Origin of the sequence: Acidovorax temperans, assembly GCF_028596105.1 — a bacterium.
In the GTDB taxonomy this organism is placed as follows: Bacteria; Pseudomonadota; Gammaproteobacteria; order Burkholderiales; family Burkholderiaceae_C; genus Acidovorax; species Acidovorax temperans.
This window is the reverse complement of sequence record NZ_CP117193.1, coordinates 687,501-745,171: the sequence shown is the minus strand read 5'-3', so window position 1 is coordinate 745,171 and position 57,671 is coordinate 687,501. Positions and strand designations below refer to the sequence as shown.

Here is a 57,671-nt window from a genome sequence, read left to right as displayed (position 1 = left end):
GTGCCGCTTCTGAGCTATCGGCCTCGGTGGATGCACTGACCTCCGGGGTGTCCGCACTCTCTTCTGCTTCGGAGCGCAGCGCTTGTGGCGCGGTGGTATCGATCACCGGCTCTGACGGCAACGCTTCAGAAGCCACGGGCTGGCTGAAATAGCGGCTGGCCGGGCGCTCAGCGGGAGCATCGGCCTGCTCGGACTCAGGGTGTTCGTTGCGCTGCGCGGGGCGCGTTTCCGCGCGGTCTGCGCGGTCTGCCCCCTCACCACGACGCCCTCGGCTGCGGCCCTGTGCGCCCTGCCCTTCGCTGTTGTCAGAACGCAAATCGGGTGCCGTCGCCACCGCATGGAAGTCATGCCGCGCGGCGCCGCCTTGGCTGGTGCGCTCATTGGTGCGCTCTCCGGTGCCTTCGGGTCGTGCAGATGCGGCTGGGGCGCTCGGCGCACCATGGCTGCGGTACACATACGCGCCTGATTTTTCATCACGCCCAAACTCCAGCAGCCCACGCGCCTGTGCTTCCTCCAGCAGGTTGCCAAAGGTGCGGAAGCCATAGCGCCCTTCGCTGAAATCGGGCTTGCGGCGCTTGATGGCCTCCTTGAGTACCGAGGCCCAGATCTTGCCCGTGTCCCCCCGCTCCAGCAGCAGGGCCTCGAAGGTTTCGGCCGCCAGCTCCACGCCCTGGGTCCGGCGCGTGTCCTGGCTTTCCTTTCGGCTGCGCTCCTCCTCGGGGCTGCGGCGGGGCGCGGGCGGTGGGTTGCTGCCAGGGCTCTGGCGGCGGGCCTGCGCGCGCTGGTTCTCGCGGACCAGGTCGTCGTAAAAGATGAACTCGTCGCAGTTGGCGATGAGCAGGTCCGACGTGGACTGCTTGACGCCCACACCGATCACCTGCTTGTTGTTCTCGCGCAGCTTGGACACCAGCGGCGAGAAGTCCGAGTCGCCGCTGATGATGACGAAGGTGTTGACGTGCGACTTGGTGTAGCAGAGGTCCAGCGCGTCCACCACCAGGCGGATGTCGGCTGAGTTTTTGCCCGACTGGCGCACATGGGGGATCTCGATCAGCTCGAAATTCGCCTCATGCATGGTGGCCTTGAAGCCCTTGTAGCGCTCCCAGTCGCAATAGGCCTTCTTGACCACGATGGAGCCCTTGAGCAGCAGGCGCTCCAGGATGGGCTTGATGTCGAACTTTTCGTACTGCGCATCGCGCACGCCCAGAGCGACGTTTTCAAAGTCGCAGAACAGGGCCATGCTGATGCTGTCGGAGGGGGATGCCATATCGTGTGTGAGTTCCGTTCAATGCTGCGGATCATCACACGGAACGCATTGCACCCTCCGAAGGGAGTGGCCTCAGGTGGGTTTGGCCAAGCCCAGTTTCTCTACCAGCGCCTTCTCGCGCGTGAACGTGTCCTGCGCAAACTTCTTGTACGCCGCCGTGCTCATGTACATCGGCACCATGTCATAGCGCGCCAGGGCCGTGCGATAGCTCTCTTGCTCCATGGCCTGCTTGAAGGCATCGTGCAGGCGCTTGACCACCGCATCGGGTGTGCCCTTGGGCGCACCGATGCCAAAGGGCGAGTTCTGCACCAGGTTCAGCCCCAGCTCCTTGAGCGTGGGCGCATCGGGGAACTTGGCCAGGCGCTCGGCACCCCAGGTGTTGAGCACGCGCAGCTTGCCAGCCTCGACCTGCGGTGCAAAACCGGTGGAGTCGGCAGCCGCCATGATCTGCCCGCCCAGGATGGACTGCATCAGGTCGGCGCTGCCCTTGTAGGGCACGTGCAGCAGCTCGATGCCCAGCTGCTGCGCGATGAGTTCCATGGTCAGGTGCGGGCTGGTCATGGTGCCGGTGGAGCCGTAGCTCAGCTTGCCCGGGTTGGCCTTGGCCCAGGCCACAAAGTGCGTCCAGGTCTTGAGCGGCGAGTCGGCAGGCACCACCACACCAAAGGCGTAGCCCGTGACGTTCAGCACGTAGCTGATGTCCTTGACCGGGTCCCAGTTGATCTTGGTGGTGTAGGGCAGGCGGAACACGCCCAGCGGAATCTGCGCCAGCGTGTAGCCATCGGCCGAGGTGCCTTGCAGGGCCTGCGCGGGCAGCGTGCCACCAGCGCCTGGCTTGTTCTCCACCACCACAGGCTGGCCCAGGATTTTGCTGGCGTTGTCGGCCAGAACGCGCATGGTGATGTCGGTGGGCCCCCCGGCGGGGAAGGCAATCACCAGCTTGATGGGCTTGACGGGAAAGCTCTGGGCCTGCGCGCCCAGGCTGGAGGTGGCCAGGGCCGCAGCCCCCCACTGGATCAGGTGACGACGCTGCATGGCGAACTCCTTGGAGGTACGGTGAAACCACATGCCACATTGCATCGCGCGCACGCGCGCCTGCGCAGGGGGAAACTCCCTAGAACCTGTCGCCCAGGTGGCAACACGGCGCCGCCCGCACCAGCTTTTGCCCACCGATCAGGCTTTGTAGGTGGACAGCAGGATGCTGGTTTCGGTGTTGGCAATGCCCGGCGTCATGCGGATGCGGGTGAGTGCGGCGTCGAACGACTCCAGGCTCTCGGCACGCACCTCGGCCACGATGTCCCACCGGCCATTGGTGGTGTGCAGCGTGCCCACCGCAGGCTCGCCACGCAGGGCGTGGATGACGGTGGTGGCAGCGTTGCCCTCCACCGCAATGCTCATCCAGGCGCGAATGCGCTGCGGCTCGGAGTCAGGCCGCAGCCGCACGGTGTAGCCAGTAATCACCCCACCCTCTTCGAGCTTGCGCAACCGCGCCTGCGCCGTGCCACGGGCAATGCGCAGCCGCTGGGCCAGCACGGCCACCGGGGTGCGGGCATCGGCGCGCAGGATGCTGAGGATTTCGCGGTCGGTGTCGTCAAGAAGGGGCATGGGTGCAGCAGGTTCACGTCGATGGGGTCGGCATCATGGCACGAATCGCAGCCGGCAGGGATTTGCATCAAAAACCACTGCAGCGCTTACTGATAAAGCGCCACCAGCTATCTTTTCAATAGCAATCATACCCCCGCTACAGGGCAATCGCATCTAAACGGAGATGCCCAAGAGGAGTTCCAGATAGCCCAGACTCCACCCCGCCCGCTTGCGCTTGGCCTGCAGGCCGATCTTCACCGAGGTGTCATTCTTGAGCACCTGCAGCGCCATGCGTCTGAGCACCGTTTGGTTGTGCGGACTTTGATCCTTGTATGACTGCGCCGCATCCTCGCGCATCGCTACGTCCAAACTCCAGTGCAACTGGTTCTCCACGCTCCAGTGCGCTCGGATGCTGTGCGCCAGCACCTTCGCGGGCGTGTGCGCTGGCAAGCTGCTCAGGTAATAGCTGACTTCTTCGCTGGCCTCGCTTCCCGCTTGCTGGCGCCTGCGCACGACCTGCACCACGCTGGCCAGCCCCGGCCAGTGTGCTGCTGCTCGCTGTAACGCCCCAGGCACAGGGCTGAGCCGGTAGCTGCGTAGTTCCTGGCGCCCGTGCCCGCTGCAGCTCTCGGTATAGGTGTTCTCCTCGAACCGCTCTTGGCTACCCTGCACTTCAAAGTGCTTTTGCACCACTTGGTGCATGTGTCGCTGATTGCCCTTTAGACTCAGCACATAGTCCGCGCCATGCTCGTGCAGTTGCCCGGCGATGCTCTTTTGGCAGCCGATGGCATCGATGGTGACGATGCAGCCTTTGAGGTGCAGCAAGCGCAGCAACTCGGGAATGGCAGTGATCTCGTTGCTCTTGCCATCGACCTTGCACTGGCCCAGCAGCAGTCCCATGTCTGCCGCCCAGGCGCTGACCATGTGCAGTGGCCTGCGAGCATCTGCTTTGCTGCTGCCGCGCACGCTTTTACCGTCAATGGCCACCGTGCCGTGTACCCTGCCTGCTACCTGGGCGAGCCATTGTTGGCAGGCCCGCTCCAACTCTTTGGCATCGAGCAGGCGAAACACCCGTGCAAAGGTATCGTGCGAGGCAATGCCCGAGGGCAGCGGCACCAAGCGCTCAAACCAGTCTTGGTGTTGCTGACCGAACTCGGCCATCTCTACGCAGTTGTCTGCGCCTGCGATGGTGGCGCACAGCGCCACTACCAGGATCGATTGCAGTTCGTGGCGGCGTGTGCGCTGCACGCGGGGATCGGGGATGTTTTTCAGGTGTTGCAGCAGGCTCATCTCAACAGCGTTTGGCAAGTGACTCAAGCGCTGCAGTTTCGCCGGGTTTAAGGCGTACTTTTAGATGCGATTGCCCTGGCGCCCGCTAGGGATGTCCTGCATAACCCTCGCGAGTCGGTGGTAGTGCGGATCGGGATAGGCTGCAAGGCGTCTTTTTGCAGCCAATAGCCGGGCTATTGGCAAGAAAAGCAACGCAGCGGACTGCCCGAGGCCGCGCTATCACGGACCGCAGGGAGTTATGCAGATGGCATGGACGTCTCCACCTACACCGCCGTCGGCCTGTGACCCGATACAAGGTGGGGCCTGGCGGTAACGGCATCAAAGTGCCAAAGTGGAAGTTCGTCGCAACCACCTTTGAACCGGAGGCCCCACCATGCAATTTACTGCAACGCTGCCAGTCATCGGAATGGATATTGCCAAGCACGTGTTCCAGCTGCACGTCGTGGATGCCGAGACAGGCGAGGTCACCCGGCACAAGCTCAGGCGTGATCGAGTAACCACCTTCTTTGCCAATCGTCAGAAGTCGCTCGTCGCGATGGAGGCTTGTGGCGGTGCGCACCACTGGGCCAGAACGCTGCAGACACTGGGACATGAGGTCAAGCTGCTGCCCGCCAAGCATGTTCGTGCCTTTGTGCTGCGCGACAAGACTGACGCCCGTGATGCCCAGGCCATCTGGGTAGCGGCCCAGCAACCTCACATCAAGGCCGTACCTGTCAAGAACGAGCAGCAGCAAGCCTGTCTGACACTGCACCGCATGCGCGCTCAGCTCATGAAGGTGCGCATCATGCAAACCAACGCGCTGCGCGGGTTGCTCTACGAGTTCGGAATCGTGCTGCCTGAGGGGCACCGGGCATTATAAACTCGGCATGATTTATTCATGAACTTTTGTAGATTGCGTGAGTCGAACGTTCATGGAAAAAGAAGATGCACGCAAGCAGTCGCGGGAAGTGCTGCATGAACGGCGCAAGCAGGTCATTCGCTTGCATCGAAAAGGTGTTGGCGTGATGCAGATCGTTGAGCAAACCGGGCTCAGTTGGTCTGGGGTTAACACTGCACTGCGCCTGTTCGAGCAAGGCGGTGCGGCCGCACTCAAGCCCCACGCCAGGGGAAAGAAACCAGGTAGTGGACGCAGCCTGAGCACTAAGCAAGAGCGCGTGATTCGAATGACCATCATCGACAAACGCCCAGAGCAGATCAAGATGGAGTTCGCGCTTTGGAGTCGGCCCGCAGTGCGCGAACTCATTGAACGCGACCTGGGGATCAAGCTGTCTGTGCGGGCGGTGGGCGACTATCTGGCACGCTGGGGTTTTACACCGCAAAAGCCGATCAAGAAAGCCTACGAGCAGCGGCCCGAGGCCGTCCAGGCCTGGCTCGAAGATGAATACCCCACCATTGAGGCCAGAGCCAAGCGTGAAGGCGCAGAAATTCATTGGGGTGACGAAACAGCGCTGGTCAACACGGATGTGCGTGGCAGAAGTTACGCACCTGCGGGCCAAACACCAGTGACGCGCGCAGTCGGCGGAACGCGGCAAAAGCTCTCCATGATTGCCACCGTCACCAACCAGGGCAAAACGCGCTGGATGATCATTGACGAGGCGTTCAATTCAGACAGGCTGATCGAGTTCATGCAGGCCTTGATCAAGGAGTCGCAGGGCAAGAAGATATTCCTGATTCTGGACAACCTGAGGGTGCACCACAGCAAGCCAGTCAAGGAGTGGGCGACACAGCACAAACAGGACATTGAATTGTTCTACCTGCCCAGCTACAGCCCTGAGCTCAACCCAGAGGAGCGGCTGAACGCAGATTTGAAGCATGCGATTGGCAGCAAGGTTCCGGTGCGAACCTAGGCCAGGCTGTGCGCTGCAGCGACAGAGCACATGACGATGCTGGAGAACACGCCAGAGCGGGTCAAGAAGTACTTTGGCGACAAACATGTCGCCTATACGGCCTCATGAATAATTCCCGCCGGATCAATAATCAAGATCGTTCAGGACGCACTGGCCAAAGCCCAGGAACAGCGGCTGCCAGAAGTGGTGGTCGTCAGCATTCAGGATCAACTGCGTCGTATCGACAGCCTGCAGTGCGATATCGATCAGCTGGACAAACGGCTGGCCTCGATGGTCAAGCAAAACCAGCACATGCTGGCACTGCAAGCCATACCGGGCATCGGTCCGTTGACGGCGACAGCCTTGGTATCTACTGCAACCGACCTATCCAGCTTCGAGTCCGGCAGGCAATTCGCTGCCTGGTTGGGTCTGACGCCCCGACAGACTGGCACCGGAGGGAAGACCCGGCAGTTGGGGATCTCCAAACGCGGAGACCCTTATGTGAGGACCATGCTGATGCATGGCGCTCGCGCCGTGATTGCCAGGAGTCAGCGAAGCGGCTGGATCGAGAGACTGTTACTGCGCCGCCCATACAGCGTGGTGGTCGCGGCGCTGGCCAACAAGCTGGCCCGAACAGTCTGGGCAGTCCTGGTCAAAGGCAAGGCCTTTGACCAGATGAAGTGGAATCCGGTCGAGCTCGCCGCAGCCTGAGACCACCACAATGAACTGAGAACACCAAACGCCAGGAAACCGTTTTGAAGGAGAGCACGCAAGAAGCTTGTGTGATGGGTCAACAGGTTAAACCGGGGTGGGGGCAATCCGATAGGGATACAGGGCATCAAGCCCGATGTGCAGACAGGAGCCTCACCCGCGAATGCCATCAGGGCCAGCAGGACGAACACCCTGCACCGACAGGCCGTATGTAAGACTGCAAACCCTTCAGACCTTCACGCCGCCCAATCTTGCTCTTCTGGAGACGTCCATGTAAGGACATCCCTAGGGCGCAGGCGGCTCGGCAGGCTGGGCCTGCAACTGTGCATCACACCCAACGCCCGCCGCAATCCACCGGCGGGCCAGGGCTGCCAGTGCGCGCAGCGCCCAGGGCTGCTGCCACCCGGTCACGCTGGCCGGGTCTGCCACCACGCCACACAGGTAGCGCTTTGCATCCTCATCCCAGCGCAACGCGGCGCAAGCACCACGACGGCGGCGCGATACCAGCACCCCCAGCGGGCAGGGCTCTGCCAGGCAACACAGGCCGCAGCCGTTGCACGATTCGCCCTCGGCTGGCTTGGGCGGTGCCGCAGGCTGCAGCCACACGACGGGCGCAGAAGGCTGGGTCATGCCAAGGCAACGCCCAAAAGGGCTGGCGTGAAAGAGACGATGGGCATGGAAGGCGAGGCAATCAGAGCAGCGTCTGGCGACACTGCAGCAGCCCCAGATCATGCCCCGCGCAAGGGTGCAGCAAAAGCCGCCAACCCCAAAAAAAGACCCCAGCTATTGCGGAAATAGCTGGGGCGAAGAGGCCGGTCAGAAGGGAGGAGAGAAGAACCGGCCCGAGGGGGACAAGAGACAAGAGAGACAAGGAAGGTGCCCTACCCCGCACTGCAGCGCTGTGGGCACCGTCGGGCCAAAGCCCGATCAGCAGCCGCTAGGGCGGCCCGTGCGCATGGGCACGATACCGCTCACCTTGAGCGTGGCGCCGGAGCCGTCGCTGGCCGTCAGGGTCTTGCTGGTAAAGCGCACGCGGTCGCTTTCGCGCTCCACCGCGGAGTCCACCGCCTCGCCGCTGGCGTATTCCTTGCCGGCAAATGTCATGAACACCTGGTAGGTGACGGTGCCGTTGACCTGGTAGCGGATATCGCCGAACGCGGTGGCATCAGAGCCAACCTTGTTGGCACCGTCGAACTTGAACGTGCACACCTCGGGCGATGAACCCACGGGGTTCTTCTTGTCCACATCGGTGATGTTCAAGGAGCCATTGCCGTAGATGCCGTTGAGACCGTCCACGGTGGAACTGGTCACGGTGAGCACGCCTGGCTCGTTGCTGGGGATGGGGTCATCGTCATTGCCGCCACCGCAAGCGACCAGCAGAACGGAGGATGCAGCGAGGGCCAGGCAGGTTTTGAAGGAGGAGTTCATCTCAGTGGGTCCGTCTGGCGGCCGGGGTTGGTTGGCAGTGGGGTCATCGTAAAAATGCCACTGCACCGCCCACGTCCGACAACGGCAGCACCAGCCGTAGGACGGCACCGCACGCGCCGGGGGCGCGGCCGCCGTCGCCGGCCAGCGCCAGCTCAGCGCCAGCTCAGCGCCAGCCCAGCGCATGTTCAGCGTGCCAGCACCGGCCCCAGCGCCTTGCCCGTGTGCGTGCCCAGGCGCACCAGATCCTCGGGCGTGCCGGTGGCCACGATGCGGCCGCCGTCCTTGCCGCCTTCGGGGCCCAGGTCGATGATCCAGTCGGCCTCGGCGATCACGTCCAGGTCGTGCTCGATGACGACCACGCTGTGCCCGCCATCGACCAGGCGGTGCAGCACGCGGATGAGCTTGTGCACGTCGGCCATGTGCAGGCCCACGGTGGGCTCGTCGAGCACGTACAGGGTGTGCGGGGCTTTCTGGCCCCGGCGGCCCACCTCGTCGCGCACTTTGGTCAGCTCGGTCACCAGCTTGATGCGCTGCGCCTCGCCGCCACTAAGCGTGGGCGAGGGCTGGCCCAGGGTGAGGTAACCCAGGCCCACGTCTTTGAGCAGCTGCAGCGGGTGCGCAATGCTGGGCATGCTGGCGAAGAACTCCACCGCCTCGTCCACCTCCATCTGCAGCACATCGCCAATGCTCTTGCCGCGCCAGGTCACGGCCAGGGTTTCGGGGTTGAAGCGCGCGCCGTGACAGGTTTCGCAGGGCACCTTCACATCGGGCAAGAAGCTCATCTCGATGGTGCGCACGCCCGCGCCTTCGCAGCTGGGGCAGCGGCCTTCGCCGGTGTTGAAGCTGAAGCGCCCGGCAGCGTAGCCGCGTGCCTTGGCTTCCAGCGTTTCGGCAAACAGCTTGCGGATGGTGTCCCAGAAACCGATGTAGGTGGCGGGGCAGCTGCGCGGGGTTTTGCCGATGGGGGTCTGGTCCACCTCCAGCACGCGGTCAATGGTTTCAAAGCCTGCCAGCCCGGTGCTGCCCACGAGGGCCGGAGCCTTGCCTGCGTCCATGGCATCACGGCCCGCTTTGGTACTGCGCTGCTGCACCCAGGCCTGCACGTTGGTCAGCAGCACATCGCGCGCCAGGGTGGATTTGCCGGAGCCGCTCACGCCCGTCACAGCCACCAGTCGGTTCAGCGGCACGGCCACATCCACCTTCTGCAGGTTGTGCAGGTGCGCGCCGTGCAGGCGCAGCCAGTGCGGGGGCTTGTCGGCACCCTTGTCTGCATCTTTTGGGCCTGTAGCGCTTTGTGGATGAGCGCTGGTAGCTACTAAATCAATAGCACCTACCACCCGGCGAGCCTGGAGCGGGTGGCGCATGGCGTGCAGCAGGTAGCGGCCGGTTTGCGAATCCTCTGCGGCCTGCACATCGGCCACTCTGCCCTGCGCCACCAGGCGGCCGCCGCGTTTGCCGGCGCTGGGGCCAATGTCGATGATGTGGTCGGCGCGGCGGATGGTGTCTTCATCGTGCTCCACCACCACCAGCGTGTTGCCCTTGTCGCCCAGCTTGTGCAGGGCGTTGAGCAGAATCTGGTTGTCGCGCGCGTGCAGGCCGATGGTGGGTTCATCCAGCACGTAGCACACGCCCTGCAGGTTGCTGCCCAGTTGCGCCGCCAGGCGAATACGCTGGGCCTCACCCCCGCTGAGCGTGGGCGCGCCCCGGTCCAGGGTGAGGTAGCCCAGGCCCACTTCTTCCAGAAACTCCAGGCGGCTCTGAATCTCGGGCACCAGGTCGCGGGCGATGTCGGCCTCGCGTTGCGTCATGCCACCTGCGGCCCGCAGGCCCTCCACCCAGCGGCGCACATCGCTGACAGAGAGCGCGGCAATGTCGGCAATGCCCACGTCCGCAAACTTGACGGCGCGGGCCGTGGCGTTCAAACGCGTGCCCTGGCAGGTGGGGCAGACGGTGGTGCCGTCCAGGTCTTCCACCTCGGGCTCGGCAAAGGTCTGCTCGCGGCCTTTTTCCTTGTCGGCCAGCACCGAATCATCAAACACCTTGCGCTGTTCTTTAGTGAGCTTGACGCCCGTGCCCACGCAGTCGGGGCACCAGCCGTGCTTGCTGTTGTAGCTGAACAGGCGCGGGTCCAATTCAGCGTAGCTGGTGGCGCACACCGGGCAGGCGCGTTTGGTGGAGTACACCTGCAAATGCCCGATGCCCGCGGTGGGCGCACCGCTTTCCATGGCTGCGGCCAGGGTGCCGATGCTGGAGAGGACATGCACCACGCCCTTGCCGTGGGTCAGCGCATCGGCCAGCGCGGCGCGGAGCTGGGCTTCATTCTCGGGCGAGACATCGAGGCTGGCCACGGGCAGCTCGATGGTGTGTTCCTTGAAGCGGTCGATGCGCGGGAAGTTGGTGGTGGGCAGGAAGTTGCCATCCACCCGCAGGTGCGTGTAGCCGCGTGGGCGCGCCCAGTCGGCCAGCTCGGTGTAAACGCCCTTGCGATTAACCACCAGCGGGGCCAGCAGGCCGATGTGCTGGCCGCGGAACTGCGTGAGCAACTGCGCAGCAATACTCTCGGGCGTTTGCGGCTGCACGGCAGCGCCGTCGTGCACACAGTGCTGCGTGCCGAGCTTGACGTACAGCAGGCGCAGAAAGTGCCACACCTCGGTGGTGGTGCCCACGGTGGACTTGCGCCCGCCGCGCGACAGGCGCTGCTCAATCGCCACGGTGGGCGGAATGCCGTACACCGCATCCACCTCGGGCCTGCCTGCGGGCTGCACGATGCTGCGGGCGTAGGCGTTGAGGCTTTCAAGGTAGCGGCGCTGACCTTCGTTGAACAGGATGTCGAACGCCAGCGTGGACTTGCCCGAGCCGCTCACGCCCGTCACCACGTTGAACTTGCCACGCGGAATGTCCACACTCAGGTTCTTGAGGTTGTGCTCCTTGGCGTTGACGATTTCAATGGCGTTTTTAGCCTGATTGACCTCTGGCGCTTTACCAGCAAGCGCAAGCAGCTCCTTTTTTCGTAGCGCTGCGGCTTTTTCGTGCACCGAATGGCCGCCCACGCCCAGCGCCAGCTCATAGTCGCGCAGCGCCTGGCCGGTGTGCGATGTGGCGTGCTCGCGCACGTCTTCGGGCGTGCCTTCGGCCACGACCAAACCACCGCCCTCCCCGCCTTCCGGGCCCAGGTCGATGAGCCAGTCGCTGGCGCGGATCACGTCGAGGTTGTGCTCGATGACGATGAGCGAGTGCCCGGCCTCCAGCAGCTTGCGCAGCGCGCGCATGAGCTTGGCAATGTCGTCGAAGTGCAGGCCGGTGGTGGGCTCGTCAAACAAGAACAGCGTGCCTTTGCGGGCCACGTTCTGGCGCGACTTGGCAGCGGTCTTGGCCGCCTCGGCAAGAAAGCCCGCCAGCTTGAGGCGCTGCGCCTCGCCACCGCTGAGGGTGGGCACGGGCTGGCCCAGCGCCACGTAGTCGAGGCCCACATCCACAATGGGCTGCAGGGCACGCACCACGTCCTTGTCGCCTGCGAACAGGGCCACGGCCTCGGCCACGGTGAGTTCAAGCACATCGGCCACGTTCAGTGTTTTGCCGCCACGTTCGATGGTGATTTCCAGAATCTCGGGGCGGTAGCGCTTGCCATCGCAATCGGGGCAGCGCAGGTACACGTCACTCAGGAACTGCATTTCCACATGCTCAAAGCCCGAGCCCCCGCAGGTGGGGCAGCGCCCGTCACCGCTGTTGAAACTGAACTTGGCCGCCGTGTAGCTGCGCTGTTTGGACAGCGGTGCGGTGGCAAACAGCTCGCGAATGCTGTCCCACGCGCCCACGTAGCTCACGGGGTTGGAGCGCGCCGTCTTGCCGATGGGCGACTGATCCACAAACACCACATCGGCCAGGTGGTCCCCGCCCAGCAGGCGGTCGTGTGCGCCGGGGGCTTCGGTGGCCTTGCCAAAGTGGCGCATCAGCGCGGGGGCGAGCACGTCCTGGATCAGGCTGGACTTGCCCGAGCCGCTCACGCCCGTCACCGTCACCAGCCGCTGCAGCGGAAATTCGACCGACACATCCTTCAGGTTGTGCTCCCGCGCGCCTTCCAGGATGAGACGAGGGGTCGAATCGGTGACCATGCGCTTGAAGCCAAAGCCCACCTGCTTGCGCCCGCCCAGGTAGTTGCCGGTGAGGGTGTCCGCCTGGCGCAAATCGGCCGTGGTGCCGTCAAACACAATGCTGCCGCCCTTGCGGCCGGGGCCGGGGCCCATGTCGATCATGCGGTCGGCCGCCAGCATCACGGCGGGGTCGTGCTCCACCACCACCAGGGTGTTGCCCGCATCGCGCAGGCGCAGCATGGCCTCAGTGATGCGGTGCATGTCGCGCGGGTGTAGGCCAATGCTGGGCTCGTCCAGTACAAACAAGGTGTTGACCAGGCTGGTGCCCAGGGCGGTGGTGAGGTTGATACGCTGCACCTCCCCGCCGCTCAATGTACGGCTTTGCCGGTCGAGCGTGAGGTAGCCAATGCCCACATCACACAGGTACTTGAGGCGTGTGGTAATTTCTTCGTGCAGCAGTTTCAGCGCCTGGGCGTCGCCGCCCTTGGCATCGTCGCCCACCGGCAACTGCATGCGCGCAAAGAACTGGCGCAGGCGGTCGATGGGCAGCAGCATCAGGTCGTGCAGGCACAGGCCGGGCAAGGCTTCGAGCTGCGCACGCGACCACTGCACACCTTGGGGCATGAAGCGTTGGAACTCTGCGCCCCCACGCTCGGCACTTTCGTGTCCTCGCTGCCCCCCAAGGGGGCTGCCATTGCTTGGGGCGGCCCGGCGCTGCGGCGGGTCCATCACCGCATCGGCGTCTTCCTTGCGGCCGATGCGCCAGAGCAGGCTTTCCGTCTTGAGCCGCGCACCGGCGCACACCGGGCACGGCGTGTAGCTGCGGTACTTGGACAGCAGCACACGGATGTGCATCTTGTAGGCCTTGCTCTCCAGGTAATCAAAAAAGCGCTGGATGCCGTACCACTGCTGGTTCCATTTGCCGTTCCAGTTCGGCGATCCTTCAATCACCCACTTCTTCTGCTCGGCCGTGAGCTGGTACCAGGGCGTGTCACGCGGAATGCCTGCGGCCTCAGCATGGCGCATGAGGTCGTCTTGCGCCTCTTGCCAGGCGGGCGTCTGGATGGGCTTGATCGCGCCCGAGCGTAGCGTGAGCTTGTCGTTGGGGATGACCAGGCCCCAGTCCACCCCGATCACCCGGCCAAAGCCCCGGCAGGTGTCGCACGCGCCCACGGCGGAGTTGAACGAGAAGGCGGAGGGGATGGGTTCGCTGTAGCGCAGGTCGCTGTCGGGGCAATGCAGGCCGGTGGAGAAGCGCCAGAGTTCGGGCTCGCCTTCATCCACCAACCGGTACACATTTAGCCGCCCGCTGCCGCGCTTGAGCGCCACTTCAATCGCCTCGATCACACGCGCCTTCTCGGCATTGCCCAGCCTGAAGCGGTCTGCCACCACATCCAGCAGCTTGCGCGGGCCGGTAGGTGTGGCTACTTCGCGCTCAGCCTGCACCTTGGTGAAACCACTGGCCGACAGCCATTGCTCGACCTGTTCGGCGCTGGTGTTGGCAGGCAACTCGACCGGGAAGGTCAACACAATGCGTGGGTCACCCGCTGCGGCGGAGCGCTGCTGCAGCTCGGCGTAAATGGTCTCTGGCGAATCGTGCCGCACGGGTTGCGCAGTCTGCTTGTCAAACAGCTGGCCCGCGCGCGCAAACAGCAGCTTGAGGTGGTCGTTCAGCTCCGTCATCGTGCCCACGGTGGAACGGCTGGAGCGCACGGGGTTGGTCTGGTCGATGGCGATGGCGGGTGGAACGCCCTCCACGCGGTCCACCGCGGGCTTGTCCATGCGGTCCAGAAACTGGCGCGCGTAGGCGCTGAAGGTTTCCACGTAGCGGCGCTGCCCCTCGGCGTACAGCGTGTCAAACACCAGACTGGATTTGCCCGAGCCGCTGGGGCCCGTCACCACCGTCAGCTCGCCGGTGCGGATGTCCAGGTCCAGGTTGCGAAGGTTGTGCTGGCGTGCGCCACGGATGCGAATGGTTCCCTGGGTCATGGAGGCAGTCTTTCAGGAATAAGGCCGAACATTCTAGGCAGCGCCTGCTGACAACGCAGTGGCAGCAGGTTGCAACCCTTGACGGTACTGCGGTGTTAGCTCGGCCCGCGTCAGTGCGCAGCCCAACACCAAGACGGCATCCCTGCCCAATCCGCCCTGAATAACGTGCGGCCCTGGGGAGTTACGGAGGAGAAACAGGACTCCGCTACAGCAGCGACAACAAAAATTCACCAGGAGAGACAAGCCATGCACGCCTTGAAGAAATGCTGGATCGCCGCAGCCCTCTGCGCCACGCTGGGGGCCGCCCAGGCCCAATTGCTGGTGGGGCAGACCGCAGGTTTCACCGGGCAGGTGGCTGCAGGGGTGAAAGAAGCCTCTGATGGGGCGAAGCTCTACATTGACATGGTCAACGCCAAGGGCGGCGTCAACGGCCAGAAGATCGAGCTCATCGCGCTGGACGACAAGTTCGACCCCAAGCTCGCTGCCGAAAACGCGCGCAAGCTGATCGAAGAAAACAACGTGCTGGCGCTGTTCCTGAACCGGGGCACCCCCCACACCGAAGCCATCATCCCGCTGCTGGACAAGCATGGCGTGCCGCTGGTGGGCCCATCCACCGGGGCCATGGTGCTGCACCAGCCAGTGCGCAAGCATGTGTTCAACGTGCGCGCCACCTACCAGCGTGAAGCCGAAAAGGCCATGACCCACCTGGCATCCATGGGCATCACACGCATTGGCGTGGTCTATGCCGATGACAGCTTCGGTGCCGATGGCCTGGCGGGCGCACAAAAGGGACTGGTGGCCGCCAAACTCACGCCGGTGCTGCAAGAAAAGTTTGACCGCGCCAAGCCCGACTTTGCGCCCATTGCCGCCAAGCTGACCAAGGCAGACGCGCAGGCGGTGCTGATCATTGCCTCGGGCTCGTCCGTGGTGGAGGCCAGCAACGCCATTCGCGGGGCAGGCTCCGCCGCGCAGATCGTGACCTTGTCGAACAATGCCTCTACCGGCTTCATCAAGAGCATGGGCGCCAACGCACGCGGCGTCATCGTGACCCAGGTCTACCCCAATGAACGCGCAGTAACGTACCCCATGGTGAAGGAAGCCCAGGACCTGGCGCGTGCCCAAGGCCTGGGCGATATCAGCCCCGCCATGCTGGAAGGCTTTGCCGCTGCCAAGGTGCTGGTGGAAGGACTCAAGCGCGCAGGCCCCAAGCCCACCCGCGAGAAGGTGCAAGTGGCGCTGGAGAGCCTGCGAAAGTTTGACCTGGGTGGGCTGGAAGTCACTTACGGCCCCGACGATCACACAGGTCTGGACTTTGCCGATCTGTCCATTATCGGCACGGACGGCAAGTTCAGACGCTGAAAACTGAAGGTTGAGGGCGTGTTCACAGAGAATCGTTAACAGACCCCCACCGCAGGCTGGCGGCTTGCTGACAGCCCAAACCCTTACGGAAGGTCGGTGTCACTCTTTGTAAATACACTGCGGACTCCCGCAGACAAGACAAAGGAGACATCCCCATGAAGCCATCCCTTCCGTGGTTGCGCACCAGCCTGGCGCTGGCGTTGTGTGCCTGGGGCGCATGCCAGGCCCAGATCCTGATTGGGCAGACGGTGGGGGTCACAGGCTCCGCCGCCGCCACGGTGCAAGAAGCATCCCAAGGTGCCTCGCTGTACCTGGACCATGTCAACGCCAAGGGTGGCGTGGGCGGGCAGAAGATTGAGCTGCTGACGCTGGACGACAAGTTCGACACCAAGCTGACGCTGGACAACGCACGGGTGCTGATCGAGCAAAAGGGTGTGCTGGGCCTGTTCATGACACGGGGCACCCCCCACACCCAGGGTATCTTGCCGCTGCTGGAGCAGCATGGCGTGCCTTTAGTGGGGCCATCGACGGGCGCCATTGCCCTGCACAAGCCTGTGCACAAGTACGTTTTCAACGTGCGCGCCCCATACCAGCATGAGGTAGAAAAGGCCATCTCGCACCTGAACACCTTGGGCGTCAAGCGCATTGGCGTGGTGCATGTGGACGACACCTTCGGCTCGGATGCGCTTGCGGGGGCCATGTCAGGCTTCAAGGCGAACCAGCTGGAAGCCTTGTTTGTGGAGAAGTTTGACCGCACCAAGCCAGACTTCACGGCACTGGCACCCCGCGTAGCGCAAAAGCAGCCCCAAGCCGTGGTGTTTGTGGGCACAGGAGCGGCTGTGGTGGATGGCATCAAGGCGCTGCGCGGCGCGGGCGTGACGGCGCAGATCGTGACCTTGTCCAACAACGCCTCGGGCGGCTTCATCAAGGCTTTGGGCGATAGCGCACGGGGGGTCGTGGTGACCCAGGTGCTACCGTCCGAGCGTTCGCTCAACTACCCGCTGGTCAAGGAAGCCATGGATTTGGCCAAAGCCAAGAACCTCCCGGATCTGACCCCGGCCATGCTGGAAGGCTTTGTCAGCGCCAAGGTGCTGGTCGAAGGCATCAAGCGCGCAGGCCCCAAGCCCGACCGGACCAAGCTGCAGGCGGGCCTGGAAAGCATCAAGAAGCTGGACCTGGGTGGGCTGGAGTTGTCTTACAGCGCCACCGACCATTCGGGGCTGGACTTTGCAGACTTGGCCATCATTGGTGCCGACGGCAGATTCAAACGCTGACACAGCTTCAGGCAGCGCGCCACGCTAACGCATGGCATGACCACTGAGCAATCAAAAGGCCCGCGTCCTGGGTGGACGCGGGCCTTTTTCATAGGGTCATGCGCGCAACGCAGACGACCTGCGCTGACGCTACATAGGCGCGTCAGGGCGCACTGGCGGCTGGGGCGGGTGTGCTGGCGGCCGCAGCAGGCTCGGGCGCATGCACGGCGTCAGCACCGTGCTTTTCTCCCCCCATGTCTGCCTTGTCCCCGGCCTTGATGATCACAAAAATCGACAGCGCCGCAAACAGGGCAAAACCAACAGCAATCTTCCACATACATATCTCCTGAGATGGGGTTGTTCAACGAAGAGGCCTGTGGCGGTGTCTTGCCACCCAAAGCCTCTTGATTCAACACAGGGCCTGCGTGCAGCAGGCCCTGTACTCAGAGCGCATCAGCGCATGGCTCAGTCGTTGGCGTAGATGTCCACGTCCTTGGTTTCCTTGATGAACAGGCCACCGATCACCACCGTGGCACCAGCAATGATGATGGGGTACCACAGGCCGTTGTACATGTTGCCGGTCTGGGCCACGATGGCAAACGCTGTAGTGGGCAGCAAGCCACCGAACCAGCCGTTACCGATGTGGTAGGGCAAGGACATCGATGTGTAGCGGATGCGGGTGGGGAACATTTCGACCAGCATGGCGGCGATGGGGCCGTACACCATGGTCACCAGCAGCACCAGGTACACCAGGATGGCCGTGACCATGACCTTGTCGATGCGGGCCGGGTCGGCCTTCGTGGGGTAGCCGGCGGCCTTGAGCGCATCGGCCACGGCCTTCTTGAACTCGGCGTCCTTCTTCTTGGCTTCGTCAGCGGGAAGGCCCTTGCTGCTGTAGCTGGTGATGGAGGTTTCGCCGATCTTGATCACAGCAGGGGTGCCTGCTGCGGCAGGGGCGTTCTCGTAGCTCACCGAAGCGCCCGCCAGCACCTGCTTGGCGATGTCGCACGAACTGGTGAACTTGACGGTGCCGGTGGGGTTGAACTGGAACGAGCACTCGTTGGGGTCGGCCACCACCACCACCTTGTTCTTGGCCTGGGCTTCAGCCAGGGCGGGGTTGGCCGCCTTGGTCAGTGCACCGAACACGGGGAAATACGTGAGGGCCGCCAGCAGGCAGCCTGCCAGGATGATGGGCTTGCGGCCGATCTTGTCGGACAGGGCACCGAACACGATGAAGAACGGCGTGCCGATCAGCAGCGAAACGGCCACAAGGATGTTGGCGGTGGCGCCATCGACCTTCAGCGCTTGCGTCAGGAAGAACAGGGCATAGAACTGGCCCGTGTACCACACCACGGCCTGACCGGCGGTCAGACCCACCAGTGCCAGGATCACGATCTTGAGGTTCTTCCACTCACCAAAAGACTCTTTGAGAGGTGCCTTGGAGGTCTTGCCCTCGGCCTTCATTTTCTGGAATGCAGGGGATTCGTTCATGGCCAGGCGAATCCACACCGAAATGGCCAGCAGCAGGATCGACACGATGAACGGGATGCGCCAGCCCCAGTCGGCAAAGGCTTCTTCACCCAGCACGGTACGGGTGCCCAGGATCACCATCAGCGACAGGAACAGGCCCAGCGTGGCAGTGGTCTGGATCCAGGCCGTGTAGGCGCCGCGCCTGCCGTGCGGGGCGTGCTCGGCCACATAGGTGGCAGCACCGCCGTATTCACCGCCCAGTGCCAGGCCTTGCAGCAGGCGCAGCACGATCAGGATGGTGGGGGCCGCCACGCCGATCGACGCATACGTCGGCAGGATGCCCACGATGAACGTGGACAGGCCCATGATCAGGATGGTGACCAGGAACGTGTACTTGCGGCCGATCATGTCGCCCAGGCGGCCGAAGAAGATGGCGCCGAACGGACGAACAATGAAGCCCGCGGCAAAAGCCAGCAGTGCAAAGATGAAGGCCGAACCCGCATCCAGGCCACTGAAGAACTGCTTGGCAATGATGGCTGCCAGCGAACCGTATAGATAAAAGTCGTACCACTCGAAAACGGTGCCGAGGGACGAAGCGAAGATGACCTTCCTCTCTTCGGGCGACATCGGCCGCGGTGCGGGATGGGTTGTTGCCATGGTGTGTGTCTCCTGTGTAGGTGTTTTCGGATGCGAAAAAGGCGTTACACCGAAATGCCCTCACCGCTCCGTGGGCCGCAATATCAGAGTCTCATCTGACCCAAAACTGACAAAGTCATACCGCCATTGAAAGCGCAGCTGCGACTAACAGACGGCCCCCTCGATCCGATCAGTGCCAACCCTGATCTCTTTTTTCTTGATGCGAGAAACAGGCCACACGGCGCCAACAAATGTCGCCCCAGACCGCTATGGGCGACGCCGAGGATTCGGGTAAGTCCCGACTGCACATCTCCGGGACAACCCTGCCAAGGACAAACCCCTAGTCAAACGCAATGCGTGCGTAAGTGGCCGGTCAGTCCCCGTTTTCAGAATCCATTCCTACATGCAGAGGCTGCCGAGCGGCTCTGCAGACGATCCTGAAACCTCTGGAGATAACCATGACCGACCCCGTGGCAGAAAGAATTCAAAGCCACCCAAAGTACCTGGAACTCAAGCGTGAGCGCAACCGTTTTGGCTGGCTGCTCACCATGTTGATGCTCTTTGTTTACTACGGGTACATCGCGCTGATCGCGTTCAACAAGCCGTTTCTGGCCCAGCCCATCGGCAACGGCGTGACCACACTGGGCGTGCCACTGGGGTTCGGCGTCATCGTGTTCACGATCGTCATCACAGGCATCTATGTGCGCCGCGCCAATGGACGCTATGACGCCCTGACCCAAGCCATTCTCAAGGACGCCGCCCGATGAAAACGCGCAACATCACTTCTGTAGCAGCCGTTCTGGCCGCCCTGAGCCTGGGTACGCTGGCGCACGCTGCGGGCGGCGACGTGGGCGAAGCCGCCAAGCAATCGACCAACTGGACTGCGATTGCCATGTTCGGTCTGTTCGTGGCTGGCACGCTGTGGATCACCAAATGGGCCGCCGCCAAAACACGGTCTGCCGCTGACTTCTATACCGGCGGCGGTGGCATCACCGGTTTTCAGAACGGTCTGGCGATTGCAGGCGACTACATGTCTGCCGCATCGTTCCTGGGCATTTCCGCCGCCGTGATGGCTAGTGGCTATGACGGCCTGATCTACTCCATCGGCTTCCTGGTGGGCTGGCCCGTCATCACCTTTTTGATGGCCGAGCGGTTGCGCAACCTGGGCAAATTCACGTTTGCCGATGTGGCAGGCTATCGCTTTCAGCAAACGCCTATCCGCGCCTTTGCCGCCAGTGGCACGCTGGTGGTGGTGGCGTTCTACCTGATCGCCCAGATGGTGGGCGCAGGCCAACTCATCAAACTGCTGTTCGGCCTGGACTACTGGATCGCCGTGGTGCTGGTGGGCGGCTTGATGATGGTGTATGTGCTTTTCGGCGGCATGACGGCCACCACCTGGGTGCAAATCATCAAAGCCTGCCTGCTGCTGGCGGGCGTGACCTTCATGGCCTTCATGGTGATGGCGCAGTTCGGCTTCAGCCCCGAAGCATTGTTTGCCAAAGGCGTGGCTGTGAAGACATCCATTGCTGCCAACTCTGGCAAGCCCGCTGAAGAAGCCGCCAAGATCGGCTTGGCCATCATGGGCCCCGGTGGCTTCATCAAAGACCCCATCTCCGCCATCAGCTTCGGCATGGCCTTGATGTTCGGTACCGCCGGCCTGCCCCACATCCTGATGCGCTTCTTCACCGTGCCCGACGCGAAGGAAGCCCGCAAGAGCGTGTTCTGGGCCACCACCTGGATCGGCTACTTCTACGTGCTGATCTTCATCATCGGTTTCGGCGCCATCACCCTGGTGCTCACAAACCCCGAGTTCTCTGACACCGTGACGGGTGTCATCAAGGGCGGTGCAGGCACAGCCAATATGGCTGCCGTGCTGGTGGCCAAGTCCGTGGGTGGTGATGTGTTCTACGGCTTTATCTCGGCTGTGGCTTTCGCCACCATTCTGGCTGTGGTGGCAGGCCTGACACTGTCGGGCGCATCGGCCGTGTCGCACGACCTGTACGCCACCGTGTTCAAGAAGGGCAAGGCTGACAGCGCCGCAGAACTGCGCGTATCGCGCATCACCACTCTGACGCTGGGCGTGGTAGCCGTGGTGTTGGGCATCGTGTTCGAGAAGCAGAACATTGCCTTCATGGTGTCGCTGGCCTTTGCGATTGCGGCTTCTGCCAACTTCCCGGTGCTGTTCATGAGCGTTTTGTGGAAGGACTGCACCACCAAGGGCGCCGTGATCGGCGGCTTCATGGGCCTGGTGTCGTCGGTGGGCCTCACGGTGGTGTCACCCTCGGTGTGGGAAGCCGTTCTGGGCAACCCCAAGGGAAGCGCCCTGTTCCCCTACACATCCCCAGCGCTGTTCTCCATGGCCATCGGCTTTGCAGGCATCTGGATCTTCTCCTTGCTCGACCGCAGCGCCAACGCGCAACGTGAACGTGCAGCCTTCCCGGCGCAGCAAGTGCGTTCGGAAACCGGCCTGGGTGCGGCCGGTGCCTCGGGTCACTGACGACAAGACTCGGTGGGCGGTGTTATCCATCTTTTGAGACACCGTCCACAGCATCCTCTCCGCGCGGATCGCTTGCGCGGATAGCTCGGGCCCCATGCGGCCCGGCATTTGCAGCAACGCAAAACTTCCCCGCTTCAAAACTCACTTCACCTACCCGGGGCTTTTTTCGTCTGCGTGTTGCATTGCATCGAAAAACGGTGCAACGGTACGCTACTAACCTCCTGTGCATGAGTTCTTGGCAGCGCGGTTGGGAAGGCATGCGCAGAACCCCAGCGATGACGGACTCAGGCCACACCGCACGCAACCACGGCAATACAGGCCATTGCACCGTGTACCGCAATGTCACGCTCCAAGACCATGCTGGCCAGAGGCTTTAGCCAACGGTGGCGTGGAACGGGAACGGGAACGGTGGAATCTTATGACAACACCCGGAGTCTTCAAACCTCCAGAGTTCTGCATTACAAGCCAATCTATGGCCTGTAATACAAAAAGCCCCGCATCCCAAAAGGATGCGGGGCTTTTATCTAAAAGACCAATGCCGGCGGCCTAAACCACCAGCAAGAAAGTCCAATTAGAAGTTGTGGCGGACACCAACGGCCACGGAGCTGAAGTCAGAGCCAGAGGGTGTTGCTGCATTATTCAACGTATAACGAGCACCACTGCTGTTGCTCACGCGGGTGTAATAACCATACACCTTGGTACGCTTGCTCAGGTTGTAGTTGTAACCCAAGGTGTATTGGGTGGCGTCGCTGTCGGGGGTGTTCTTATATTCACCAGCACGGCCCACATTCACGTGGAATTCGGAGGCACCCAGGTTGTAAGCACCAGCCAAACGGAAGCTGTTGCGCTTGCCACTTGCCCATGAATGGCCATTTTCATCACGCTGCACGTAGCCCCCAACGGTGAAAGCACCGAAGGTGTACAGAGCGCGCACTGCGAACTGGTTCACGTCGCCTTGCTTGGAGTAGCCAGCACCCAGGGCCAGGGCACCCAGGTTGTAGTTGGCAGCCAGGTCATAGGCGTTCTTGCCGCCCACAGCTTGCTCGTGCAGAGCCACAGCAGCGTCAACAGTCAGGCCGCCGAAAGTGGGAGTGCGGTAAGCAATCTTGTTGGCACCGGGCATCACGTATGCGTAGAAAGCATCGGACGACGAACCGGTTTCATGGTTGTGCATGCTGACGTAGTCAGCAATTGCGAAGTAGGACTCAGCAATGAAATTGCCCAAACGGACAGTACCGAAGCCGCCGGACAGGTTCACTTCGCTTTGACGGCCGAAGAAAGTTGTAGCGGATGCGCCGGTATCAGAGTTGAAACCGCTTTCCAGTTGGAAGCCAGCCTTCAGGCCGCCACCCAGGTCTTCCGTGCCCTTGAAGCCGAAACGCGAGGCGTTGTTGAACAGGCCAGTCGTCTTGACGTTGCCCACTTCTTGGCGTTCCACGGTGGTGTTCACGCGACCATACAGGGTCACGCTGCTTTGAGCGAAAGCAGCGGTGCTGCCCAGGAGAGCCAGCACAGCCAGTGCCAAACGATTCGTCTTTTGCATGAGGGTTCCTTGTTTGCTTTTAGTCCATCAGGAGGAGTGGCATTGCAGCTTCACTGAGGTCGCCAGCAAACGCTGTCACTACAACTACACAAATTTTAGGTGTTGCGCCCCTCCGGACTAAGTGCAGATTCCTATTTGCTCAGCAATTTATGCATATAAGCAACATTTTCAGAACCTGCCGTCAACAAACAGCCATATTTTCCTGGTGGCTCCATGTTTTTAAGGTGCCGGATGCTCTGGCGGGCTCGAGCATTCGCCCAAGGCATCTACCGGTGACGCAAATGACGCAATTTGATGAATGCCAGCGCCGCCATCACAGCATCGTTCAGGGCATCGTGGGCTTCACGCTGGGGCAGATCCAAGTCTTTCATTAATGTCGCCAGGCGCAGATCGATATCGGCGTTGTCGTGCTGCTGGTAAGGCGGCAGTTGCTGGAACTTGTAGTCGTAATACAACGCGGAAACTTCGATGCAGGGCTGGGGCAGGCCAATGCCCAGCAGCGGGCGCACGGCGCGGTTGAGCATCGCCACGTCAAACTCCAGGTAGTACCCCACCAGAGGGCGGCTACCGATAAAAGTGAGCAGTTGCTCCACTGCCACCGACAGCGGCAGGCCCTCGGCCAAGTCCTGGGTGCGCAGCCGGTGGATGCGCACGCTGTTGGCAGATACCGCGCGCTCGGGCCGAACCAGCAGTTCCAGGCGTTCGCTGGTCACGATGCGGTCGCCCTCGATGCGCACTGCGCCGATCGAGACGATTTCGTCGGTGCGCACATCCAGTCCGGTGGTTTCGCAATCCAGCGCCACCCATTCGTGGGGCGGAGGGGGTTGCAGTAGCGATGCAAAGCGCGGGGCACGCAACCGATGGGCTAGCCACCGCCGCCGCAGGGTCGCCCAGCCCGGGAACAGCGCGGGGCGAAGTCCATCTCCCGCCCCCCACGTGTCCACCGCGCCCATCACAAGGCCCCCAGATGAAAACGAGTGCGCAGCAGTTGCTGAAAGCGCTTGACCACACCCAACGCGTCCTTGAGCAGATCCCTGTCGAGGCTGCTGAGCTGCTGCACCACCACGGTGCCGCTCACCGGCCGCGACTGTTCCTGCTCGGCCAGGCCCGCCTTCAGCTTGAGCGCCATGAACACGTGCAATGCCTCGGCCAAATCCTCGCCTTCGCCCAGCGACAGTGCCCCCAGGCCGACCAGCGCCTGCACACGTGCAGCGGTGGACGTGGCCCGGACCTGGTGCGCCAGCGCCAGGCTGCGCACGCCATGCACCAGCGGGAAAAGGCCCGCCTTTTTCAGGTGCAGCGGTGGCGGCGCTTCGCCCAGCGAAAACAGCTTGCTGAGCCAGCCCGCATGGGCCTCGAACGCATCGATGGCGGCAGCGAAGCGCCCCAGCAGCGCGTCGTTGTCGGTCGCCAGCTGGTGCAGGCTGTCGCTGACCTGGGCGAGCAGCGCCGCGTCGCCGGCCACCGCGTGAGCGTCCATGAAGATCGCCAGGTGCATGAGGTGGTCCCCGCCCGGCTGCCACACCCACTCGCGCAGCGTGGCAGCAAAGTCGTGCGCGGTGCGCCGCCAGGCCGGGTTGCTGAGCATGATGCCGCCGGGGCATGGCGGGTAGCCGAACACACTCAGCGCCGCCGAAAAGCGTTCGCAGATGGCAGGCAGATCAGCGGGCGGTTCGTAGCCGTCGCGCAGGATGAGGCCGTTGTCCTGGTCGGTCTTGAGCAATTGCTCGCCCCGGCCCTCGCTGCCCATCACGAACAGGCAGCTGTTGGCCACCAGATCAGCTGGTGCAATGATCTGCCAGGCCCGCTCAAACAGGCGGGCGTTGAGCTGCTGCACCAGCCGCGCAATCAGCTCCACCCGCGAGCCACTGCGAAACAGCAGCGCAATCACTTTGGTGATCTGCCCCGCGGCAGAGGCGAGACTGTCCAGGTCACGCGCCTGCTCAATCTGCAAGGTCACGATGTGCGACTGGTTGGAGAGGTAGCTGAGCAAATCCAGTGCCTCCAGCACGCCTAGCATCTGGCCGCCCTCTTCCACCACCAGCCGGTGGATGCGGTGGCGCAGCATGGTGGCCATGGCGTCGCCCAGCAACTCGGTCGAGCGGATTTCGATCAGCGGGTAGCGTGCCCAGTCGCCCACCGGCATGGTCTGCAGGGGCCGCCCGTCCAGAATGGCCTGCTGCAGCAAGGTACGGCTGAAAATGCCCTTGCGCCCGCCCACCGCGTCCAGCACCACCACGCTGGAGGTGCGCTGCTCGCGCATCAGCCGCACCACACTCAGGATGTCAGTCGCCGCATCGACGCTGTGCACCGGGCGCAAGAAGGCCTCGCCCACGCGCGAGATGCTCAGCGACGGCAGTTCGCGCGGCTGCTGGCGTTCTGCCAGCACACTGAGTTTGTGGCCCAGGTCGGCAAACAGCAGCGCACCAAAGGTGGCGTTGCTGGCAATCAGCTCGATCACCGTCTGGCGCGCCAGCTGGTAGGCCACCACTTCTTGCGCCGCCACAAAGCGGCTGCTGACGCGCCCGGCCACCAGGCTGCGCCCGTCAAAGCAATCGTCCGGCCCCAGCGTGGCCACCACCTCGCCCTCGTCCATCTGCTGCACGTAGCCTTTGACGATGACGAACAGGTGCGACGGCGTGGCGCCGGGCTCCAGAATCACGGCCTGCTGCGGAAAGTAGGCGATGTCCACACTGCCGCGCACCTGGCGCCGCTCGTCCGGGTCCAGGCAGTCGAACGGTGACAACGAAAACGGGAATGCGTTGGGCATGCGCAGCGGCCTCCATCGGAACGGGTCCGGATGGCTTCATTCCACCACTGCGCGCTTGCAGGGGGCTTGCAACAGCGCAGTTTCAAGCCATGGCTTGGCCCACACCGCAGACCGACTTGAACAAAATCGGCCTCCAGCGCTTTATTAGCGAGCGCCACCAGCTATCAAATCAATAGCAAATCAACCCTTGGCGGCTGGCGCCAACCCTGATGGCACCTGCGCCACCGCATCCCACTGCGGGCCGTCGAACCAGGCATCGCCCGCCAAGTACGCGCGCAGCATGGGCAAGCCATCGAGCCCCCAGAACAGCTTTCCGTCCACCTCAAAGGCGGGCACGCCAAACACCCCGGCGGCCTGGGCGGCTTCGGTGTTGGCGCGCAGCAGAGCTTTGGGGCCATCGCTGTGCATGTCCTGCCCTGGGCGAATCTGCTCGCTGAGTTGCTCAGCCAGCACGCGCAGGCGCTCGGCATCCAGCGCGTCATGCCCGCCCTGCCACACATGACGCAGCAACGCACCGGCCACAAAGCGGTTGATGCAGCCGTCGTCACTGCAGGCAAGTGCCTGGCGCAGCAAGGGCAGCGGGTTGAACGGGTGGCGTGCAGGCATCTGCAGCGGTGTGCCTTGCGCGTGGCCAAGCCAGGTCACATGGCGGTAGGTCCAGTCGCGCTTCGGGGCAATGCCTGCGGGCCCTGGGTTGGCGTGCTGTTGCAGCAACGCGCCCAGCAGCACGGGTTTGTAGGAAACGCTGTAGCTCAGCCCCTCCAGCGCATCGGGCAGGCGCTCGTACGCCAACCCGGCGTAAGGCGAAACAAAGTCCAGATAAAACGTGATGTGCTTCATGGGCTGGGCTCCTGCGCTGCCAAGGGCTGAGCGCAATGAACAAAGGGAATCAGCGGGCCAGGGATTCGGGCACGTCGGCCCCGGCACGCTGCAGCAGTTTGACCCAGATGGCGCGCCGCTGTGCACTGTCGGCGGCCGCCCAGGCGCGGATTTCATCGATAGTGCGAAAGCACCCCTCGCAGCGGCTGCGGTCTTCCGTCATGCGGCACACCGAGATGCAGGGCGAAGGCACCACCTCGTCAGAGTTTTCATCAAAATAGCCCGCTTCGCTCATCAAACGGGCGCGGGCTGCTATCGGTTCAGTAGCACTCATGCGGCACCTGCTCCACTCGCCTGCGGGGCGCTGGCCTGCACCACGTCCACCACGGGCGCGCCCGTCAAACGCTGCAAATCGCTGGGGTGCAGCGGGAACACGCCGTTGGGGTGCCCGGCGGCGGCCCACACCACGTCAAAGCGCAGCAGGTTCTGGTCGATCAGCGTGACGGGCGGCGTGGCGTGCGCCACGGGCGAGACGCCGCCGATGGAAAAGCCGGTGCGCGCCTTCACGAACTCCGCGTCCGCGCGGCCGATCTTGCCGCCCACATGGGCTTCGACCTTCTTTTCGTCCACCCGGCGGTCGCCCGAGGTGACGACCAGCACGGCCGCATCGTCGCTCTTGCGCCGGAAGATGATGCTCTTGGCCACCTGCCCAACCAGGATGCCCAGCGCATCAGCGGCCTGCTGCGCAGTGCGCGCGGCGTCGTCCAGCATCTGCGGCATGTGGGGGTGGTTCAGCGTTTGCAGCGCGGCAGCCACGCGCTGTACGCCCTCGGGAAGATTTGCGGGAATTTTCTCCACGTGCATTCCAGTCTATTCCTGATCAATGGGTACAAAAATTTTGCGCTCTTGGCAGCACCTCTGTGCAACGCCGGATGGACCTCGGCACCAGTCCGCTACAGGTCCGGCTTCGAACGCGCCTGCGCTCGGATCTCACGGACACCCCGGCCCAGTTTCGCGCGCAGCAAAGCTCTGAGCGACACGCCATCAGCGTAACCGACGGCAGCTGCCACACTCTCGATGCTGTCGGTGGTCGTCTCCAACAGGTGGACAGCATGCTGCAGCCGAAGGTTCTGAAAAAAGCCCAACGGTGTCTTCCCGGTGGCCGCCTTGATACGTCGCGACAGGGTTCTGGCGCTCGAATGCACGCTGGATGCTGCGACGGCCAAATCAAAACCTTGGGACAGATGGGAACGAGACCACCGCTCGAACCTTTCAGCCAAGGGGTCCGAGTGCGCTAGATGATCAGGTATGACGAATGCAGCTTGAGAGGCACGTTTCTCCACCAACAAATAGCGTGCCGTCGTCGCAGCCAGCAAGGGGCTGCGGCCATTGACAAGGCTCAATGCCAGATCAACATGGGCCAACGCAGCACCCGCTGTAACAAACGGGTGGGACGTGACGAGCATTCGAGATTCTTCGAGGCCCACATCCTTGTACCGCTGCCTGAAGTGCGGCGCCAGCCACCATGACGTCGTGGCCCGGTGTCCCGCAAGAAGCCCCGCTTCGGCCAGCACAAATGTGGAGGTGCATGCGGCACCGATCAACGCATTGTCCTGCCGGTACTCGCGCAGCAGTCCCTGCGCGTTGCGAACGTCTTTGCTGCCGAGGGCTTCGATCAACTGCGCCGGCTGCTTTGCGCCCAGGGCCGGTACCACCGCCGCATCTGCACGGCCCAGCGTAGAAGGCGCTGCGCATGGGACCTTCAGGCCGTGGGCCGTACTGACATGCCGACGCGCACCCACCAAACATACTTCGAGCGGTTCAACCTTGACGCCGAGCGTCGGAATCAACTCATTCGCCAATGACAGCGTGTCGAGGATGGCCGTGAGGCCGACATCGAAGGCTCCGTCAATCACCAGTATGTGGATGGTCATGGCAAGAATGATATCAAACATGGCAATCAAGCCACTCGCTCGCAGGCGCCAGAAATTCTAAAGTTCGGGCTCCCTCAACAACGTCTCACGACACTGGATTCCATATGACTTCGATTAAAAATGTAGCGGCAACTTTGGCCACATCCCTGGTCATGGCCAGTGGCGGACTTGCCGCCACGAGCGCACAAGCCGAAACCGCTGCCGAGAGCCGTTCCAAGGTGGGCCTCTGGGTCGTACTGAACGCCAAAGCGGGCAAAGAGGAAGCCGTGGCAAAGTTCCTGCTCGGCGGCCGCGCCCTGGTGGGCAATGAACCAGCAACCAACACGTGGTACGCGATTCGCCTCACTCCAAGCCGATTCGCAATTTTTGACACCTTTCCCGACGATGCAGGCCGTGAAGCCCACCTCAGTGGCAAGGTGGCGGCAGCGCTGATGGCAAGCGCACCGGACCTGCTGCAGACCCCGCCCAGCATTGAGAAGATCGACGTCTTGGCCGTCAAGCTCCCTGCGGCGAAATAAGGTCTCCGGGTTCGGCGTCGGTGGCGCCGAATCCGCGCACCTCGGGTCCCAGGGCACAACGCTTTGGGACCCGTGCCGCAATCATGCAACTCTCTTGCTCAATATCGCCGTAGAGACACGCGAATTGGGCTTGCGGCCCAGAAAATCGCTGACAAATTTTCCCGCATCGATGAGCTTGTCAAGATCGATGCCCGTCTCGATGCCCATGCCGTGCAGCATGTAGACCACGTCTTCCGTCGCCACGTTGCCGGTGGCACCCTTGGCATAAGGGCAGCCGCCCAGGCCTGCCACGGACGACTGGTAGTTCCACACGCCCATCTCCAGCGCGGCCAGCGTGTTGGACAGCGCCTGGCCGTAGGTGTCGTGGAAATGGCCCGAGACTTCATCGATGCCAAAGTGCTGCAGCGTCGCCTCCAGCGCGTTTTGCACCTTGCGCGGCGTGCCCACGCCGATGGTGTCGGCCACATCCACGCGCTGTACGCCAATGCCCTTGAGCAACCCAGCCAGGTAGGCCACACGCTCGGTGGCAATATCACCTTCGTACGGGCAGCCCACGGTGCAGCTCATGGCACCACGCACGCGGATGCCTGCGGCCAGCGCAGCTTGCACCACAGGGGCAAAGCGCTCAATGCTCTCGGCAATGCTGCAGTTGATGTTGCGCTGGCTGAAGGCTTCGCTGGCCGAGCCGAAGACGACGATCTCGTCGGGCTTGTCGATCACGGCCGCCTCAAAGCCCTTGAGGTTGGGCGTGAGCACCGAATACGCCACGCCTGGCTGGCGGCTGATGCCCCCCATCACCTCGTGGTTGTCGGCCATCTGCGGCACCCATTTGGGGCTGACGTAGCTGGTGACTTCGATCTCTTTCAAGCCCGCTTGCTGCAGGCGGTGCACCAGCTCTACCTTGACGGCGGCGGGCACGGGGGTTTTCTCGTTCTGCAGGCCGTCGCGGGGGCCCACGTCGATGAGGCGTACGCGAGAAGGAATGGAGGAAGTCATGAAAGGCCTCAACAAATGGAAAACACGCGCAATCAATAGCCGCGTGCGGGGTTGACGATGCCCGCCACGGCCTCGCCGCGCTCCAGCGCCGCCATCTTGCGCGCGATCTGGGCAATGCTCTCGTCACGCAGCGTGCGCGCCGAGGTGTGCGGGGTGATGGTGATGCGGGGGTGGTTCCAGAACGCATGGCCCGCAGGCAGCGGCTCGGCGCGGAACACGTCGAGCGTGGCGCCCGCCACATGGCCGCTGTCGATCAAGGCCAGCAAGTCTTCTTCCACCAGGTGCGCGCCACGTGCCACGTTGATGACATAGGCACCCGGCTGCAGGCGGCCCAGCGTGTCCTGGTTCATGACATTGGCCGTTTCAGGCGTGAGTGGCAGCAGGTTGACCAGCACCCGGCTGGCCGCCAGAAAGTCGTTGAACTGCTCGGCCCCCGTGAAAGCGCGCACGCCGGCTATGGCCTTGGGGGTGCGGCTCCAGCCGTTGATGGGAAAGTCAAACTGCGCCAGCGCCGTGGCCACACGCTCGCCCAGAACGCCCAGGCCCATCACGCCGATGGGAAAGTCGCTGCGCAGGCGCGGCTTGCGGTAGCCCCAGCGGCCTGCCGCCATGTCGGCCTCATAGCCATCGAACTCGCGAAAGTGGCGGATGACCGCGTGGCACACATATTCGGCCATCTGCACGGCCATTCCAGCGTCGTCCAGCCGCACCACCAGCGCCTGGGGTGGCAGGCGTAGCTTGAGCAGCGCATCCACACCCGCGCCGATGTTGAACAGGGCTTTGAGGCCCGCCTGCTCGTCCATGAACTGCTGGGGCGGGGCCCAGACCACGGCATAGTCGGCCTGTGGCGCGCCCGGCTGCCACACGAAAATTTCAGCGCCGGGCAGCACGGCCGCCAGGCCCTGCAGCCAGGGCTCGGCCTTGGTGTCGGTACAGCAAAAGGTGATTTTCATGGCTGCCGAGCGTACAGCGCCCCACCGCCGCGTGCTGTCACGCGGCGGAAAGCTTGAGCAGCTCGGCCCCTTCGGTCACCTGGTCGCCGGGCGCGTAGAGCAGCTCCTGCACCACGCCGTCGGCAGGGGCAGCAATGGTGTGCTCCATCTTCATGGCTTCCATCACCGCCAAGGGTTGGCCCTTGGTGACGGCATCGCCTGCCTTCACCGCAAACGACACCACCTTGCCTGGCATGGGGGCCGTGAGGCGCCCGCCCTCGGCCGCCGTCTCGCCCCAGTGGGCCAGCAGGTCGATGGACGTGATCTGCGTGGCGCCCAGCGGGGTGAACACATGGTCCACCTCACCCTGCGGGTAGACGGCAGCGCGGGTGCGCTGGCCGGCGAATTGCAGTTCGATGCCGCTCGCCCGCGGCGCGAACACCAAAGGGCTGGTCACCATGGCCTCGCCACTGCCTACCGACAGGGTCAGGCTGCCGCCGCGCTCGTAAGTCAGCGATGCCTTGACGTGCTCGCCCGCAAACTCAAATTCAAAACGGCGTTGCACCACGCCATGCGTGTGGAAACCGTCGCGGCGGCTGAACGGGTCTGCGCCTTCGCTGGCGCGCTCGTGCAGCAGCGTTTGGGCCACAGCCGCCGCAGCAGCCAGCGGAAGGCCCACGGGTTCCTGGTGGAACAGCACGGCCTGCTCGCGCTGGATGAGGGCAGTGTCGAGCTTGGCCTGGGCAAACGAATCGGTGCGGGCCACGCGGCGCAGGAACTGCACGTTGGTCGCCAGGCCCACGATGTGGGTCTGCGCCAGGGCTTCATCCAGCCGCGCCAGAGCTTGCTCGCGCGTGTCGCCATGCACGATGAGCTTGGCCACCATGGAGTCGTAGAAGGGGCTGATCGCATCGCCCTGGCGCACGCCGGAATCGACGCGCACCGCGCCCCGCTCAAAGGTCACGCACTCGGGCAAGGCATACACATTTAGCGCGCCGGTGGCGGGCAGGAAGTTGTTGTCGGGGTTCTCGGCGCAGATGCGCGCCTCGATGGCGTGGCCAGTGATGCGCAGGTCTTCCTGCCTCAGCGGCAACGGCTCGCCCGAGGCCACGCGCAATTGCCACTCCACCAGGTCCAGGCCGGTGATGGCTTCGGTCACGGGGTGCTCCACCTGCAGGCGGGTGTTCATCTCCATGAAGTAGAACCTGGCCCCCACGGTCGCGCACTGCGTGTCGCTCCCTGCCCCCCGAGGGGGCCGCGTTTCGCCTTGGGGCGGCCCGGCGGCGAAACCTTCATCTGCACCTTCCAGCCCATAGCCTCCGGGCTGCTCGACGATGAACTCCACCGTGCCCGCGCCCACATAGTTCACGGCGCGGGCGGCAGCCACGGCGGCCTCGCCCATGCGGGCGCGCAGCTCGGGCGTCATGCCGGGGGCGGGGGCTTCTTCCAGCACCTTCTGGTGGCGGCGCTGCACCGAGCAATCGCGCTCAAACAGGTACACGCAGTTGCCGTGCGTGTCGCCAAACACCTGGATCTCGATGTGGCGCGGGCGCTGCACGTATTTCTCCACCAGCACCGCATCGTCGCCAAAACTGTTGATGGCTTCGCGCTTGCACGATTCGAGCGCCGCCGCAAAGTCCTCGGCCTTGTCCACGGCACGCATGCCCTTGCCACCACCACCGGCGCTGGCCTTGATGAGCACGGGGTAGCCAATGCGGTCGGCCTCGCGTTGCAGCAGCGCGGGGTCCTGGTCCGCACCGTGGTAGCCCGGCACCAGGGGCACCTGGGCTTGCTCCATCAGGCGCTTGGACTCGGCCTTCAGCCCCATCGCATTGATGGCGCTGGCGGGGGGGCCGATGAAGACCAGGCCCGCGCCGGCACAGGCCTTGGCAAAGTCTTCGTTCTCGCTCAGAAAGCCGTAGCCGGGGTGGATGGCCTGCGCGCCTGTGGCCTTGGCCGCGTCGATGATGCGCTCCCAGCGCAAGTAGCTGTCCTTGGGCGCGCTGCCGCCAATGTGCACGGCCTCATCGCACACGGCCACATGCTTGGCCTGTGCGTCGGCGTCGGAGTACACGGCGACGGTCTTCACGCCCAGACGCTTGGCCGTGGCAGCCACTCGGCAGGCGATCTCGCCGCGGTTAGCGATCAGGATCTTTTTAAACATTGCGCCCTCCTGCGGCGAGATCGCCTGCGCACGCTACGCGTGCCATACGATTTGTCGAAACGGTTGCTGAGCAACCGTTTTCACCGCGGTTTGCAATCAGAATCTTTTTGAACATTTAAGCCACCTTGGCAGAACCAGAAAAGAAAGAAGACAAGCGCCGCACCACGGCGCGCAAAAACTTGAACAGCACCACCAGCAGCAGCACTGACACGACCACCATCACCACCAGCGCCACACCAAACGCCACCGGGTACTGCGTGGCCAGCCACACCACGGCCACCACCAGGCCATCCTCAAAGAACGACAGCCCCCAGTTGGAAAACGGCTCGGGCGAGGTGTTCACCGCCGCGCGCGTAGTCATCTTGGTAGCCAGCGCGGTGGCTGAGAGCGAGCCCCCCAGCAACCCAGCCACCACAGCCATCGCAGCGTTGTCGGCGCCAAACACGCCGTAGGCCAGCGCCGCCCCTGCGGGCACGCGGATGAAGGCGTGCGCGGCATCCCAGGCGCTGTCCACCCAGGGCACCTTGTCGGCGAAGAATTCCACCACCAGCAGTGCGCCACTCACCATCAGCACCAGAGGGCTTTGCAGCACAGCAAGACCTGGTGGCAGGGGCATCCAGCCCAGCACGCCCATCATCCCCACCAGGAAGACCACTGCGTACAGCCGAAACCCACTGGCCCAGCCCAGCGCCGCCGCCAATGCCAGCAGGCTGGGCATGTCGAGCTGCGCGGTGGCGTTGGCCGCCGCATCACCCACAGCGCGCGCAGTGCCGCCATCGATATGCAGCCCCACGGTGTGGAGCCACTGCACGATGTGAAGCCAGAGGGTGTCCATGTCAGTAGCACTCCCCGGCACAGCGAAAGATGGTTGACCGTAACAACTGGCGCGCACCGGGCACAGGACGCCGAGCAAGGGCCGCCCCGCAGCGAGGGCGTCGTCCCCCTGCCCGCTGAGCGCAGCACAGCGAGAGCGGGGGGAAGGCGCGCAGCGCCTCAGGGGGGTGTCGGCTCATAACCAGGAGGGCTTGCGCTTGTTCAGGAACGACTGCACGCCTTCCTTGCCCTCGTCGCTGGCGCGGATGTCGGCGATGCCCTGCACGGTGGCGGCAATCAGCCCGGCATTGATCTCACGCTCGGCCACGTCGATCACCAGCTTCTTGCACACACGCACGGCGTTGGGGCTGGCCGTGGTGAGGACCTTGAGCAGTTCGTCCACCTTGGCATCCAGCTCATCGGCAGTCACCACCTCGTGCACAAAGCCGATGCGCAGCGCCTCGGCGGCGCCAAAACGCTCGGCCGTCAGAAAGTAGCGGTGCGCAGCACGCGCGCCCATGGCGCGGATCACGTAGGGGCTGATGGTGGCGGGGATGAGCCCCAGCTTCACCTCGCTCAGGCAAAAACCTGCGGTATCCACCGCCACGGCCATGTCGCACGCGGCCACCAGGCCCATGCCGCCGGCATACACGTCGCCCTGCACGCGGGCAATCGTGGGCTTGGGGCATTCATAGATCACGCGCAGCATCTCGGCCAGCTTGCCCGCGTCGGCGATGTTTTCGTCGCGCGTGTAGTCGGCCATGCGGCGCATCCAGTTCAGGTTGGCACCAGCACAGAATGCGGGGCCTTCGGCCGCCAGCACCACGGCGCGCACATCGGCGCGGCTGCCCACGTCCACAAAGGCGGCCGTGATCTCGGCAATGACTTCGTCGCTGAAGGCGTTGCGAATCTCCGGCTGCGTGAGCGTGATGCGCGCCACTGCGCCGGTCTGGTGGATGGAAAGGTTCTGGCTGCTCATGGCTTGGTCGGGTTTTGAAGGAAGTAGACGAAGTCCAGCTCGGGGCAAGGCTGGCCCAGCGCGGTCAATGCGGCAGTGATCTGGCCCCGGTGGTGTGTGCCGTGGTTGAACACATGCGCCAGCGTGGCCGCAAACGGCAGCGATGCCGCTGTGCCGCGCATGGTGGTGTAGTCGAGCGTGCCGTTCCAGCGGTCGGGCTTGAACGAGGCGATCAGCGGCGCCCAGCGGGCAGCGCCTTCGCGCAGGCGGGCATCGAGCTGCGCGCGGCCACTCTCCAGCTCGGCGTCCAGCGCCACCTGGGGTGAGATGCCTTCGGCAAAGCGCACGAACCACAGATGGTGCTCACCCACCAGCAGGTGGTTGAGCGTGCCGTGAATGCTTTTGAAGAACAGGCCCACATCGCGCCGATAGGCCTCTTCCGGCAGCGCCCGCACGGCATCGAGCACGCGCGCAGTGGCCCACACGTTGTAGCGCGCAAGCTGGGTGAAGTGGGCAACAGCGTCCATGGCAGCTCCAGGTTCTGGCTCTGGTGGGGTTACATCCGGAACAGGCCGAACTTGGTGTCTTCAATGGGCGCGTTGCGCGTGGCCGCCAGGCCCAGTGCCAGGACGCGGCGCGTGTCGGCGGGGTCGATCACGCCGTCGTCCCACAGGCGGGCCGTGGCGTAGTAGGGGTGGCCCTGGTCTTCGTACTGGCGGCGGATGGGGGCCTTGAAGGCTTCTTCTTCCTCCATGCTCCACTGCCCACCCTTGGCCTCGATGCCGTCGCGCTTCACCGTGGCCAGCACGCCCGCGGCCTGCTCGCCGCCCATCACGCTGATGCGCGCGTTAGGCCACATCCACAGGAAGCGGGGGCTGTACGCGCGGCCGCACATGCCGTAGTTGCCTGCGCCAAAGCTGCCGCCGATGATGATGGTGAACTTGGGCACACTCGCTGTGGCCACGGCCGTCACCATCTTGGCGCCGTTGCGGGCAATGCCTTCGTTTTCGTACTTGCGGCCCACCATGAAGCCGGTGATGTTCTGCAAGAACACCAGCGGGATCTTGCGCTGGCAGCACAGCTCGATGAAGTGCGCGCCCTTGAGGGCCGACTCGCTGAACAAAATGCCGTTGTTGGCGATGATGCCCACAGCCATCCCCTCGATGCGTGCAAAGCCGCAAACCAGCGTGGTGCCGTAGCGCGCCTTGAATTCGTCGAACTCGCTGCCATCGACGATGCGGGCAATGATCTCGCGCACATCAAACGGCTTGCGCGTGTCCACAGGGATCACGCCATACAGTTCTTCTGCTGCAAATTTAGGAGCTACCGGCGCTTGATCAGCAAACCCTGGAGCCTTGTTCTTATTCAAATTGCGCACCGCCGTGCGTGCCAGCTGCAGCGCATGCAGGTCGTTTTGCGCCAGGTGGTCGGCCACGCCCGAGAGGCGCGTGTGCACGTCGCCACCCCCTAAGTCTTCGGCACTCACCACTTCGCCCGTGGCGGCTTTGACCAGCGGCGGGCCGCCCAGGAAGATGGTGCCCTGGTTCTTCACGATGATGGACTCGTCGCTCATGGCGGGCACATACGCGCCGCCCGCAGTGCACGATCCCATCACCACGGCGATCTGGCTGATGCCCATGGCGCTCATGTTGGCCTGGTTGAAGAAGATGCGGCCGAAGTGGTCGCGGTCAGGGAACACCTCGTCCTGGTTGGGCAGGTTGGCGCCGCCCGAGTCCACCAGGTAGATGCAGGGCAGGTGGTTCTGCTGCGCCACCTCTTGGGCGCGCAGGTGCTTCTTGACGGTGAGCGGGTAGTAGGTGCCGCCCTTCACCGTGGCGTCGTTGCACACGATCATGCAGTCCACGCCGCTCACGCGGCCAATGCCTGCGATGAGCCCGGCGCAGGGTGCGTCGTTGTTGTACATGTTGAGCGCGGCCAGGGGCGCGAGTTCAAGGAACGGCGTGCCGGGGTCCAGCAGCATCTGCACGCGCTCACGCGGCAGCAGCTTGCCACGGGCGGTGTGCTTGGCGCGGGCGGCCCTACTTGCGTCTGTATCGCCGCCCTGGGCCACCTTGTCGAGCTGGGCGCGCAGGTCCTCCACCAGCGTGCGCATGGCTGCGGCGTTGGCCAGAAAATCCGCCGAGCGCGGGTTGAGTTGGGTGTCGAGTATGGTCATACGGTGTGGCTCTTCAAGCGGTCTTTGGTTCTTCCAGACCCAGCAGATCCTTCATCTCGTCGCGGATCTTGAACTTCTGGATCTTGCCCGTCACCATCATCGGAAAGCTGGTGACAAAGCGGATGTAGCGTGGCACCTTGTATTGCGCGATCTGGCCCTTGCAGAAAGCGAGGATGTCGACCTCCGCGGGACAAGGCGATTCGGCCCTGGTGCTCGCTCACCAGCGCCTCGCACCTGGGCTGGCGGGCCCCCATGTCGATCAAGAAGGTACCGATGGTTTGCTCGATAAGAGGAACGCCAGAGGCCCCACGGGTATCGCTGGCGAGTAGCTTCGGGGTGAAAGGATCGGACGGCGGGATCACGGCGTTTGTCTCCTTGGCTGACGGTCTGGGCGCGACGCAAGAGCCTGCTTTATTCATGACCGCAGGGATGCGCGAGTGCAGCGCACTCGGCGGAGCGGTCGCGGCCTGGCCCAAAAGCATACGCCGCAAAGCGCCCGCCATGGCACCCGATCAGGCCAGGCAGGTTGCATATTGCGCCACATCGCCAACCCACCCATCAGGCCAAAGTGTGCGACCACGGCATCGGTCCCAGTGCCACAACACCCTGGTCAGAAGGCCCCCTCGACACGAGCGGACTACCCCAATGTCAATGCACCACTCCACATGGTGCGGCACGGGGCCGTGGCACCGCCACAGCTGCGCAGGCGCTGCAGCATGGCGGCGCTGCAAAGCGGGCACAAATCACGCCAGTGGCGCTATGCCATGTTTGCAAGACAGGACAGCCTCAGAAAGGAGCCGTCTTGCGGTGGAGCCCCAGGGGCCGCCAGATCAATGCGGAGCGCACCCGCTGCGGCATACAAACGCTGGACAGACGGCCCCACAGCAGCTGACATGAGTCACAGCCCGTAGCAGCGCTTGAGGCCCGTGTACTCGTAGTAGCGGCTGCCAGTGGCGTAGCGCGCTGCGTCGCAAGCGGCAGGAAAGTCCACCTCTTGCTCGTTGAACAGCATCTTCACCAGCACCGTCCCCCGGCTGTCGCGCACCGCGTCCCACTGCACATTGGTGGCCATGGGCGAGACGTCTTCGCCGCGCCACGGGTTGTTGCCGTAGGTATAGGTTTGCGCGCGCGGCATGGGGGTGGACGCATTGCGCAGCCCCATACGTGCCACAAACGGAATCATCACCTCGGCATGGGTGAAGCGCAGCCGTGCCACGCGCTCCAGACGGCCCTGCGCAATCAGACCCACTTCGTCAAAGAAATCCTTGAACAGCGCCTGGGTAAATCGGGTGGTGACCCCACCGTATTCGGACGCAGAAGGCCCCTTGGCGTAAAAATCGTCAATGTCCTGCAGGTAGGCAAAAGTAGGCGCGTACTCGAATGGCATGTACACCCCAAAGTCCAGAGAGCCCGTCTCTTGCGCCATGCCAGGGGCAATGATGTACAGCTCATAAATCAAAGCGGCAGCGTCCACGATGCCCTGGATCTTGGTCTTGCCATCCCCCTTGAGGGTGTTGGTAAAGCGCCCGTCGGCACTCGAATAGGTGTGTGTGCCGTTGTTGGAGAAGGTGTACGTGCCTGCGTCCAGCTTGTCGATGAAGGCGCTGGTGAACAACCGCTCCAGCACCGCGCGCGCATGGCTGCGCACCTGCGGCGCGGCCCGCGCTGCAGCCACCTTGGCTGCGGCCTCGGCACCAAAACCGGCGGCATCCTTGGCGGATGCATAGCTTTGGTAGTCCAGGCTGGCCGCCAACACCGCTGCATTCACACTGGTGGCATCGGCCACAGCATCCCCCGAGGCCGACAGCTTGTGCGGATAGAGCTGGTAGCGGTTGACCACAGCGGGTGCAATGGAACCGGCCACAGCCGGAGCTGTACTGGCCAGCGATGCAGCAAAGAATTGAGAGCTGTCCACCGCCCGGTCTTGCCCCGAGTGCAAGACCTCGACCCGCCGGGACACGCCCTGGAAAGTCTGGCCAGAGAAAAGCTCCGGGTTACGCTGGGCCAGCCGCTCGGCCAGTTGGCGGTGTTCGGTCATGCCCACCTGGGTCAGATTGCCGTAGCCCGGCGTTCCAATGCCAGCCACACCCCAACCCAGCAGAAAATTAGCCCGCATGATCTTCTCGACATCGGGCCCCAGCTTCTGGCCCAAGGGAGTCAAAGCCCCGTCTGCCTGGGCGCGATTCCACAGATTCAGCACAGCATCGTCGTACTTCAGGCTGGACAGCCCCCGCGAGCCATGCCGCGCCACCAACTCGGTATACACCTTGGTAAAGCCGGAGGGCGGTGCCTCGTAGCTCGAAAGCGCCTGACGCGGCTGGTAGGCCGTCTTGGTGGCATAGGCCCCTGAAGGCGCAGCAACATCGCCCCCACCACCGCCGCAGGCAGCGAGAGCAAGGGTCACAAGCAGAACGGCCCAGCGCGGGGCAGCAGCAGCAAAGGTCATAGCAAGCGTAAAAATGAGAAGGTGGCGCAGACTACGCCCCGCGTGTGACAGCGCCGTGACGCCGTTGCGCGTCATCTCAGCCCCATATTCCCATTGCCCACGTGCACACGTGCCCACCCGGAACGCACCTCCGCCAGCGCGGGGCCAGGGGGCACAGAGGTTGCAAATGACGCCATGACTGGCACACTGGGCAGACTTATGCCCATGCCCCCACGCGCCCTGCCTTCTGCCGCAGCACCGTCCAAGCCGCCCTCCAGGTCACGCCGGGCGCTGCCCACGGCGCAGACCCACGCCCCCCCGATCACCAGCCCCATCGCTGCCACGCCCATGGCCTTTGTGCAAGCCATTGTCCTGGCGTATCAACAGCGCGGCCTGAGCCCCGAACGTGCCCTGGCCCAGGCACAGATTGCGCCACAGCTGCTGGCTGACGACAGCGCCCGCATCACCGCCTGGCAGATGGAACGCATCTCAGAAGCCGCCATGCGCGAGCTGGACGACGAAGCCCTGGGCTGGTTCAGCCGCCGCCTGCCCTGGGGCAGCTACGGCATGCTGGCGCGCGCCAGCATCAGCTCGCCCACGCTGCAGGTGGCCCTGGCCCGCTGGTGCCGCCACCACGGGTTGCTGGCGGACGACATTGCACTGCACCTCACCACCAGCGGCGACACCGCCACCCTGGCCATCACCGAGGCCCGCGACCTGGGCGCGCTGCGCGAGTTTTGCCTGGTGTCGGTGCTGCGCAATGCCCACGGCCTGGCCTGCTGGATGGTGGACTCGCGCATCCCCCTCATCGCTGCCGAATTTGCGTTTGATGCGCCGCCACATGCCGATGCGTACGCCGTGCTGTTCCGGGGCCCCGTCACCTTCAACGCCCCGCGCACCGCCATCCACTTTGACGCCCGCTACCTGCACCTGCCGCTGCGCCGCGACGAACAGGCCCTGCGCCAGATGCTGCAGCACGCCCTGCCCCTGACGGTGCTGCACTACCGCCGCGACCGCCTGCTGGTGCAGCGCGTGCGCCAGTTGCTGGCCGCGCCCCTGCCTGGGCAACCCGCGCACGCCCTGCCCCAGCACAGCGCCGAATCGCTGGCCGCGCTGTTGCACGTGTCGCCGCGCACCCTGCACCGGCAGCTGAAGGAAGAAGGCGCCACGCTGCAGGGCCTGAAAGACGAGGTGCGCCGCACCCGGGCGGTGGAGTTGCTGCACCGCACGCAACGCCCCATCAAGCAGGTGGCGGAGGCGGCGGGGTTTGAGAACGAGAAGAGTTTTATCCGCGCGTTTCGCGGGTGGACGGGGCAGTCGCCCGCCGAATTTCGCCGCCAAACCCACACGGCATGATTTGCCCCCAACGTGACGGGTCGCGTCACGCCACGGCATTGCAGCCTCACTACACTGGCCCTTGACTTCGACCTGCTTGCCATGCTCCACCTCCACCACTGCGTCAGCGCCCGCTCCTTCCGCCCCCTGTGGATGCTCGAAGAGCTGCAACTGCCCTAACTGCGGGCGGCTGTGGAGCAAGGCGTGCCCACCACCCCTGCGCCAGACACGCAGCCTTGAACACACGCCCCACCCCACCCGTTTTTACAGAGCGCAACATGTTCAAACAACTCATTGGCATCGCCGCACTGGCCCTGTCGTTCACCGCCGCAGCCCAGCAGCCACCCACGGTGGTGGACCTGCCCACGCGCCCTGGCGTCACCCAGCGCATGCTGGTGACCACCCCGCCAGAGCCCAAAGCCACCGTCATCCTGCTGGCGGGCGGACATGGCGGGTTGCAGATATTTCAGAACGGGTCGTTCAAATGGGGGGAAGGCAATTTCCTCGTCCGGTCGCGGCAACTGTTCGCCGACAAGGGGTTGATGGCGGTGGTGGTGGACGCGCCCTCGGATCGGCAGCGCGCACCGTTTCTCAACGGCTTTCGCCAAACGGAAGAGCACGCGGCCGATTTGAAAGCGACCATTGCCTGGGCAAGAGCCACCGCCAAAGTGCCCGTGTGGCTGGTGGGCACCAGCCGTGGCACGCAATCGGCCGCCTATGCAGCCACTGTGTTGCAAGGCGCAGACGCGCCGGATGGCGTGGTGTTGACGGCGACCATCCTGGCGGATGACAAACAGCGCCCGGTGCCCGCCATGCCGCTGGAGCACATCAAAGTGCCTGTGCTGGTGGTGCACCACCAGCAAGATGGTTGCTCTTACTGTGCGTACACCGAGATTCCCAACCTGATGGCCCAGCTGACCCACACACCCCGCAGCCACCTCATCACCGCCACGGGTGGCAAAAACCAGGGGGATGCCTGCGCGGCCTTTGCGCACCATGGCTTCAACGGCCTGGAGGCTGACGTGGTAGGGCAAATGGCCGACTGGATTCTGGCCCCGGCCCGGTAGGGATGTCCTGCATAACCCTCGCGAGTCGGTGGTAGTGCGGATCGGGATAGGCTGCAAGGCGTCTTTTTGCAGCCAATAGCCGGGCTATTGGCAAGAAAAGCAACGCAGCGGACTGCCCGAGGCCGCGCTATCACGGACCGCAGGGAGTTATGCAGGACATCCCTATGGATTCTCTGCGCACATCGTCCGGGGCGCGCCAAGCCCCATCCAGGCGGTGGCGCTATGCCAGCAACGCAGGCAGCAAAGCCATGTCGGCAATCACCTGCACGGCCCCGGCGGCGCGCAAAGCTTCGGGCGAGCTGTGGCCTACCGATGAAGGGCTGTAGCCCACCACCGTGGCCCCGGCAGCCACACCGGCGGTAACGCCGGTCACCGTGTCTTCCACCACCAAGCAGCGGGCGGGGTCTACCTTCAGCGCAGCAGCGGCGGCCAGGTAGACATCAGGCGCAGGCTTGGTGCGGGGCATTTCGTGGCCGCTGAAAACGCGGCCCCCAAAATAGCTGGCCAGGCCCACCTGGGCCAGTTGCATCTCCACCTTCTGCCGGTCTGCGCCCGAGGCGCAGGCGATGCGGCCACCGAGCAGCGCGTGCACGGCACGCACGGCATCCACCGCACCGGCGATGGGCTGCAGGCGCGCTTGCAGTTCGGCATTGCGGCGGGCGTAGAACTGGGCCATCCAGGCATCGGTGAGCGGCTGGCCGGTGTGCGCTTCAATGCGAGCGGCTTCGCTGCGCACGGTTTTGCCGATGAAGATCTCCATGCAGTCTTGCGCGCTGATGGCCCAGCCCGCTTCGTTGAGCATGGTGCACAGCACGCCGTTGGTGATGGGTTCGCTGTCGACCAGCACGCCATCGCAGTCGAACAATATTGCTTCAAATTTCATAGCTGGTAGCGCTTATCCAGCAAGCGCTGGAGGCCAATTTCATTAAAAATGGAAAAGTGATGGGAAGCCAGCTCAACGCACAGGGAGCATGTCGCCATCGACGTAGTACCAGCGCCCGCCTTCACGCACGAAGCGGCTGCGTTCGTGCAGGCGCACGGCGCGGCCGCCCAGGCGGTGGCGGGCGACGAACTCCACCTCGGCGTGGTCAGCGTCCTGCACCCAGTGGCCGCGCACTTCCAGGCCCAGCCATTGGGCGGCAGCGTCAAAGTCGAGCGACTCGGGGCGGTGGCTGGGGTGCCAGGTGGCCAGCAGGTAGTCGGCCCGCTCGCGCACAAAGGCGGTGTAGCGCGAACGCATGAGGAATTCGGCATCGGGCGCGGGCTGGGCGTCCCAGTGGTCGATAAAACGACCGCAGCAGTCGGCATAGGCCAGGGGCTTGGCCTTGGCGCCGGAGCCTTGCAGGCGGCCGCAGGGGCAGGCTGTGTTGGCAGGCGTGCGGCTCACCGAAGGGCCCCGAACACGCGCTCCAACACGGCGCTGCCTGCGCCTGCCGGGTTCTGGCGAATCTTGCGTTCTTCCTCGCCAATCATGAAGAACAAGCCGTCGAGCGTCTTGCCCGTGACGTAGCCCGCCAAGTTGCTTTCTTCGGGCTTGAGCAGGCCAAAGCTGGCCGCCTTGCCGGCAAAGGCGTTGTACTTCTGGGTGAGGCCCACGTTTTCTGTGGCCTTGTTCACCACGGGCAAAAAGCGCTCGGACAGCGGGGCGCGTGTCTTGGTCACAAAGAACTCGGTGACCGACGTATCGCCGCCTGTGAGAATGTTTTTGGCATCGGTCACGCTCATGGACTGCACGGCCTGGACCAGGATGTCCTTGCCCAGCGGCACGGCGGCTTCAGCGGCGCGGTTGATGGAGGTGACCAGTTCGTCGATGCGCTTGCCCTGGCCCATGGATTTCATGACCTTGGCGGCATCTTCCAGGTAGCCCGGAAGACCAATGCGCACCTTGGGGTTGCCCAGAAAGCCATCGGGGCGCCCCAGCAGCGCCACGGCTGCCTGCGCGCCCTGCGCCAGCGCCGCCTTGACGCCACGGCCGGCATCGGCGTTGGAAATATCGCCCAGCGACAGCGCCCAGGCGTGCTGATAGGCGGCGCACAGCAGCGCCCCGATGAGGCTGGTTTGGTGGAATTGGCGGCGTTGCATGGCGACTCTTTCGGTGACAGCGGCGGATGGTTCCCACGCGGCAGCGATTGCGCGGTGGGCTAGATGCAGCAGATTTTCGCTCAGGCTCACCTGTGTGCGCCACAGGCCGTAGACTGCGCCTGTCCAGCATCCAGGAAGGAGCCTTGCAATGTGGCAGATGAGCGTGCCGTGGTGGGAGTTTGTAGTGCGCGGCATCGTCGTGTACCTGTTCCTGCTGGTGTTCATGCGCCTCACGGCCAAGCGGCAGACGGGGCAGTACGAGCCGTTTGATTTGATCCTGCTGCTGATTCTGTCGAACGCGGTGCAAAACTCGATGAACGCGGGCGACAACTCGCTGGTGGGCGGATTGATTTCTGCCAGCACGCTGATGCTGTGCCATGCGGCACTGGCGCGGCTGGCGTTTCACTTTCCGCGCGTGGGCTACTGGGTGGATGGCAAGGCCCAGGTGCTGATTGACAAGGGTGAACTGAACCAGACGCTGATGCGCAAGGAGCTGCTGACCCGCGAAGACGTGGAGGCCGCGCTGCGCGCCGGTGGCTGCCTTTACGCGCACGAGGTGGAACGTGCCACCATCGAAACCAATGGACAAATTACCGTGGTGCTGCGGCCCGCGCACCGGCCACTGAACGCAACGTGACCGCGGCGCCCCCGCCCATCTCGGGCGCTTGGTGTTTTACAGGCGGGCGAGAAACGCCGCCAATGCAGCATTCACGGGCTCGGGGTGCGTGAGGTTGCTGGCATGCCCGGCGCCGGGCACCACCACCATGCTCGCGCGCGGCAGGCCGTCGGCCATGGCCTGAGCGCGTTGCAGATCAATGGCGTTGTCCAGTTCGCCATGCACCACTAGCGCCGGCACTGTGATGGCGCCCAGGCGGTCGCTGATGTCGTCGCGGCTGGCCAGGGTGGTAAAGCATTGCATCAGATTGGGCACGGTGAACCCGCGCCACTTTGCCTGCCACTGCGGGGCGCCTGCCCAGCCGTCGCCCAGGATGATGTGGGCTACCACCCCGGCAATCTCGTCCGACAGGCCGTTCTCCATCCAGGCTTTCATCAGCACCTCGTGGCCCACCATCTTTTCCGGCTGCTCCGGCAGGGCCTGTGTGTTGATGAGCACCAGCGCCCGCACCAGGTCGGGGTGGGTGAGCGCGCAGCGCAGCGACAGGTAGCCGCCCTGCGACATGCCCGCCAACACGGCCTGGCGCACGCCCAGGTGCGCCAGCAGCGCGGCCAGATCGTTGGCGGAATCGTAGTAAGTAAAGGGGTCGCAGCGCGCGAGGTCGGCCGTCTGCCCATGGCCCCGCTCGTCCCAGGTGATGCAGCGCCATGTGCTGCGAAGGGCCTCGACTTGCGGCGCGAACATGCTGCCATCCATCAGCAACCCGTGCGAAAACACGATGACCGGGCCTTCTCCGCCCGTGTCTTCGTAATACAACTTCTGGCCATTGACTTGCGCGAAAGGCATGCGGAGCTCCTGAAAAAAACAGGCCTCCATCCTTGAACAAGCCCGCCCGCACTGCAACCGGCGCAACCCGCGAAAGGCTGCGCACGAGTCACCCAGGCGTCAGCCCGCAGGTGCCGGCACGCGCACCACCCCGCAGTCGGCGGTGGCAAAAAATGAATGAAATTGGCGGCAAGCCCTTATCTGGAAGGCGCCATCAGCTATCAACTCAAGAGCAACATCAGGCCAGCGCGCGCTGGATGATGATCTTCTGCACGTCGCTGGTGCCTTCGTAGATCTGGCACACGCGCACGTCGCGGTAGATGCGCTCGACCGGAAAGTCGTTGACCACGCCATACCCGCCCAGCGTCTGGATGGCTGCGCTGCACACGCGCTCGGCCATCTCGCTGGCAAACAGCTTGGCCATAGCGGCTTCCTTCAGGCAGGGCTTGCCCGCATCACGCAGCGCGGCGGCGTGCCAGATCAGCTGGCGCGCTGCCTCGATCTGCGTGGCGCAGTCGGCCAGGCGAAAGCCCACGGCCTGGTGGTTGAAGATGGCGGTGCCGAAGCTCTGGCGGTCTTTGGAATACGCCAGCGCGGCATCGAACGCACTGCGCGCCATGCCCACGCTTTGGGCGGCGATGCCAATGCGGCCGCCTTCGAGCGCGCCCAGGGCGATCTTGTAGCCCTCGCCTTCGGCGCCAATCAGGTTCTCGGCCGGGATGCGGCAGTTGTCAAAGTTGATCTGCGCAGTGTCGCTGCTGTGCTGGCCCAGTTTGTCTTCAAGGCGCGCCACCACGTAGCCAGGGTTGCTGGTGGGCACGAGAAAAGCGCTCATGCCCTTCTTGCCCGCGCCCTTGTCGGTGACGGCGATGACGATGGCCACATGGCCGTTCTTGCCGCTGGTGATGAACTGCTTGACGCCGTTGATCACATATTCGTCGCCCTCTTTCACGGCCGTGGTGCGCAATGCAGAGGCATCAGACCCCACATGCGGCTCGGTCAGGCAGAACGCGCCCAGCATTTCGCCACGCGCCAGCGGGGTGAGCCAGTCGCGCTTTTGCTGCGCGTTGCCGTAGCGCATGAGGATGGCGTTGACCGGGCAGTTGGTCACGCTGATGGCGGTGCTGGTGCCGCCGTCACCGGCCGCGATTTCTTCCAGCACCAGGGCCAGCGTCACATAGTCCAAGTTGGCGCCGCCGAACTCTTCGGGCACGCAGATGCCGTAGGCACCCAGCGCGGCGAGGCCCTGGTGGGCCTCCTTGGGGAAGTGGTGTTCCTTGTCCCAGCGCGCAGCATGGGGCCACAGCTCGGTCTGGGCAAAGTCGCGCACCGCGTCGCGGATCATTTCCTGGTCTTGGGTCAGCAGCATGGGTTGTCTCCAGAGTTGTTGTTCGTGATGAAGGGGCCTTACCAGTGCGTGGCACGGCGGCCGTCGTGGTGCAGCAGGCGGCCTTTGTCAGCCGGTGTGACGCTGACCAGGGTGTTGCGCAGGCCACGCACGCTGTCTTGCACCGTCAGCGGCGCGGTGCCGCCGCCCATGTCGGTCTGCACCCAGCCGGGGTCGATGGTGACCAGCGTGGCGCCGGGGTAGTTGTGCTGCGCCGCCGCCACGGCCATGTTCAGCGCCGCCTTGCTGGTGCGGTACAGCCACGCGTCGCTGTTCGGCACGCTGCCGATTTGCGACATGGACGATGAGAGAAAGGCAAACACGCCCCCCGCATCGGCCACCAGCGGCGCCACTTGCGGAATGGTCTGCATGGCGCCCAGCACGTTGGTGTGCATGACAGCATCAAAGTCTTGCTGTGTGGGCGGGGTGAGCGCATTCGGGCGGCGGATGACGCCTGCCACATACATCGCCAGGTCCAGCTTTTCGCCGTCGAGCTGCCAGGCCAGGCCGCTGACGCTGGCGGGGTTGGCCACGTCCACAGTGAGCACGTCAGCGCCCAGGGCCTGCACGCGCTCGCGCCCCGCGTCGCCACGCACGGTGGCGATGACGCGGCGGCCGTCTTCGGTGTACTGGCGCACCAGCTCCAGCCCAATGCCGCGCGACGCACCGATGATGAGGATGGACTTCATGGCAGATATTTCAATCAAATAGGCCTCTAGCGCTTACCCAGAAAGCGCCAGAAGCTATTTTTTCAATAGCAAAGCACCCGATATACATGGCCAGGGCGAGGCTAGAACCTTCAGTGGAGCAGGTAGCCTGCGTACTCAAAGTAACCCGTCCAGGCCGGGTCGTAGCGCAGCTTCAGCTCCAGCGTGGCGGCTTCATCGCGCAGCAGCAGCGGGGCCAGCGTTTGCTTGGCAAGCTGCTCGTCGCTCACATAGAACAGCGCCTGGCGGCGGCCTGCGCGCGCCAGGGTCAGCGCGGCCACGCCCAGTTGCGGCAGTTGCAGCAAGGTGGCGGCCTGCTCTTGCAGGTTTTGCGCGGCGGCCAACGCAGCGCTGCCGGGCACTGCCAGGTCGAGCGTGAGTGCGTAGGGCAAATCGGCGCGCATGGCCACGGCGTTGGCAGCCAGGTTGACCGCGACCACGCCTTCGTCGCTGCCGCCGGTTTCGGCATCGCCCTCGGGGTCGTCCACGGGGTTGCCTTCGTCGTCCACGGCGCAGTTGAATTCCAGCTCCAGCCCTTCCCACTGCGGCTCGCCTTGCGGGAAGTGGCCGGTGTGGCCCAGGGTCTGGGTCCAGAAGGCGTCAAACACGGGGGGCAGCTGGCTCAGCGGCGTCCACGACACATCGGCGTCGTAGTCGTCTTCGCCCACAAAGTCCACCGCGCCCACTTTCACGGCGAAGTCGTATTCGCCCAGCACATGGTCCAGCATGATGAAGGTCATGTGCCGCGCGTGCTCGGCGAATTCAGCGGGGATGTCGCGGGCAAAGCGCAGTTCCAGCGCGGCCTGGCCGTTGTCGGGCTGCAGGGCCACCAGCACATCGGCGGTGGCCAGCTCAAAGCCATCCATGCCAATGGGGAAGTCAGGCTCGGCGGTGCGGGCGCGAAAGGCCACCACGCGGTGGTGCTGCAGCTTGGGGGCAGCGTCCACCAGTTGCGTGAGCAGCGGAAACTGCTCGATGCTGCCGTGCGCGGTGATGATGAGGTCCACCACGGCGTCCTCCGGGTGGCCCTGCAACTCCAGGGCCAGGCCCTTTACATGCGCCTCCAGCAGGGTGTTGGCCTGCTCTACCCGCTCGACCAGGGGCTGCGCGTGCAGTGCAGCCTCCTGCGCGGAAAAGTCAGCCCAGAAAGCGGCGATGGCGGGGGAAGCGGGGTGCATGCAGGGGTCCGGTAAAAAATGAAGGAGCCGTAGTATTTCAGAAGCCGGTGGTGCCGCCACCGGACCTGGCCGCGGGGCCAGGCCAACGGTGTTGCGGCACCCCGTCTGCGTCAGACCAGCTCGATGGCCATGGCCGTGGCTTCGCCACCGCCAATGCACAGCGTGGCCAGGCCCTTCTTCTTGCCACGGGCCTGCAGCGCGTGCAGCAGCGTGACGATGATGCGCGCACCGCTGGCGCCGATGGGGTGGCCCAGGGCGCAGGCGCCGCCGTTCACGTTCACCTTCTCGTGCGGCACCTTCAGGTCGGCCATCAGGGCCATGGGCACGACGGCGAAGGCTTCGTTAATTTCCCACAGGTCCACATCCTGAACAGACCAGCCCGCTTTCTTGAGGGCCTTTTGTGTGGCGCCGACGGGGGCAGTGGTGAACCACTCAGGCTCTTGCGCATGCGTGGCGTGGGAGACGATCTTGGCCAGGGGCTTGCAGCCCAGCTCTTGCGCGGTGGACTGGCGCATCAGCACCAGAGCAGCAGCGCCGTCGTTGATGCTGGAGCTGGCGGCGGCGGTGATGGTGCCGTCCTTCTTGAACGCGGGCTTGAGCGTGGGGATCTTGTCCAGGCGGATCTTCAGCGGGCCTTCGTCCTGCTCCACCGTGACTTCGCCCTTGCGGGTGCTGAAGGTGACGGGGGTGATCTCGGCCTTAAATGCTCCCGAATTGATAGCATCTTGCGCACGCTGGACGCTCGTCATGGCGAATTTATCTTGTTGTTCGCGGGTGAACTGGTACTTGGCGGCGCAGTCTTCGCCAAAGGTGCCCATGGAGCGGCCAGCTTCGTAAGCGTCTTCCAGGCCGTCGAGCATCATGTGGTCGAAGATCTTGTCGTGGCCCATGCGGTAGCCGCCACGGCCCTTCTTGAGCAGGTAGGGCGCGTTGGTCATGCTCTCCATGCCGCCGGACACCATCACGTCACGGCTACCGGCCACGAGCTGGTCGTGCGCGAGGATGGTGGCTTCCATGCCGGCGCCGCACATCTTGGACAGCGTCACCGCGCCGGTGCTGCGCGGCAGGCCACCCTTGAAGCCGGCCTGGCGTGCAGGCGCCTGGCCCTGGCCTGCCATCAGGCAGTTGCCGAACAGCACTTCGTCTACCTTCTCAGGGGCCACGCCGGCGCGCGCCACGGCGGCCTTGATGGCAGCGCCGCCCAGGTCGTGCGCAGCGAGGTCCGAGAAGTCGCCCTGGAACGCGCCCATGGGGGTGCGCGCCGCGCCGACGATGACGATGGGGTCTTGGTGGGGTGTAGGCATGGAAAGTCTCCTGAGTTGAAAGGGGGTGATGGGAAAAGGCGGCCTGTAGCTCAGGCAGGCGTGTGAACGAAGCGGCGCTCCTGGTGGTACGGAAACACATCCAGCAAGTGGCCAGCCTGGATGCGCTCTTTGTGCTCTTGCCAGAAGGCGGGGTCCAGCAGGTCTGCGTGGTGCTGCATGAACACATCACGCACTTGCGGGCTGCCCAGCAGGAAGGGGCCAAAGGTTTCAGGGAACACATCGCGTGGCCCCACGGTGTACCAAATCTCGCCGCTCAGCTCGTCTTCTTCGTTGCGGGGCGCGGGCACGCGGCGGAAGTTGCAGTCGGTGAGGTATTCAATCTCGTCGTAGTCGTAGAACACGACCTTGCCATGGCGGGTGATGCCAAAGTTCTTCCACAGCATGTCGCCCGGGAAGATGTTGGCGGCCACCATGTCCTTGATGGCGTTGCCGTATTCGATGACGCAGCGCTCGATCTGCTGGCGCGCATGGGCATCGTCCGGGCCGGCATCCAGCGCCTCTTGCAGGTAGATGTTGAGCGGGATCATGCGCCGCTCGATGTACAGGTGCTTGATGATGACTTCGGTCTGGCCATCACCATCGCGGTCGCTGATTTCGAGCTGGCTGGGGGCAAATTTTTCAATCTCGGCAATCAATTCGTCGCTGAAGCGATCGCGCGGGAAGGCGACTTCGCTGTATTCGAGCGTGTCGGCCATGCGTCCCACCCGGTCGTGCTGCTTGACGAGCATGTACTTGGCCTTCACCTGCTCGCGCGTGGTGTCCTTCTGCGCGGGGTAGAAGTCCTTGATCAGCTTGAACACATACGGGAAACTGGGCAGATCAAACACCAGCATGACCATGCCTTTGATGCCCGGCGCAATGCGGAACTGGTCGCTGGAATGCTTGAGGTGGTGCAAAAAGTCGCGGTAGAACAGGGTTTTGCCCTGCTTGGCCAGACCCAGGGCGTTGTAGATCTCGGCCCGCGGCTTGCGGGGCATGAGGCTGCGCAAAAACTGCACATAGGCGCTGGGCACTTCCATGTCCACCATGAAATAGGCGCGGGCAAAGCTGAAGAGGATCTGCAGGTCTTCCTCGCCAAACAGGGCTGCATCGATGGTGAGCTTGCCCTGGTGGTCGTGCAGGATGGGCAGGGCAAACGGCACTTCGGTAAAGCCGTTGATGATCTTGCCCACCAGGTAAGCACCCTTGTTGCGAAAGAACAGGCTGGTGAGTACCTGAATCTGGAAATTGGCGCGCAGCTTGACCTGATCCAGAGCTAGCCGATCCTGCACGGCAGCCAGCACATGGCGGGTGTCCCGCTCCAGGTGGGCAAACGCGCGCTGCAACTGGAAGTTCTCCACAATCGTGATCAGCGTCTGGTGCAGCGTCTCGCGCGTGGGGTAATAGGCCCGGAAGGTAGGCTTCGCCGCAGGCTCGTCGTTCTCGATGTACTCGGTGCTGACGGCGGGGCGCACGAAGATGAAATCGTTGTGGAAATGCGTGCGGTGCAGGATCTTGCAGGTGACCGAGTTGAAAAAGGTCTCTGCCAGTTCAGGCTGGTGGTGGTTGACGAGCAGCCCGATGTAGTGGAACTTGGCCTGGTGCCACACCTCCATGGGCTGGCTGCCTGCGCCAAACTCCTTCTCCAGCCGCCGCACGCATTCCTTCACCCGCAGGTCATAAAACTCGATGCGCTCGCGCTGCGCCCGCTGCTGGCCCAGCCAGTCAGCGGTTTCAAAACGGTGCTTGGCACGGGCCGATTCGGTGCGGAACAGGCGGTAATGGCGGTTAAAACCGTCCATCATCGCCTTGGCAATGGCATAGGCCAGCGGTGAGTCAAGCCGTTGGGGAAACATGGCTTCGCCGGTGGGAGCTGATCGCCGGGTAACCCTGGGCCTGCTCGGGTGTATTAACCCCGGCGCGTGGCGGCCACACCTGCGATGGCCGCGCGGTACAGAGCGTCCAGGCCTTCGGTGCTGTCTACCGTCATGTGCAGGTTGTTGATGAGCCCGTCCTTCAGGCCATAGCACCAACCGTGCAGCGTGACCTTCTGGCCTCGGCCCCAGGCGTCCAGCATCACCGTGGTCTGCGCGATGTTGACCACCTGTTCGATGGCGTTGAGTTCGCACAGCACATCATGGCGCCATTGCGGCTCCACCGAGGCGATCAAATCACGATGGCGATCACGCACGTCGGTCACGTGGCGAATCCAGTTGTCCGCCAGCCCCACGCGAATGCCTTCCAGCGCAGCCAGTACACCGCCGCAGCCGTAGTGACCCACCACCATCAGGTGTTCCACCTTGAGTTGATCCACCGCGTATTGAATGGTGGACAGGCAATTCAGATCCGTTGGCACCACCACGTTGGCCACGTTGCGGTGAACGAAGACCTCACCGGGTTCCAGCCCGGTGATCTGGTTGGCTGGCACCCGGCTGTCGGAACACCCTACCCACATGTACTTCGGCTTTTGCTGCGCCAGCAAGCTGGTGAAAAAGCCGGGCCGTTCACGCTCCATCTGAGCCGCCCAGGCGCGGTTGTGTACAAACAGGTCGTCGATGGATGTGGGCATGGTGTCCTCAGGTCAGGTTCAATGGTGGTCAGCAGGTTTCGGCAAACAGCTCGCGGCCAATCAGCATGCGGCGGATTTCGCTGGTACCGGCACCAATCTCGTACAGCTTGGCATCGCGCCAGAGGCGACCCAGGGGGTACTCGTTGATGTAGCCGTTGCCACCAAAAATCTGCACGCCCTCACCCGCCATCCAGGTGGCCTTTTCGGCGCACCACAAAATGACGCTGGCGCAGTCCTTGCGCACTTGGCGAACATGGTCCGTGCCTAGCATGTCCAGATTCTTGGCCACGGTGTAGGCGAACGAACGTCCGGCTTGCAGCACGGTGTACATGTCAGCGACCTTGCCCTGGATGAGCTGGAATTCACCAATGCTCTGGCCGAACTGTTTGCGGTCGTGAATATAGGGGATGACGTTGTCCATCACCGACTGCATGATGCCCAAAGGCCCGCCGGTCAGCACGGCACGCTCGTAGTCAAGGCCGCTCATGAGCACCTTGGCACCTTGGTTCACACCACCCAGCACATTGGCCGCTGGGACTTCCACGTTGTTGAACACCAGCTCGCCCGTGTGGCTGCCGCGCATGCCGAGCTTGTCGAGCTTTTGCGCAATGCTGAAGCCTGGCATGCCCTTTTCAATGAGGAATGCCGTCACGCCCCGCGCGCCCAATTCAGGCTCCGTCTTGGCGTAGACCACCAAAGTGTCAGCATCAGGGCCGTTGGTGATCCACATCTTGCTGCCGTTGAGCAAGTAGTAGCCACCCTTGTCTTCGGCCTTCAGCTTCATGCTGATCACGTCGGAGCCGGCGCCCGGCTCACTCATGGCCAAGGCGCCGACATGCTCACCGCTGATGAGCTTGGGCAGATACTTCTGCTTTTGGGCTTCGTTGCCGTTGCGGTTGATCTGGTTCACGCAGAGATTACTGTGAGCACCATAGGACAGCCCCACCGAAGCGCTGGCCCGAGAGATTTCCTCCATAGCCACCATGTGGGCCAGATAGCCCATCGCTGCGCCGCCGTACTGCTCGGGTACGGTAATGCCGAGCACACCCAAGTCACCCATGCGGCGCCAGAGATCCATAGGAAACTGGTCGGTCCGATCAATTTCTGCTGCACGAGGCGCAATTTCTGACTGGGCAAAGTCACGCACAGCATCGCGCAGGGCGTCGATGTCTTCGCCCAGTTGAAAGTTGAGGCCAGGAAGGTTGGATGGAAGGCTCATGGGTGTCTCCTTGTCAAAATGGATTGTTGTCAGTCGCGTAGCTGTTCTCGGCCCGATACCGCCATCAAGGTGCAGGCCATCGTGGCGACCAGCTTTTCTTGCTCGCCTTGCAAGGCAAAGGCGCGGCCTTCGCACACAGTGATCGTGCGCCCTGGTTTGAGCACACGTCCCTCCATGCGAAAGCGCTCCCCGGCAGAAGGCGCCAGCAAATTGATTTTGAATTCAATGGTGAGGACGGCAGCGTCTTCTGGCATCAAGGTCAAGCCGGCGTACCCGCAAGCGGAATCGAGCGCTGTGGCAACAACCCCTGCATGCAAAAAACCATGTTGTTGCGTCAGACCTTCGGCCCAGTCAAGAGCGATATCAACGACTCCAGGCTCAACCAACTGAAGGGAGGCTCCCAAGGTTGCCATCACCCCTTGCTTGCGAAAGCTCTCTTCCACTCGCGCTTTGTATGCGAGATGCTTGGGCTGAAAAGCGTTAGCTGTCATGGCGCCCCAAAAATTGACGTTTACGTAAACGTCAATTATGGATCATTTTTGCTTTTCTGACTTTGCCAGTAGGGTGCGCGCTTCTTTTTCGTGCTCTCGCACCTCTTCCAAGTTGGCCTGTAGATCGGCCAACTGCGCTTCCAGCTGCTTGCGGTGCACCGTCAATACATCCAGAAACTTGCGAAGCTGCACGCCGGTGTCTCGCGGGCTGTCGTACAGGTCAATGATTTCCTTGGCCTCAGTCAGGGAGAGGCCCAAGCGCTTGGCGCGCAGCGTCAGCCGCAGTCGGGTTCTATCTCGGGGGCTATAGATACGATTTCTCCCCCCCGCGCCCGTGCGCTCTGGCTGTAACAGCCCCATGTCCTCATAGAAGCGAATAGCCCGCGTTGTCAGATCAAACTCTTTGGCAAGATCGCCAATTGTGTATGTGGTCGCCATGAAAAAGGGAAGCCCAAAGGAAGTTCGAAAAAGACCGAATCCGCTATGACCTTTACGTCAACGTTAATCGTACAGCAATGACGGTACTGTGCTTCCTCGACTTCGGAGCTTGGGAAAAGCTCAGACCGAAGAAGACGAGAAACTAGGGGAGGAGGCACATGTGGGTACAGAGGCTCTGAGATCACGAACTGAAGGATATACAGACATCCGGAAGCGGACCCCCTAGGCGACAAAGCGATTCGACAGTCCAATAGCGCTTACCTTAACCAGCAAGGCGTGGAAGGCATTTGGGAAGGGAGAGCTGGTGGTGTTTAGCGAGGGCAGGAGGTTGGAGGTGTAGGCCGTGCCAAAGCCACCGAGCACAATCACAGCGCCATGAACCACGGGCTGTGCTGCCCGTTAACCTGCCGAGCAGTGTCACCCTTTGTATTCTTTGGCCCCCAAAGCAAAACGCCCCTGTACTCGAATGAGCACAGGGGCGTTTTGGGCTGTAAGAGCCTGACGATGACCTACTTTCACACGGGAACCCGCACTATCATCGGCGCAAAGTCGTTTCACTGTCCTGTTCGGGATGGGAAGGAGTGGTACCAACTTGCTATGGTCATCAGGCATAACTTGGTGCTAAGCAGTCTTGGGACTGCTCGGCGAATTCATAGAGTTTGGAATCAGGTTTTTGTATTTGACTGCGTCTAACTTGGCATAACAGACTTTGAGCTTTTGCACTGAAGTGCATTGGCTATCAAAGTTATAGGGTCAAGCCGCACGAGCAATTAGTACTGGTTAGCTTAACGCATTACTGCGCTTCCACACCCAGCCTATCAACGTCCTGGTCTTGAACGACTCTTTAGGGGGCTCAAGGCCCCGGCAGATCTCATCTTGAAACGAGTTTCCCGCTTAGATGCTTTCAGCGGTTATCTCTTCCACACTTAGCTACTCGGCAATGCCACTGGCGTGACAACCGATACACCAGAGGTGTGTCCACTCCGGTCCTCTCGTACTAGGAGCAGGCTTCCTCAAATCTGCAGCGCCCACGGAAGATAGGGACCAAACTGTCTCACGACGTTTTAAACCCAGCTCACGTACCTCTTTAAATGGCGAACAGCCATACCCTTGGGACCGGCTACAGCCCCAGGATGAGATGAGCCGACATCGAGGTGCCAAACACCGCCGTCGATATGAACTCTTGGGCGGTATCAGCCTGTTATCCCCAGAGTACCTTTTATCCGTTGAGCGATGGCCCTTCCATACAGAACCACCGGATCACTATGTCCTGCTTTCGCATCTGCTCGACTTGTCAGTCTCGCAGTTAAGCACGCTTATGCCATTGCACTATCGTCACGATGTCCGACCGTAACTAGCGTACCTTCGAACTCCTCCGTTACGCTTTGGGAGGAGACCGCCCCAGTCAAACTGCCTACCATGCACTGTCCCCGATCCAGATAATGGACCTAGGTTAGAACCTCAAACACACCAGGGTGGTATTTCAACGTTGGCTCCATGAGAACTAGCGTCCTCACTTCAAAGCCTCCCACCTATCCTACACAGATCTGTTCAAAGTCCAATACAAAGCTACAGTAAAGGTTCATGGGGTCTTTCCGTCTTTCCGCGGGGAGATTGCATCATCACAAACATTTCAACTTCGCTGAGTCTCAGGAGGAGACAGTGTGGCCATCGTTACGCCATTCGTGCAGGTCGGAACTTACCCGACAAGGAATTTCGCTACCTTAGGACCGTTATAGTTACGGCCGCCGTTTACTGGGACTTCAATCAAGAGCTTGCACCCCATCATTTAATCTTCCAGCACCGGGCAGGCGTCACACCCTATACGTCCACTTTCGTGTTTGCAGAGTGCTGTGTTTTTATTAAACAGTCGCAGCCACCGATTTTTTGCAACCCCTTTGGGCTCCCTCCGTACGAGTTCACCTACTTGGGGCATACCTTCTCCCGAAGTTACGGTATCAATTTGCCGAGTTCCTTCTCCTGAGTTCTCTCAAGCGCCTTAGAATACTCATCTCGCGCACCAGTGTCGGTTTGCGGTACGGTCGTCAATAGCTGAAGCTTAGTGGCTTTTCCTGGAAGCAGGGTATCACTCACTTCGTCTGCAAGCAGACTCGTTATCACCCCTCATCTAAGCCCGGCGGATTTGCCTACCAGGCACGACTACAGGCTTGAACCAACATATCCAACAGTTGGCTGAGCTAACCTTCTCCGTCCCCACATCGCACTATTGATCGGTACAGGAATATTGACCTGTTTCCCATCAGCTACGCATCTCTGCCTCGCCTTAGGGGCCGACTCACTCTACGCCGATGAACGTTGCGTAGAAAACCTTGCGCTTACGGCGAGGGGGCTTTTCACCCCCTTTAACGCTACTCATGTCAGCATTCGCACTTCTGATACCTCCAGCATCCGTTACCAGACACCTTCACAGGCCTACAGAACGCTCTCCTACCACGTGCAATAAATTGCACATCCGCAGCTTCGGTAACTGGCTTAGCCCCGTTACATCTTCCGCGCAGGACGACTCGATCAGTGAGCTATTACGCTTTCTTTAAATGATGGCTGCTTCTAAGCCAACATCCTGACTGTTTTAGCCTTCCCACTTCGTTTCCCACTTAGCCAATTTTAGGGACCTTAGCTGGCGGTCTGGGTTGTTTCCCTCTTGAGTCCGGACGTTAGCACCCGGTGCTCTGTCTCCCAAGCTGTACTCTGCGGTATTCGGAGTTTGCATAGGTTTGGTAAGTCGCCATGACCCCCTAGCCTAAACAGTGCTCTACCCCCGCAGGTAATACTTGAGGCACTACCTAAATAGTTTTCGGAGAGAACCAGCTATTTCCAAGTTTGTTTAGCCTTTCACCCCTATCCACAGCTCATCCCCTAGTTTTGCAACACTAGTGGGTTCGGACCTCCAGTACCTGTTACGGCACCTTCATCCTGGCCATGGATAGATCACTTGGTTTCGGGTCTACACCCAGCGACTGATTCGCCCTATTCGGACTCGATTTCT

Annotated in this window: 45 protein-coding genes, 2 rRNA genes and 4 pseudogenes (2 of these 51 cut by a window edge); 11 read left to right on the top strand and 40 right to left on the bottom strand. The window is 63.0% G+C overall.

The genetic code is table 11. From position 1 onward, the window contains the following. The 4 genes from PQV96_RS03485 to PQV96_RS03470 form a co-directional block, all read right to left on the bottom strand. Positions 1 to 1,264: the 5' portion of an NYN domain-containing protein gene (locus PQV96_RS03485; protein WP_273624589.1), read on the bottom strand. Its footprint begins 233 nt before the window's first position; the window shows 1,264 of its 1,497 coding nt (coding positions 1-1,264); its start codon is at positions 1,262 to 1,264; its stop codon lies beyond the left edge, outside the window. Between the two features lie 72 nt (positions 1,265 to 1,336). Then, entirely contained in the window at positions 1,337 to 2,299 is a 963-nt protein-coding gene (locus PQV96_RS03480) for a Bug family tripartite tricarboxylate transporter substrate binding protein (RefSeq protein WP_273624586.1), read from the bottom strand. A gap of 138 nt (positions 2,300 to 2,437) precedes the next feature. Continuing rightward, the gene (locus PQV96_RS03475) at positions 2,438 to 2,869 is read right to left on the bottom strand and encodes an Lrp/AsnC family transcriptional regulator (protein WP_044396960.1); all 432 of its coding nucleotides are present in this window, start codon (positions 2,867 to 2,869) and stop codon (positions 2,438 to 2,440) included. Between the two features lie 153 nt (positions 2,870 to 3,022). Then, the gene (locus tag PQV96_RS03470; RefSeq protein ID WP_273624583.1) at positions 3,023 to 4,138 is read right to left on the bottom strand and encodes an ISAs1 family transposase; all 1,116 of its coding nucleotides are present in this window, start codon (positions 4,136 to 4,138) and stop codon (positions 3,023 to 3,025) included. A gap of 373 nt (positions 4,139 to 4,511) precedes the next feature. Between PQV96_RS03470 and PQV96_RS03465 the strand changes: the two are divergent. The 3 pseudogenes from PQV96_RS03465 to PQV96_RS03455 all read left to right on the top strand — a co-directional run. Continuing rightward, positions 4,512 to 4,994: pseudogene (locus tag PQV96_RS03465) on the top strand (IS110 family RNA-guided transposase); the annotation flags it as partial. Positions 4,995 to 5,049: 55 nt separating this feature from the next. Continuing rightward, a pseudogene (locus tag PQV96_RS03460) lies at positions 5,050 to 6,093 on the top strand (IS630 family transposase). Between the two features lie 3 nt (positions 6,094 to 6,096). Next, positions 6,097 to 6,675, top strand: a pseudogene (locus tag PQV96_RS03455) (IS110 family RNA-guided transposase); the annotation flags it as partial. Positions 6,676 to 6,960: 285 nt separating this feature from the next. Here PQV96_RS03455 and PQV96_RS03450 read toward each other — a convergent pair. The 3 genes from PQV96_RS03450 to PQV96_RS03440 form a co-directional block, all read right to left on the bottom strand. Further along, positions 6,961 to 7,305, bottom strand: coding sequence for a hypothetical protein (locus PQV96_RS03450; protein WP_273624581.1), 345 nt, complete (start codon positions 7,303 to 7,305; stop codon positions 6,961 to 6,963). A gap of 297 nt (positions 7,306 to 7,602) precedes the next feature. Next, a complete protein-coding gene (locus tag PQV96_RS03445; RefSeq protein ID WP_207374525.1) occupies positions 7,603 to 8,103 on the bottom strand; it encodes a hypothetical protein in 501 nt (166 codons plus the stop codon). Between the two features lie 185 nt (positions 8,104 to 8,288). Continuing rightward, a complete protein-coding gene (locus PQV96_RS03440) occupies positions 8,289 to 14,183 on the bottom strand; it encodes an excinuclease ABC subunit UvrA (protein WP_273624578.1) in 5,895 nt (1,964 codons plus the stop codon). Positions 14,184 to 14,429: 246 nt separating this feature from the next. Here PQV96_RS03440 and PQV96_RS03435 point away from each other — a divergent pair, with 246 nt between their 5' ends. Further along, a complete protein-coding gene (locus PQV96_RS03435) occupies positions 14,430 to 15,542 on the top strand; it encodes an ABC transporter substrate-binding protein (RefSeq protein ID WP_273624576.1) in 1,113 nt (370 codons plus the stop codon). 155 nt (positions 15,543 to 15,697) lie between these two features. Next, positions 15,698 to 16,816 (top strand): ABC transporter substrate-binding protein, encoded by a 1,119-nt coding sequence (locus PQV96_RS03430; protein WP_198847282.1) that lies wholly within the window; start codon positions 15,698 to 15,700, stop codon positions 16,814 to 16,816. A 142-nt stretch (positions 16,817 to 16,958) separates the two neighbouring features. Here PQV96_RS03430 and PQV96_RS03425 read toward each other — a convergent pair whose 3' ends face one another. Continuing rightward, positions 16,959 to 17,132 carry a hypothetical protein gene (locus tag PQV96_RS03425; protein ID WP_162995897.1) on the bottom strand — a complete coding sequence of 58 codons (174 nt, stop codon included), beginning with the start codon at positions 17,130 to 17,132 and terminating at the stop codon, positions 16,959 to 16,961. 128 nt (positions 17,133 to 17,260) lie between these two features. Continuing rightward, the gene (locus tag PQV96_RS03420; RefSeq protein ID WP_273624572.1) at positions 17,261 to 18,922 is read right to left on the bottom strand and encodes an MFS transporter; all 1,662 of its coding nucleotides are present in this window, start codon (positions 18,920 to 18,922) and stop codon (positions 17,261 to 17,263) included. 437 nt (positions 18,923 to 19,359) lie between these two features. On the opposite strand from PQV96_RS03420, the gene PQV96_RS03415 reads away from it, so the two are divergent. Further along, on the top strand, positions 19,360 to 19,668 hold the full coding sequence (locus PQV96_RS03415; protein ID WP_198847284.1) for a DUF485 domain-containing protein: 309 nt from the start codon (positions 19,360 to 19,362) through the stop codon (positions 19,666 to 19,668). Beyond that, positions 19,665 to 21,398 carry a cation acetate symporter gene (locus PQV96_RS03410; RefSeq protein ID WP_198847285.1) on the top strand — a complete coding sequence of 578 codons (1,734 nt, stop codon included), beginning with the start codon at positions 19,665 to 19,667 and terminating at the stop codon, positions 21,396 to 21,398. Before PQV96_RS03415 ends, PQV96_RS03410 begins: the two co-directional genes overlap by 4 nt. Positions 21,399 to 21,969: 571 nt before the next feature. Here the strand turns inward: PQV96_RS03410 and PQV96_RS03405 are convergent. From PQV96_RS03405 to PQV96_RS03375, 7 genes are all read right to left on the bottom strand, one after another. Further along, positions 21,970 to 22,941, bottom strand: coding sequence for a porin (locus PQV96_RS03405; protein WP_273624569.1), 972 nt, complete (start codon positions 22,939 to 22,941; stop codon positions 21,970 to 21,972). A 266-nt stretch (positions 22,942 to 23,207) separates the two neighbouring features. Then, entirely contained in the window at positions 23,208 to 23,894 is a 687-nt protein-coding gene (locus tag PQV96_RS03400) for a 3'-5' exonuclease (RefSeq protein ID WP_273624567.1), read from the bottom strand. Beyond that, entirely contained in the window at positions 23,894 to 25,711 is a 1,818-nt protein-coding gene (locus PQV96_RS03395; protein ID WP_273624565.1) for a DUF294 nucleotidyltransferase-like domain-containing protein, read from the bottom strand. The genes PQV96_RS03400 and PQV96_RS03395 overlap by 1 nt, the downstream gene beginning before the upstream one ends. 180 nt (positions 25,712 to 25,891) lie before the next feature. Further along, positions 25,892 to 26,551, bottom strand: a complete 660-nt coding sequence (locus tag PQV96_RS03390; protein WP_273624563.1) for a 2-hydroxychromene-2-carboxylate isomerase — start codon at positions 26,549 to 26,551, stop codon at positions 25,892 to 25,894. Between the two features lie 49 nt (positions 26,552 to 26,600). Next, positions 26,601 to 26,864: a DUF1289 domain-containing protein gene (locus PQV96_RS03385; protein WP_273624561.1), complete on the bottom strand. Its 264-nt coding sequence runs from the start codon at positions 26,862 to 26,864 to the stop codon at positions 26,601 to 26,603. Then, positions 26,861 to 27,394 carry a YbaK/EbsC family protein gene (locus tag PQV96_RS03380; protein ID WP_273624559.1) on the bottom strand — a complete coding sequence of 178 codons (534 nt, stop codon included), beginning with the start codon at positions 27,392 to 27,394 and terminating at the stop codon, positions 26,861 to 26,863. Before PQV96_RS03380 ends, PQV96_RS03385 begins: the two co-directional genes overlap by 4 nt. Positions 27,395 to 27,483: 89 nt before the next feature. After that, positions 27,484 to 28,485: a GlxA family transcriptional regulator gene (locus tag PQV96_RS03375; RefSeq protein ID WP_242638331.1), complete on the bottom strand. Its 1,002-nt coding sequence runs from the start codon at positions 28,483 to 28,485 to the stop codon at positions 27,484 to 27,486. 197 nt (positions 28,486 to 28,682) lie between these two features. On the opposite strand from PQV96_RS03375, the gene PQV96_RS03370 reads away from it, so the two are divergent. Further along, a complete protein-coding gene (locus tag PQV96_RS03370) occupies positions 28,683 to 28,982 on the top strand; it encodes an antibiotic biosynthesis monooxygenase (RefSeq protein ID WP_207375320.1) in 300 nt (99 codons plus the stop codon). A gap of 81 nt (positions 28,983 to 29,063) precedes the next feature. Here PQV96_RS03370 and PQV96_RS03365 read toward each other — a convergent pair whose 3' ends face one another. From PQV96_RS03365 to PQV96_RS03325, 9 genes and pseudogenes are all read right to left on the bottom strand, one after another. Next, on the bottom strand, positions 29,064 to 29,978 hold the full coding sequence (locus PQV96_RS03365; protein ID WP_207375317.1) for a hydroxymethylglutaryl-CoA lyase: 915 nt from the start codon (positions 29,976 to 29,978) through the stop codon (positions 29,064 to 29,066). 32 nt (positions 29,979 to 30,010) lie between these two features. Beyond that, positions 30,011 to 30,931 carry a 2-hydroxyacid dehydrogenase gene (locus PQV96_RS03360; RefSeq protein ID WP_207375316.1) on the bottom strand — a complete coding sequence of 307 codons (921 nt, stop codon included), beginning with the start codon at positions 30,929 to 30,931 and terminating at the stop codon, positions 30,011 to 30,013. Positions 30,932 to 30,968: 37 nt separating this feature from the next. After that, complete coding sequence (locus PQV96_RS03355; RefSeq protein WP_273624554.1) at positions 30,969 to 33,074, bottom strand: acetyl/propionyl/methylcrotonyl-CoA carboxylase subunit alpha; 2,106 nt, start codon at positions 33,072 to 33,074, stop codon at positions 30,969 to 30,971. Between the two features lie 115 nt (positions 33,075 to 33,189). Further along, entirely contained in the window at positions 33,190 to 33,909 is a 720-nt protein-coding gene (locus PQV96_RS03350) for a DUF4126 domain-containing protein (protein ID WP_273624553.1), read from the bottom strand. A 174-nt stretch (positions 33,910 to 34,083) separates the two neighbouring features. Then, a complete protein-coding gene (locus PQV96_RS03345; protein ID WP_273624552.1) occupies positions 34,084 to 34,866 on the bottom strand; it encodes an enoyl-CoA hydratase/isomerase family protein in 783 nt (260 codons plus the stop codon). After that, positions 34,863 to 35,372: a DinB family protein gene (locus PQV96_RS03340; protein ID WP_273624550.1), complete on the bottom strand. Its 510-nt coding sequence runs from the start codon at positions 35,370 to 35,372 to the stop codon at positions 34,863 to 34,865. Before PQV96_RS03340 ends, PQV96_RS03345 begins: the two co-directional genes overlap by 4 nt. A 29-nt stretch (positions 35,373 to 35,401) precedes the next feature. Next, the gene (locus PQV96_RS03335) at positions 35,402 to 37,021 is read right to left on the bottom strand and encodes a carboxyl transferase domain-containing protein (RefSeq protein ID WP_207375313.1); all 1,620 of its coding nucleotides are present in this window, start codon (positions 37,019 to 37,021) and stop codon (positions 35,402 to 35,404) included. 13 nt (positions 37,022 to 37,034) lie between these two features. Next, a pseudogene (locus tag PQV96_RS03330) lies at positions 37,035 to 37,211 on the bottom strand (AMP-binding protein); the annotation flags it as partial. Positions 37,212 to 37,919: 708 nt separating this feature from the next. Next, positions 37,920 to 39,467 (bottom strand): histidine-type phosphatase, encoded by a 1,548-nt coding sequence (locus tag PQV96_RS03325; RefSeq protein WP_207375312.1) that lies wholly within the window; start codon positions 39,465 to 39,467, stop codon positions 37,920 to 37,922. Between the two features lie 327 nt (positions 39,468 to 39,794). Here PQV96_RS03325 and PQV96_RS03320 point away from each other — a divergent pair, with 327 nt between their 5' ends. Together PQV96_RS03320 and PQV96_RS03310 are read left to right on the top strand one after the other, a co-directional pair. Then, positions 39,795 to 40,802: an AraC family transcriptional regulator gene (locus PQV96_RS03320; RefSeq protein WP_207375319.1), complete on the top strand. Its 1,008-nt coding sequence runs from the start codon at positions 39,795 to 39,797 to the stop codon at positions 40,800 to 40,802. A gap of 257 nt (positions 40,803 to 41,059) precedes the next feature. Further along, positions 41,060 to 41,848: an alpha/beta hydrolase gene (locus PQV96_RS03310; protein ID WP_207375311.1), complete on the top strand. Its 789-nt coding sequence runs from the start codon at positions 41,060 to 41,062 to the stop codon at positions 41,846 to 41,848. Positions 41,849 to 42,068: 220 nt separating this feature from the next. Here the strand turns inward: PQV96_RS03310 and PQV96_RS03305 are convergent, their stop codons facing one another. The 3 genes from PQV96_RS03305 to PQV96_RS03295 form a co-directional block, all read right to left on the bottom strand. Next, complete coding sequence (locus PQV96_RS03305) at positions 42,069 to 42,731, bottom strand: HAD family hydrolase (protein WP_066690823.1); 663 nt, start codon at positions 42,729 to 42,731, stop codon at positions 42,069 to 42,071. A gap of 72 nt (positions 42,732 to 42,803) precedes the next feature. Further along, the gene (locus tag PQV96_RS03300; RefSeq protein WP_207375288.1) at positions 42,804 to 43,235 is read right to left on the bottom strand and encodes a YchJ family protein; all 432 of its coding nucleotides are present in this window, start codon (positions 43,233 to 43,235) and stop codon (positions 42,804 to 42,806) included. Beyond that, on the bottom strand, positions 43,232 to 43,930 hold the full coding sequence (locus PQV96_RS03295) for a DUF4197 domain-containing protein (RefSeq protein WP_066690829.1): 699 nt from the start codon (positions 43,928 to 43,930) through the stop codon (positions 43,232 to 43,234). The genes PQV96_RS03300 and PQV96_RS03295 overlap by 4 nt, the downstream gene beginning before the upstream one ends. 148 nt (positions 43,931 to 44,078) lie before the next feature. On the opposite strand from PQV96_RS03295, the gene PQV96_RS03290 reads away from it, so the two are divergent. Beyond that, entirely contained in the window at positions 44,079 to 44,567 is a 489-nt protein-coding gene (locus tag PQV96_RS03290) for a DUF421 domain-containing protein (protein ID WP_273624545.1), read from the top strand. Positions 44,568 to 44,603: 36 nt separating this feature from the next. Here the strand turns inward: PQV96_RS03290 and PQV96_RS03285 are convergent, their stop codons facing one another. The 12 genes from PQV96_RS03285 to PQV96_RS03230 all read right to left on the bottom strand — a co-directional run. Next, positions 44,604 to 45,392 (bottom strand): alpha/beta fold hydrolase, encoded by a 789-nt coding sequence (locus PQV96_RS03285; RefSeq protein ID WP_066694884.1) that lies wholly within the window; start codon positions 45,390 to 45,392, stop codon positions 44,604 to 44,606. Positions 45,393 to 45,609: 217 nt separating this feature from the next. Beyond that, on the bottom strand, positions 45,610 to 46,740 hold the full coding sequence (locus tag PQV96_RS03280; protein ID WP_273624544.1) for an acyl-CoA dehydrogenase family protein: 1,131 nt from the start codon (positions 46,738 to 46,740) through the stop codon (positions 45,610 to 45,612). A gap of 38 nt (positions 46,741 to 46,778) precedes the next feature. Continuing rightward, positions 46,779 to 47,447: an SDR family oxidoreductase gene (locus PQV96_RS03275; RefSeq protein ID WP_273624543.1), complete on the bottom strand. Its 669-nt coding sequence runs from the start codon at positions 47,445 to 47,447 to the stop codon at positions 46,779 to 46,781. Positions 47,448 to 47,557: 110 nt separating this feature from the next. Further along, positions 47,558 to 48,643: a DUF695 domain-containing protein gene (locus PQV96_RS03270; protein ID WP_273624542.1), complete on the bottom strand. Its 1,086-nt coding sequence runs from the start codon at positions 48,641 to 48,643 to the stop codon at positions 47,558 to 47,560. Positions 48,644 to 48,753: 110 nt separating this feature from the next. Next, on the bottom strand, positions 48,754 to 49,947 hold the full coding sequence (locus PQV96_RS03265) for an acetyl-CoA C-acyltransferase (RefSeq protein ID WP_207375282.1): 1,194 nt from the start codon (positions 49,945 to 49,947) through the stop codon (positions 48,754 to 48,756). 50 nt (positions 49,948 to 49,997) lie between these two features. Beyond that, a complete protein-coding gene (gene aceK / locus PQV96_RS03260; protein WP_273624541.1) occupies positions 49,998 to 51,803 on the bottom strand; it encodes a bifunctional isocitrate dehydrogenase kinase/phosphatase in 1,806 nt (601 codons plus the stop codon). A gap of 53 nt (positions 51,804 to 51,856) precedes the next feature. Next, positions 51,857 to 52,516, bottom strand: a complete 660-nt coding sequence (can, locus tag PQV96_RS03255; protein ID WP_066690647.1) for a carbonate dehydratase — start codon at positions 52,514 to 52,516, stop codon at positions 51,857 to 51,859. A 28-nt stretch (positions 52,517 to 52,544) separates the two neighbouring features. Further along, the gene (locus tag PQV96_RS03250; RefSeq protein WP_066690655.1) at positions 52,545 to 53,735 is read right to left on the bottom strand and encodes an isovaleryl-CoA dehydrogenase; all 1,191 of its coding nucleotides are present in this window, start codon (positions 53,733 to 53,735) and stop codon (positions 52,545 to 52,547) included. 29 nt (positions 53,736 to 53,764) lie between these two features. After that, entirely contained in the window at positions 53,765 to 54,226 is a 462-nt protein-coding gene (locus PQV96_RS03245; RefSeq protein ID WP_066690665.1) for a PaaI family thioesterase, read from the bottom strand. A 42-nt stretch (positions 54,227 to 54,268) separates the two neighbouring features. Beyond that, positions 54,269 to 54,664 (bottom strand): MerR family transcriptional regulator, encoded by a 396-nt coding sequence (locus PQV96_RS03240; RefSeq protein ID WP_044396927.1) that lies wholly within the window; start codon positions 54,662 to 54,664, stop codon positions 54,269 to 54,271. A 496-nt stretch (positions 54,665 to 55,160) separates the two neighbouring features. Beyond that, positions 55,161 to 55,273: ribosomal RNA gene (rrf, locus tag PQV96_RS03235) — 5S ribosomal RNA — on the bottom strand. A 140-nt stretch (positions 55,274 to 55,413) separates the two neighbouring features. Further along, positions 55,414 to 57,671 (bottom strand): 23S ribosomal RNA (locus PQV96_RS03230); it runs 621 nt beyond the window's last position.

Bases quoted from the DNA above. Each gene is read 5' to 3' on its own strand.
- PQV96_RS03375 (WP_242638331.1), bottom strand. From the start codon at position 28,485: ATGTTTGATATCATTCTTGCCATGACCATCCACATACTGGTGATTGAC.
- PQV96_RS03430 (WP_198847282.1), top strand. From the start codon at position 15,698: ATGAAGCCATCCCTTCCGTGGTTGCGCACCAGCCTGGCGCTGGCGTTG.
- PQV96_RS03335 (WP_207375313.1), bottom strand. From the start codon at position 37,021: ATGACCATACTCGACACCCAACTCAACCCGCGCTCGGCGGATTTTCTG.
- PQV96_RS03320 (WP_207375319.1), top strand. From the start codon at position 39,795: ATGGCCTTTGTGCAAGCCATTGTCCTGGCGTATCAACAGCGCGGCCTG.
- PQV96_RS03340 (WP_273624550.1), bottom strand. From the start codon at position 35,372: ATGGACGCTGTTGCCCACTTCACCCAGCTTGCGCGCTACAACGTGTGG.
- PQV96_RS03305 (WP_066690823.1), bottom strand. From the start codon at position 42,731: ATGAAATTTGAAGCAATATTGTTCGACTGCGATGGCGTGCTGGTCGAC.
- PQV96_RS03290 (WP_273624545.1), top strand. From the start codon at position 44,079: ATGTGGCAGATGAGCGTGCCGTGGTGGGAGTTTGTAGTGCGCGGCATC.
- PQV96_RS03345 (WP_273624552.1), bottom strand. From the start codon at position 34,866: ATGAGCAGCCAGAACCTTTCCATCCACCAGACCGGCGCAGTGGCGCGC.
- PQV96_RS03420 (WP_273624572.1), bottom strand. From the start codon at position 18,922: ATGGCAACAACCCATCCCGCACCGCGGCCGATGTCGCCCGAAGAGAGG.
- PQV96_RS03475 (WP_044396960.1), bottom strand. From the start codon at position 2,869: ATGCCCCTTCTTGACGACACCGACCGCGAAATCCTCAGCATCCTGCGC.
- can (WP_066690647.1), bottom strand. From the start codon at position 52,516: ATGCCCACATCCATCGACGACCTGTTTGTACACAACCGCGCCTGGGCG.
- PQV96_RS03245 (WP_066690665.1), bottom strand. From the start codon at position 54,226: ATGACAGCTAACGCTTTTCAGCCCAAGCATCTCGCATACAAAGCGCGA.
- PQV96_RS03365 (WP_207375317.1), bottom strand. From the start codon at position 29,978: ATGACTTCCTCCATTCCTTCTCGCGTACGCCTCATCGACGTGGGCCCC.
- aceK (WP_273624541.1), bottom strand. From the start codon at position 51,803: ATGTTTCCCCAACGGCTTGACTCACCGCTGGCCTATGCCATTGCCAAG.
- PQV96_RS03350 (WP_273624553.1), bottom strand. From the start codon at position 33,909: ATGGACACCCTCTGGCTTCACATCGTGCAGTGGCTCCACACCGTGGGG.
- PQV96_RS03405 (WP_273624569.1), bottom strand. From the start codon at position 22,941: ATGCAAAAGACGAATCGTTTGGCACTGGCTGTGCTGGCTCTCCTGGGC.
- PQV96_RS03325 (WP_207375312.1), bottom strand. From the start codon at position 39,467: ATGACCTTTGCTGCTGCTGCCCCGCGCTGGGCCGTTCTGCTTGTGACC.
- PQV96_RS03270 (WP_273624542.1), bottom strand. From the start codon at position 48,643: ATGCACCCCGCTTCCCCCGCCATCGCCGCTTTCTGGGCTGACTTTTCC.
- PQV96_RS03385 (WP_273624561.1), bottom strand. From the start codon at position 26,864: ATGAGTGCTACTGAACCGATAGCAGCCCGCGCCCGTTTGATGAGCGAA.
- PQV96_RS03450 (WP_273624581.1), bottom strand. From the start codon at position 7,305: ATGACCCAGCCTTCTGCGCCCGTCGTGTGGCTGCAGCCTGCGGCACCG.
- PQV96_RS03425 (WP_162995897.1), bottom strand. From the start codon at position 17,132: ATGTGGAAGATTGCTGTTGGTTTTGCCCTGTTTGCGGCGCTGTCGATT.
- PQV96_RS03400 (WP_273624567.1), bottom strand. From the start codon at position 23,894: ATGGGCGCGGTGGACACGTGGGGGGCGGGAGATGGACTTCGCCCCGCG.
- PQV96_RS03395 (WP_273624565.1), bottom strand. From the start codon at position 25,711: ATGCCCAACGCATTCCCGTTTTCGTTGTCACCGTTCGACTGCCTGGAC.
- PQV96_RS03240 (WP_044396927.1), bottom strand. From the start codon at position 54,664: ATGGCGACCACATACACAATTGGCGATCTTGCCAAAGAGTTTGATCTG.
- PQV96_RS03295 (WP_066690829.1), bottom strand. From the start codon at position 43,930: ATGCAACGCCGCCAATTCCACCAAACCAGCCTCATCGGGGCGCTGCTG.
- PQV96_RS03310 (WP_207375311.1), top strand. From the start codon at position 41,060: ATGTTCAAACAACTCATTGGCATCGCCGCACTGGCCCTGTCGTTCACC.
- PQV96_RS03380 (WP_273624559.1), bottom strand. From the start codon at position 27,394: ATGCACGTGGAGAAAATTCCCGCAAATCTTCCCGAGGGCGTACAGCGC.
- PQV96_RS03410 (WP_198847285.1), top strand. From the start codon at position 19,665: ATGAAAACGCGCAACATCACTTCTGTAGCAGCCGTTCTGGCCGCCCTG.
- PQV96_RS03470 (WP_273624583.1), bottom strand. From the start codon at position 4,138: ATGAGCCTGCTGCAACACCTGAAAAACATCCCCGATCCCCGCGTGCAG.
- PQV96_RS03435 (WP_273624576.1), top strand. From the start codon at position 14,430: ATGCACGCCTTGAAGAAATGCTGGATCGCCGCAGCCCTCTGCGCCACG.
- PQV96_RS03355 (WP_273624554.1), bottom strand. From the start codon at position 33,074: ATGTTTAAAAAGATCCTGATCGCTAACCGCGGCGAGATCGCCTGCCGA.
- PQV96_RS03280 (WP_273624544.1), bottom strand. From the start codon at position 46,740: ATGCTGCTGACCCAAGACCAGGAAATGATCCGCGACGCGGTGCGCGAC.
- PQV96_RS03390 (WP_273624563.1), bottom strand. From the start codon at position 26,551: ATGAAGCACATCACGTTTTATCTGGACTTTGTTTCGCCTTACGCCGGG.
- PQV96_RS03285 (WP_066694884.1), bottom strand. From the start codon at position 45,392: ATGCCTTTCGCGCAAGTCAATGGCCAGAAGTTGTATTACGAAGACACG.
- PQV96_RS03360 (WP_207375316.1), bottom strand. From the start codon at position 30,931: ATGAAAATCACCTTTTGCTGTACCGACACCAAGGCCGAGCCCTGGCTG.
- PQV96_RS03415 (WP_198847284.1), top strand. From the start codon at position 19,360: ATGACCGACCCCGTGGCAGAAAGAATTCAAAGCCACCCAAAGTACCTG.
- PQV96_RS03445 (WP_207374525.1), bottom strand. From the start codon at position 8,103: ATGAACTCCTCCTTCAAAACCTGCCTGGCCCTCGCTGCATCCTCCGTT.
- PQV96_RS03480 (WP_273624586.1), bottom strand. From the start codon at position 2,299: ATGCAGCGTCGTCACCTGATCCAGTGGGGGGCTGCGGCCCTGGCCACC.
- PQV96_RS03265 (WP_207375282.1), bottom strand. From the start codon at position 49,947: ATGCCTACACCCCACCAAGACCCCATCGTCATCGTCGGCGCGGCGCGC.
- PQV96_RS03250 (WP_066690655.1), bottom strand. From the start codon at position 53,735: ATGAGCCTTCCATCCAACCTTCCTGGCCTCAACTTTCAACTGGGCGAA.
- PQV96_RS03440 (WP_273624578.1), bottom strand. From the start codon at position 14,183: ATGACCCAGGGAACCATTCGCATCCGTGGCGCACGCCAGCACAACCTT.
- PQV96_RS03275 (WP_273624543.1), bottom strand. From the start codon at position 47,447: ATGAAGTCCATCCTCATCATCGGTGCGTCGCGCGGCATTGGGCTGGAG.